Origin of the sequence: Streptomyces sp. GS7, from assembly GCF_009834125.1 — a bacterium.
Taxonomy (GTDB): domain Bacteria; phylum Actinomycetota; class Actinomycetes; order Streptomycetales; family Streptomycetaceae; genus Streptomyces.
The window spans coordinates 4,574,831-4,631,346 of sequence record NZ_CP047146.1 but is presented as its reverse complement, the minus strand read 5'-3'; the positions used below and the strand labels follow the sequence as shown (position 1 = coordinate 4,631,346).

The window sequence follows — 56,516 nt, the reverse complement described above, 5'->3', positions numbered from 1 at the left end:
CGGTGTCGGCGTGCTCACGCTGGTTGTGGGTGGATGGCTTCGGTGTAGATCGTCGGCCAGCGGGCGACTTCTCGGTTCGTCAGGACCAACAGGGCCCGCACCAGCGCAGTCACCCACCTCGGATCTGGCTGTGACCAGCACTTTCGAAACACGCCTTAGCTTGATCTTTAACCTTTGCGGCGGGGTCGTGGGGTTGTTGATTTCTTCGTTCGTCGTTTCGTTTTGTCTGTTTTGCGGACTGTGTGGACGTCGTGGCGGGGTGTGGGGTGGGTGTTCTTGCGGCCGGGTGGTCGGCCTGGGCCGGGGCGGGAGGGTTTCGGTGCTTCGGCGGGGCAGAGGGTCTTCGGGCGGAGGTGCCTGAAGTCGCGGCGGACTCGGGCAGGGGTGAGTTTGTAGGGCTCTGCTGGTCGTTCCCAGGGCCGCCGCAGGTCGGCCGCCAGTGGCCGGGCAAGGCGGAGTTGGGTGTATGCGGCGAGGATGAGCCAGGTCCACCGGTCGGCGGCTTCGGGGGTGCGGATCTTGGGGCGGGTCCAGCCGAGGGTCTGTTTGAACAGCCGAAAGGTGTGCTCGATGTCGAAGCGTCGCAGGAAGGTCTGCCAGAGCAGGTCGACCTGAGTGGGGGTGGCGTCGGTGCCCGACCACCACAGCCACACCGGTTTCGGGATGGCGCCGCTGGGCAGGCGCTCGACCTGCAGGTGGATCACAGTTCCCTCGATGACCGGGAGGGTTCCCAGTTCGGCGACCCAGGCGGAACGGTGTGTCAGCCGTGGGTGGAGACGGTCCCATGCCTGGGCGGTGGCGGTGCCGTACAGACGGGTCTGCGTGACGGTCTGCGCGTTTGGGATGTCCCAGGTGGACTGGTCGCCGAAGGCGAACTCGCCGCCGTGACGCGGCGGGCGGCCTATCGTATGGGGCTTTCGCGGTGGGGCGGCACGACGCAGGACGCGGTCCGAACGCATCCGGCCCAGCACCTGCACCGGCAGATCCTTGAGCAGGAATGCCAGGCGGGGCACGTCGTATCCGGCATCCACGACGATGAGGATCTCGGGGTCGCCGCCTTTCCACTGCCCTGCCTCCATCAGCCGGCCGACCAACTCGCGCATCTGTCTGGCGGTGACGGTGGCGTCGTCGTCGCCCGGTGCCAGTCGGAGCGCGTCCAGTGGCGCGGTCCACGAGCTGCGGCCCGTCTCCAGCGCGCAGATCACCGAGTACGGCCAACCCGGAACGGGAATGTGCTGGTCTTTGCCGCGGCCGTAGGTGTGGCACAGGATCCGCTGCGGTGAGGTGTGTGCGTTGGGCCGCAGCCAGCAGGTGATGTCGGCGGCCAGCACCAGCCGGCCGTCCGCAGCCCGTGGCAGAGGTACTGCGGCCACTGCCCGCCGCAGCCGGCCGATGTCCATCCGGCCGGCGGCCAAGGCGTCGTAGAGGCCACCGTGCCCGCGGCGATGTTCCCCCACCAGCGACAACTCAACCAGAGAACGGACCGGGCCGTCCGCACTCAGCACGGCATCGGCCAACTCGAACTGTGCGTCCGCACGCCTGGTCAGACAGGAGTAGAACTCGCCTCGGAAGCGTGACAGTTCTGCGAACTGCCCATGTTCAACGGCGTGATGCGACAGACTCATCCTTACGGCCTTCGTGCTGAGTGTGTGCGTTCCTTGGTCGGAGCACATGATCAGCCGAAGGCCGCCTTCACGTCCGCTGAACTGCGAAAACGCTGATCAAGTTCGAAGCACATTCGAGACTGGATCTTAGGACTCCTAGCAAAATGAGCTGTACTGCCTTGGAATGACAGGCCGTCAGCCGGTGTTGTGCCTCTGTCTGGTGTTGTGGTGGGGGCGTTGGGCATGGTGCAGCGGAGGCCGTGGGAAGTCGAGGACGGGTTGTGGGAGCGGATTGCCGGGCTGCTGCCGGTGATTGAGCGCCGCGTGAGGTATCCGGGTCGCAAACGGCTCGATGACCGGCGGGTGCTGAGCGGGATCCTGTTCGTGCTGTACACCGGCATCCCTTGGGAGTTCCTGCCCCAGGAGCTGGGATACGGCTCGGGCAGCACGTGCTGGCGCAGGCTGCGCGACTGGCATCAGGCCGGGGTGTGGCAGGCTCTTCACGAACTGCTGCTGGCCGAGCTACGTGCGGCCGGGCTGCTGGACTTCTCCCGGGCCGCGGTCGACGGCTCCCATCTGCGGGCGATGAAGGGCGGCGCGAAGACCGGGCCCTCACCGGTGGATCGGGGAAAGACAGGCAGCAAGCACCACGTGATCACCGAAGCGCACGGCATCCCGCTGGCGGCCACGCTCACAGGCGGAAACCGCCACGACGTCACCCAGCTCATGCCGCTGGTCCACGCCATACCGGCCGTCAAAGGCAAGCGGGGGCGCCCCCGAAAGCGCCCCGACGCTCTGTTCGCCGACCGCGCCTACGACTCCGACACCTACCGCCGCGAACTGCGCGAGGTGGGCATCCGCCCCCTCATCGCCCGCCGCGGCACCCAGCACGGCTCCGGTCTGGGCATTCACCGATGGGTCGCCGAAGCAGCCTTCGCCCTCCTGCACTGGTTCCGGCGCCTGCGCATCCGCTGGGAGATCAGAGAAGACCTCCACGAAGCTTTCCTCATCCTCGGCTGCAGCATCATCTGCTGGCGACGCCTGAAAACCTCATTTTGCTAGGAATCCTTAAAAAACAAGCTAGCTGAGTGAGCCCTTCGTATGGACGACGGCGTGCTATCCGGTGGGCTTGGCTCAGGTCTCGTCTTCCATCGCGCTGTCGCAGTTACCGCAGACCCGGTCGGCGTACGCCTGCGGGTACCACGGTGAACCCGGGTGTCCCGAGGGCCGCCAGGAGGATGTCTCCATGGCGAAGGTGTCCTTGCCGCAGAAGGTCCGTGGGCCGGGGGAGGAAGGCGCTCCTGGAGCGCCGGGCGCTGCGTGCACTCGTCGGACCAGGGCCCCGGCCTCGCCGGATCTGGTGTCGGTCGTGCTCGCCGGTTGGTCGAGCTCGTACACGACGATGATCTCCATGCTCTGACCGTAGTCCGCCGGTGGCCGCGCAGGCGGTAGCCAACCGCCGTGATCCGGTGGAGAACTACCTCGGACACACCTCACGGACCGGGCAGCCCTCGATGGCTCGTTCAGCATTTACTGACTCGGGCGCTTCGAAGGGACGGAGCTGGCAGTTCGGTTGAGAATCCGCCCGCTGTGACGGCCGGTTGGTACAGAAGCGAACCTCACGTCCGCCGTGACGGGCTCCTGGGCCGGAGAGCGGGCCCAGGGGCGGCGGTCTACCGGGATGCGTCGGGATACGCGGCGGTCGCGCGGATTTCGATGAGGAGTCCGGGGCTGGCGAGTCCGCTGACCCCGATGATCGTCCAGGTCGGGTAGGGCGCATTGACGAGGCGCTGTTTGGCATCGATGAAGCCGGGCAGGTGCTGGCGGATGTCGACGTGGTAGCTGGTGACGTCGACGAGGGCGGACGTGTCGAGGTTCTCCAGTCGAAGGATCTCTTCGATCTTCCGGATGGCGATCTCGGTCTGCTCTTCAATGGTGTCCGGGATGGTTCCGTCGGCGCGGCGACCGATCGTTCCGGCGATGAACAGGAGGCCGTGCGCGCGGACCGCCGCGGAATAGCCGAAGCTTGCGAAGGCGCTGGTGGTTTGCCCGAAGACTGCGTTGTCCTCGGGGACCTCGACAGTGCGGATGGTCATTGCGGTGCTGCCCTTTCTCTGTTGATGGGGTCGTGGAGTCCGTGGAGTCAGTTGCCCCAGCGGGACGAACGGCAGGCGTGCTCCAGCCGGGTCCGGCCGAAGGTCTCGCGTTCACGGAGGAATTCGCCGGGGATCGCGTAGCGGGGTGCGTTCTTCGGGTCTTTCGCGGCCTGCGCGACGATCGCGTCGGTGAGTGAGCGGATCATGTCCAGCCGTGGATAGGCGGCGTGCACGGCGTCGGCCTGCTTGTCGGTGACGGCGTCGACGTGGTCGGCGCCCAGTGGGCCGCCGAAGTCGAGGGCGACGCCTTCGCGGACGAGTACGCACAGCGTGCCCCGGCGTTCCGCGATGCCCGGGGAGGTGTGCAGGGCGATGGCCTGCCAGACCTGGTCGGCGTCGGCTGCGGGTACTCCGTGGTCGATCAGGAATGCGGCGGCCCGGTCGGCGCCTTCGACCTCGAACCGCTGGCTGTGCGGGCCGTCCGAGGCCACGCCGAGGTCGTGCATCGCGCACGCGGCGAACAGCAGGTCGTCGTGGTAGTCGTGGCCGACGGCCAGGCCGAGGCGGCCGGCAACCAGCCGGGCGAACAGGTAGCTGCGGATGCTGTGGTTGAAGACGGACGGCGTTTCCACCGGTCGGATGAGGTTCATGACGGCGTCGGCAAGCGGTGTGCCGGGCAGCGTGATCGGGTCGGCGGTCGCCTCGTGAGTAGGTCCGGTCATGTCTTCAGCCTGGCCGCGACCGTCCTGACCTGGTGAGAGGCAAAATTTCCATACTTCGTTAGAATCTTGCCATGGCAGTGCATCGAGTCGCGGTCCTGGCGCTGGACGGGGTCACCCCACTCGACCTGGCGATCCCGACGCAGATCTTCACCACCCGGCCGGAAACCCCCTACGAGATGACCCTGTGCGCGCTGGAGGCGAAGGTGGCCACCACCGCGGGCTTCGCCCTGGTCGCCGACGGGACCCTGGAACAGGTGCGCACCGCCGACACCCTGATCGTGCCGGGATTCGAACCGATCCTCCCGTTGCCGGACGCCGTGCTCGATGCACTGACCGAAGCTCGCGACCGAGGCAAGCGTGTGGTGTCGATCTGCACGGGCGCCTTCGCGCTGGCCGCGGCAGGCGTACTGGACGGGCTGCACGCCACGACCCACTGGAAGCACATCGACGAGTTCGAGCGGGGCTTCCCGGCCGTCACGGTCGACCGCGACGTGCTCTACGTCGACGAGGGCGACGTGCTCACCTCGGCCGGGGTGTGCTGCGGCATCGACCTGTGCCTGCATATCGTGCGCCGCGACCTGGGGGCGGAGGCGGCCAACCAGATCGCCCGCGGCCTGGTCGCCGCCCCCCACCGAGACGGCGGGCAGGCCCAGTACGTGCCGGCTCCCGTCGCAGTGGCCGGTCAGGCGTCGCTGTCCGGTACCCGTGGATGGGCCCTGCACCGGCTCGGCGAGCCGCTCACGCTGCGCGTGCTTGCCCGACACGCGGGACTCTCGCAGCGCACCTTCATGCGCCGGTTCAGCGAGGAGACGGGCACGACCCCGTTGCAGTGGCTGCTCAACGCCCGGCTCGGCAAGGCGCGGGAACTGCTGGAAACCACGGACCGCTCGGTGGAACAGGTGGCGCGGGACAGCGGGCTGGGCACGGCAGCCAACCTGCGGCTGCACTTCCGGCGCACACTGGACACCACCCCCACTGCCTACCGCCGCACCTTCACCCGCTCGACGTCGCGCAGTCCGGCCTGTTCACCAGCAGTCCCGCGCGCGGACTGAGAATGGCCATCACGGCACTGAAAGGCTCCAGAGGCGGTTCGCTGCCGTCCAAGCTGCCGGGCAGACAAGGGGAAACGTTGAGCCCGAGCCGTCACGAGAACGAGCTTCTACTGGAGTAGCAGTGAGCGTCTCCAGCCTGGTCCGGGCGGCGAGGTCGCAGCGGGCCTCAGCCCGGTCTCCCTCGCCGGCCAGATGCTCGAACCGGCTCCCGGTGAATGGCGCCCCATCGGGCAGCATGCCGGGCGGCGGTGACGCTGCCCACGAACTCCGACTCCCGTGCGATCAGCAACTCCCCTGAACGGTACGACGATGGATTCTCACTGTCAGTAAGGGGAGGCGATGCGCTTGAGGAGATGGCCTGCTCGATGCGTCAGAACGCACTCGTAGCAGTCGGGCCCGCGCAGCCTCACATCCGGGATCTCAGCACGTCGACTTCACAGCCCGGCGCGAACGGGTCGAAGCCGTGCTCGACCAGCCAGCGAACTGCCAGCAGGCTTCGCAACGACCACCACGCGCGGATCACGTCGAGGTCGACGTCGGTGCCATAGCCGGCGACGACGTCGCCGAGGTGCTCCTCGTGTCCGAGCGTCAAGGTGGCGAGGTCGAACAGGGCATCACCCTGGCCCGCCTCGGACCAGTCGATGATGCCGGTGATCTCGTCGCCGTCGACGAACACATGAGCGATCTGTAGGTCGCTGTGCGTGAAGACCGGAGTCCAAGGCCGGAGTGCGGCCTCGGCGACCTGGCGGTTGCGGGTGACCAGGTCGGCGGGCAGGACGCCGTTCGTCACGAGCCACTCGCACTCGCCGTCGAGATCCGCCGCCAACTCGTCGAGGCTCCGGCCGCCCCGGCCGGGCCAGGGTGGCAACGGCGCGTCGTGCAACTTCCGGATGGCGGCACCCGCCATGGCCCACGCCGCCGGGGACGCGGCAGACGGCTCGCCGAGGCGGCCGAGCCCTGTCCCCGGGACCGCGGCGATCGCGAGCACGGGCGGCTTGCGCCACAGGACTTTCGGGGTCGGGACCGGCGCCAGGGCCATCGCCTCGACCTCGACGTCGATGCGCGCCTGATCAGCGTCCACCTTCAGGAACACGTCGCCGACGCGCAGGGTCGCGCGCTCGGAATGGGCGACGACGACTTTGACCTCATCCATGGGCGACCAGTATCCCGGGGATGATCGTCGACGTCGCCGGGTTTATCGCGTGCGATGGCGCGGCTGACCGCGTCCCGCTACCCGGCGGCCTCGTGCACGACACCGACCGCTGACCAGGTCAATCCCACCACTTTTGTTAGGAGTCCTTGAACACTTGCCTGTCATGCCAGGTGACGAATGTGAGATCGACCGGTGGCTTCCCTGGCCGCGGTGCCGCAAGGGGGTGTCCCGCCAAGGCATCTATAGCAAGGCCCGCCTTGTTCCGGGCGACGTACAGTCCGGACACTCGAATGCGTAGGTCGGCAGTCAACCCGAGTACTCCGAGGTCGAACAGCGCGTGGTGCAGGGCACATAGTGCCAGCGCGTTGCTCACGTCGTCAGGGCCGTCCTGGCTGTGCCACCGTACATGGGCGGCTTCCAGCCCGACCGGGTTGCGAGCCAGGGCCCCGTCGTAGCCGCACATGGCGCAGGCAAACGCGTAGGCGCGCAATACCTCTTCCGCAAACCCCGACCGCCGAGGGCGTTTGGGTTTCGGCGGAACGACCGGGTGAGCCGACTCCTCAAGGCCCGCCAGGTCGAGTCCAGCCCCGCTGCAGATCAGCGCCTCCAACGAGGGCGTGAAGTGCTGATCGAGCAGAAGCCGCACTGCACTAATCAGGGTTCCCGGGTCGGACAGCAGCAGCTCCACTTCCGGATGGAGCTGTCCGTGAGCTCCGCGATCTCGTAGCCACTTGCCGCGCTCGGGGGCGTCGGGTCCGATGGGATGTCCTTCGCCGTCCTTGAGATCCCACAGTGTTCGTTCGAGGTGTACGAACGGCATCGCGGCACGCTGACGCTGAGCGGCAGCGCTGACCACCGGTGGCCCGAAGTCGTTGATCAGTCGACTGACTTGCTCTTCGGCTTCTGCGTACGTGACCGCCGAGCTGCCAGTTGTCGAGTACCTGCCGCAGAGCCACAACAGCAGCAGCGGTTTGTGCGGCACACGTCGTCCTCCGACAGCAGCCTTTCTCAGCCGTATCAACGCATCCAGCAGCTCATCGGGCGTCATGTGTGGCAGCTTATTCAGCCGGTACACAAGGTCGGTCACCGATCCCGCTGTGCAAGGCCGGAGGCGGCCAATGGCCTTGTGCCAAGGGTGACCTGCGGATCGATGCTGCTCGCGGGGAGAGGGGTGCAGACAGTCACTCCCCGGCAGCGGCCTCGCGTCATCCAAATCGGCTGGTCTGCCCCCAGGGGAGCCAATTCAGCGGGGGCAGACCAACGTTCGACAGTCTGGCCGAGTGGTGTGGGTTCAGGTGTCTGCCAATCGGTTCGCGAGATGCAATGCGTCGGTTGCGATGGACAGAGCAGCGTGAAGACCAGTGACCTCGAAGTGCGTGGGGCGGACGACGGATGTCCAGTCGCCGCGGAGGGACGGCCAGATGGCGAGCGTTACCTCGGTAGTGGCCAGGCCGAGCAGTGCGGTCACGTCCATGCCGCCGTGGGCGCTGGTTTCCCAGCTCAGCAGGATGGAGCCGGAGCGGAGCCTGCTGGGATTTCCGGTGGGTGACCAGGCGACGTGGATCGGTTCGGTGGAAAGCGGTGGTACGGCGCGGACGAGGGCGCCGCGGGCGTACTCGGGCATGGGGCGCTCGACGAGATCGCGGAGGGACAGATAGTCGTCTGCGGGCCTGATCGGGGGCGCTGGCCGACGTGAGCAGGGCTGGCAGGTCACACCTTCCCCCAGTTCAGCTGGTTGCGCACGGCTGGGGGAGGAACACCTTCCTGACCGTTTTCGGCGATGTAGACGGCGCCGTCCGGTCCGGTGATCTGGACCATCTGGCCGATGCGGTGGGCGTAGGGCCAGTCCGGGTTGATCGCGAAGTACGCGGGCAGGCCGGGATCGAGGGTCTGGAGCTGATGGATCAGCTGGCCGACGGTGATGTCGTGCGGCACGGCAACCTCCATGAGAGAACTGGACGAAGGGAAGGGGAAGCGAGGAGCGCGCGTGTCTTAGCCGGTGTCGGATTGGAGCAGTTCACGCAGCACGACAGGCTCGTCCGACGAGGCTGTGGGCTTCGGCCGGCGCTGCGATTCGCGGTGCCGTCTGCCCATTTCGGTGGCGTAGTTCTCCGTGGACGAGGGGCTGCTGGTCCACTCCTTGCAGCAGCACGACGCGAGGAACAGCGTCCGCCCGGACGGGTTTGCTGCTCGCGGCGTCCCGGTGGTCTGAGGGGCACGTGGTGCCGTCGGGGTGGTACGCGGTCACGGTGGCGGAGTGACGGGACATGGCGCCTCCGAGGGAGCTCGGGTCCGGCGTTGCTGCGTTTGCCGAGCGGGTGGTCAGATGCAAGCGCAGTGGCAGTCGGGCGAGGCGATGAGGGCGGCGAGGAATCCGGCGACGGCCTGCGCGGGAACGTTGCCGAAGGTCTACTGCCAGGCCGTGGTGCCGTCGGGCCGGTTGACGACGATGCGCCACAGTTCACCGCGCGCCGCAGCTGGGCTCTCGGGGACGAACCCGACGTACACGTGCTGGTCCGGCCTGGAGTAGTGGACGTTTCCTTCCAGGTCGGCGACGACGTCCCGTCCCTGATGATTGAGGAGGCTGGTGACGGGGCCGGGGGCAGTGGCAGTCGAGCGGCCAATCGCGCTCCCCGAGGGCGGCGCATGGAAGGTCGGCGGGCGACTGGAGCGGGGTGTTGACGGTGAGCGTCATGAACAACGAACCCTTCGTTGACCTGGGGTTTTTCCCGACGCCGTTAAGTTGACATGGTCGGGGAGGAGGTCTCCAGTCCGTTGCGGCAGTGTGCGTCTGCTGTGGGCGAACCGGCCACGGCATCACCTGCTGATGTCCGTGCATGGGGGAATGAATCGGTCGCCCAGCAGCTGTTGTGCGGGGGCGACCGATCGCTATGGGAGGGGCTGGCTTGGTGGGAGACGAGGTCCGTGCGTACATCGAGAGCGTGGACGACGCAGTGGCGGCGTCCCTGGGGCGAGCTCGGATGGCTGACGGCAGACGGATCGAGCTGAGCGTTCAGGAGCTGGCGCAGATGATGGGCGCCGAAACCGCTGGGAGGCTTGACGCGGGCTGACCCTGGGGCGACGGCGACTGCCAGTAGTTTGCTGACACGGAGGGTTTCACGGCCACTCGCATTTCCGTGGCCGACGGCGCCAGGTCCGCTGGAAGTCTATGCCGCGCGTCTTCTCGGCGACGGTCGAACTCGGCCAACGCCGACACTTACGGCCCTGGCGGGAGCTGAGCCCATCGTCGGCGCTCAGCACCGAGCCGTGCAGTGGCTGTAGTTCTTCTTGTCCGAGTCGAGTTGGGACCACGAACGTCGGAGCTTCAGCGTGTGCGGGCGACGCAGGGCTGCACAACGCGCACACCCCCTTGCGAAATCAGGACATCCCGCTGATGCCCTTTCGAGCGGAGAGACTGCACCAACAGGGATCCTGCGGAGGCTGGACTCCTTGTCAACTCATGCTGCAGCGAAAGCCTTTGGTAGCACGGGCAGCCGATGGCGCACGCGATGGCACGCGCCGCGCTGGGCTGTGCAACATCAGACCGGAAATGATCACTTTGCCCGCATAGTTGGTTGAGGCGGCTTTACCCCACCCATATCGTCACTTCCGACCGCGGCGTTGAACGACCACAGCAGGGGATGCACATGACTGACAAGCGAACGGGCGGACTGGCCCTGGGGATTGCCGCCTTCAACGCGGCTCTGACCATCGCGGCGGCGGTGGTCACCTGGAACGGCGGCCCCAGTCCGTGGGCGGCTGCTGCCGCAACCTCTGTTCTCCTCTTTCTCGTGCTCCTCCGCAAGCGCTGACGGTTCTGGCCAGTCTGAATCGCACCTACACATCCTTGATCAAGAAGGAAATCCGCTTCCGTGAAGCTCTCTTACCGTATTGCCTCTGCAGCCCTGGTGGACGTGTCGCTCATTGGGATCACCGCCGCTCAGAGCCCAGTATTGGCCGCTTCGGTCACCGCCTCGGTGTCCTCTACGAGCGATGTCTCGTCCGAGACCTAGGCACTGGTCAACAACATCAAGACGCTGCAGAGCCAGTCCTCCGTCCTTGAGGGCGAGCAGGCTCAGACATGGGTCAAGCGGGTCACCGCTGACGTCAGCGACAAGAAGGTCGCCACGCATCTCAAGGCCGGCTCGTCTCTGGTGACGGAACGTGCCACGGTCTACAAGTTCCACAAGGGCAACACTCAGGTCTCGGTTCCCTTCAGCGACCAGGAGCGCGGCGCGAGCCTGAATGTCGTCTACGACTCCTCCGGCAAGGTAGTCGAAACGCTGGAGATGCAGCTCACCCACGACGACAAGTCCGGTCATGCGCAGGTGTGGCGCAACGGCGCCCTGACCGCCGACAAGATCATCAAGGCCGCGGACCTTCCCAAGGGCCTGCCCGCCAAGCAGCCGCAGATTTCTGCCTACGGCTTCAGCTGGGGCAAGCTCAACGACTGCCTCTCCGGCGCTGGCATCTCGTCCTGGGCCCTCGCCCTCATCGGCACCGCATGCGCAGCAGCATGCGTGGGAACCGCTGGTGCTGCCTGCGTTCCGTGCATCGCCGCGGCAGGCGGAGTCGGCGCGGGCACCGTCTGGTTCTGCATAGGCAAGGCCACCAGCTGACCCTCGCTAGCCTCGGGCTTTCACGAGGAGTGTTGTCTGGCTCGTGATCGAGAAGGCAGAAAGTGCCTCTGAGGTGCAGCGACAGGACTTGCTGAGGGCCCTGTACGGGGTGTGTCAATTTAACGGCTGATCTTGGTTGTTGAGTGGTCAGTTGTTCCTCGGGGTCAGGCGGCCCTCGAAGGCGATCTGGAACGCGTTGAGGGGTGCCTTCCAGCGCATGGTCCACCGCTTGCGGCCCTTCCCCGTCGGGTCCAGGCTCATCAGCGCCATGTAGATGCACTTGAGGGCGGCGGCCTCGTTGGGGAAATGTCCGCGGGCGCGGACGGCCTTGCGGATGCGGGCGTTGACGCTCTCGATCGCGTTCGTGCTGCAGATGATCTTGCGTATCTCGACGTCGAAGGAGAGGAAGGGCACGAACTCGGCCCAGGCGTCCGACCACAGCTTCACGATCGCCGGGTACTTCTGACCCCAGGACTCCTGGAACTCCAGGAACCGCTCCGTCGCCGCGTCCTCGCTGGGCGCGGTGTAGACGGGCTTGAGGGCCTTGGCGACCTTGTCCCAGTCCTGACGGGCGGCGTAACGGAACGAGTTCCGCAGCAGGTGAACCACACACGTTTGGACAATCGTGCGAGGCCAGACGGCCTCCACTGCATCGGGAAGGCTCTTGAGCCCGTCGCAGACCAGCATCAGCACGTCGTCCAGGCCGCGGTTCTTCAGCTCGGTGAACACGTGCAGCCAGTACTTGGCCCCCTCACCGCCGTCAGCGGCCCAGATACCGAGGATGTCCCGAGTGCCGTCCACGGTCACCGCCATCACGACATAGACCGGACGGTTTGCGACCTGCCCGTTCCTGATCTTGACGTTGATGGCATCCACGAACAGGACCGGATAGACACGGTCGAGGGGACGGCTCTGCCATTCGGCCATGCCTTCCATCACCTTGTCGGTGATGGTGGAGATGGTCTGCTTGGACACCTCAGCGCCGTACACCTCGGCCAGATGAGCCGAAATCTCGCCGTGCGTGAGCCCCTTCGCCGACAACGACAACACCATCTCGTCGACGCCGGTCAGACGCCGCTGCCGTTTCTTGACGATCTGCGGCTCGAAGGTGTCGGCGGTGTCCCTGGGCACTTTCACCTCGACCGGCCCAACATCGGTCAGCACGGTCTTCGCACGTGTGCCGTTGCGGCTGTTGCCGTTGTTCTTCCCGGCCGGATCGTGCTTCTCGTAGCCCACATGGTCGGTGATCTCGCCCTCTAGGGCGGACTCCAGCACCCGCTTGGTCAGCTGCTGCAACAGCCCGCCCTCGCCGGTCAGTTGCAAGCCCTCGTTACGGGCCCTGTCGACAAGCATCGCGATCAACTGCTCGTCGGTCGCCGAATTCGACGGTGCCCCGGCAGCAGGCTGTACGGACTCGGGCTCCCCGGCAGTCCTAGTCATCTGGCGTCTCCTTGATCATCAGATCCGCCGTTGATTAGACACTCCCGGCGCATGGTGGGCCCGCAGGAGAGCGCCGAGCAGGTGCGGCCCGAGCAGGCCACTTGATGGTGGTTTCGGCGGGGGAGCTGCCTGACGCGGTCGTGGCGACTCGCGAGGAATTCGGCACAGCGGTGCGGTCCGGGCCCAGCGAGGCCCGGACCGCGAGAGGTGGCGTGCGCGTCAGCCGCGGTGGCTTGCCCGGGCGAGGGCCGGGACGAAGCGGGCGGCGTCCACGGTGCCGACGCCGGTGGCCATGTCGTAGCCGTTGACTGCGGTGTAGCCGGTGACGCCCTCGTAGCTGTTGTTCGTACCGTCGTTGACGTCGACGATGCCGGTGCGCTTGTCGTGGGCGGAGCGCTTGTAGAGCGAGTACAGCGCGTCGTTGATGTCGCCGAGGCGGCGGCCGGCGGCCTGGTCGGCGAGGGCGACGATGCCGGAGAAGAGCGGAGCCGACTCGCTGGTGCCGCCGGTGATGCCCCAGCCGGTGTCGGTCGGGTCGTAGCTGGAGTAGATCCAGGCGCCGCCGTCGACGGCGGCGGTCATCGAGATGTCCGGGGTGCCGCGACGGTCGCCGACGGTGCTCTTCACCACGTTCTGGAAGGCCGGGCGGGTGAAGACGTGCGACTGGCCGCCGCCGCCTGCGCCGTGGTCGTTGTAGACGCTGTCCGGCTTGACGCGCTGACCCTTGTCGTCGAGGTGCAGCTGGGTGCCACCGACTGAGGTGACCAACGGGTCTGAGGACGGCCAGGAGTTGACGCGCTCCTTGTAGAAGCCCTTCCCGTCGGCGGTGTTGTCAGTGGCACCGCCGTCGCCGGAGGAGGCGAGGACGGTGACGTGCTTCTTGGCGGCCTCCTTGAAGGCGTACCGCAGGTTCTTGATGCTCGAGAAGTCGCCCTTGTCGAAGCCGGGGAACGTGTTCTCGGTGGCGCCGAAGCTCTGGCTGATCACATCGCCGACGCCACGGTCGACCATGGCTTTCTCGGCGTCCATCATCTCCGGTAGACCGGTGGTGCCCTCGGTCTCGGCGACCGCTGTCTCCACCAGGACGATCTTCGCGTCGGGCGCCACGGCGTGGGCCATCTCGACGTCGAGGGTGGTCTCGCCGGCCCAGCCGGTCATGTCGGGGTTCTTGGGGTCGAACGCGGGGACGTTGCCCCACTTGACCACGTTCACCGTGGTGCTGGGGATGCCGAACTGCTTGCTGTAGACGTCCAGGTCGTGCTGGACGGTCGGCGAGCCGAAGGAGTCCACGATGACGATCGTGCGGCCCTTGCCCGTGATTCCCTTGCTGTACAGCGCGTTGAGGTTGTACGCCGTGCGGTACTGGAGGGGGTTGTAGCAGGCGAGCTTGAACTTGGCCCGGCACTCCGCGATGGAGAGCGGGCTGCCCACGCCGTGCACCAACGGGTGCCCGGCGATGGCCGGGACTGCCTTGGTGTGCGGCACCGCGGCGGTACCGGTACCGGCGAGCGGGGTGGTCGCCAGAGCGACGACGGTGAGGGCGGCGGTTGCGGCCGTCGTGGCCGCGGCACGTCTACTGGTACGGGCTATGCGCATGAATTCTCCCTGAGTGGGCCTGAGCCGCACAAAGCGGCTGTCGAGATCCCATCGGTTAAGTCATGCTCAGGACAAGATGTTTGCATGCCCATATCGAACGCTTTACCGAAATGCGATGACTGGGCGGTGTGGAAAGCCGCACGGGCGGGCGCCCGCCGTGGCGGGGAGCGTCAGCAGGAACCGCACCGGACCGGACAGGTCCGGACCTGCCGCAACGGATACGTGCCGGTGTGGCCGGCCAGGCCAGTCGGCGGGATTCGCTCGAGCATCCCGTGGCGCCCGGTGCAATCACGGCGTCGCAGCCGTCCTGGAGGGCCCGTTCACCGGTTCACCGGGCTGAGCCCGCGCTGCGCCGTCGGTCCAGCAGGTCTCGGTGGTGTGGGCGAACGAATCCCTCCCATCGGGTGGTCCCTCGCCGGTCGACCGTCGCAAGCAGGGCCTGAAGCGCTCGGTTGCCACCGACGGTGAGGGGGTGCGGTCGCCCTAGCGGTCGCCGGCGCGAAGGCACGACTTCAAGCTGCTCGATCCCGCCCTGGAATCGGTGCACGAGCAAGGCTGGGCCTGCCCTGCCCGAACATCCCACCGTTCACCTGGACTCCGCGTATAACGGCAAGCCATGCGCGCAGGTGCTGGAGAAGCGCGGACTCGTCGGCGAGATCGCCGTCGAGGGCATGAAGGCTCCGATCCAGGTCGGGTGCCGTTGGGGGGCGAACGCCCTGGATGAACGGGACCGGCGAGCTCCGCCGCTGCTTCCAGCGAACGACGCAGGCCGTCGAGTTCCACCTCCACCTCTACCTCGCCGGCACGTTCGTCACCGTGCGTTGCCTGATCCAGCAGGGCCGAAACCGCTACCGATGGGACACCCGGCAAGCAGTCCGATGCCTGAAATGACACCTGACCTCTCACAACGCGCTTTGGTCCAGGGCCTTGTGGACAGCGGCCAGGACGGCTTCGGCGTCGGCGCCAAGAGCGCGGGCGGAAGAGATGAAATCGCGAGCTGGTGTGGCGAGTTGGGATTGATCTGGGTGCTTGGGTTCGGGTAGGGGTGCCGCGACCCGGGTGCCTGCGCCACGGCGGGTGCGGATCAGCTCGGATGCCTCCAGTTCGCGGTAGGCGCGGGCCACGGTGCCTGGTGCCAAGCCCAGGTCGGCGGCGAGCTGACGCACGGTCGGCAGGCGCTCGCCCTCGGCCAGTCGGCTGGTGAGGATCAGGGCGGCGAGCTGGGCGCGAATCTGTTCGTACGGTGGTACCGGGCTGGTGGTGTCGACGCGGACTGCGGGGCCGGTCATCGTTGAGCCGCCCGGGGTACCACCAGGGTGAAGAGCGACCATGCCAGGGTGGCCAGGGCCAGCAGGCCCATGGGGTAGACCACCAGGGCCGTGACGGTGCCCAGGGCGCCGGCGTCGCAGTTCCTGCGCGGCAGCCAGGTGGCAATCGACAAAAGGACGGCCAGTAGCTGGGTCGAGACCAGTACCCCCCCCAGGCTGCCGTGACCGCCCATGAGCGGTTGCGGCGTAGCTGGTCGTCGCCCGGGCGGAGGGCGATGCGGCGCAGGGCCCAGGCGCAGGCGGCGGTTCCGATGGCGAGGAGGGCAAGGATCTGGTTGCCGTAGAAGATGCCGGGCCAGAGGCTGACGGGGGGGGTCGGTCACACCGTCGCAGGCGACGGTCACAGCGTGGGCCGCCCGGTGTATGGCGTCGGTGGAGGACATCGCGGCCCCGATCCCCACCACTACGGTGACGAGGAGCGCCTGGAGGAGAAGCAGGAGGGTGATACGGGGCGGGACGTGGTCTTTGACCCGGCGCGGGGTGAGACCGGCGGTGCGTACCGCTTCCCGGGGGCGGGGGGTGAGCGCGTCGCCGAGCAGGACGCCGCCCACCGCGCACAGACCGAAAGCCATGACGGCGCTTACCAAGGGCATGTTCATACCGAGGTCGTTGCCGAATGCGCTGATGTCCGTGGCGGCCCACAGTGGTCCGGCCACCGCGCCGACGGCGAGACCGGCCCGGCGGGCGTAGCGGGCGGCGCGGCGGCGGGACGTGGGCGGAGCGGTATCGAGCATGTGGGGCCTCGGTGAGTGGTGTGGGCTGCGCAGCTGGTGTGCCCAGTGGTAGCGGGCGGTGCTTGCCGCAAGCGACGCTTGCACGAAGTGGTGGGTACCAGATGCCGGGGACGGGATCTTGTGTCAATGGGTTGATACAAGTCGTCTGCAAGGCCGGCCCCCGGTCCGGGGTCCGCCGCCGGTGACGTCCGAGCGGCTGGTCCGGATGAGGCACACGGGGAGCAGGAGGGAGAACTGCTCCCGGACAGGTTCCAGCGCTGCACGCCGTGCCGGCACTCACGCTGTCGGTTGTGCGACGTGGACGGCCCGAACTGGTGCGAAGTACCCGGATCTTGTCCATCACGTTCTCGAACTGGGCGCAGTCCGCCCGTTGGCCCGGCGTGATGACCAGTGACAACGGGCGGCACTTCCCCTCTGGGGCGAGGTGGAGCCTGGTGGTCAGCCCTCCGCGGGAGCGGCCGAGTCCTTCGCCCGCCGCACCGCATCCGCCCAGCAGGTCACGCCTTGCGCGCGCACGTGAACCGATCTTTCTGCCGCCCCTTTTGAGGCTGCAGGCGGTGCCTTCTTCGGTGCCCCGGCGGTGTGTTGATGCGCACGCACCGAGGTGGAGTCGATGTTGACGTCCCAGTCGACGTCCCCGGCGGCGTCCGCCTCGGCCTGGACATGCTGGAGCAGCCGTTCCCAGGTGCCGTCGGCCGGCCACGGTTGGTGGCCCTCGTGGACGGTCTGCCACGGGCCGAAGCTTTCGGGCAGCTTGCACCACTGGCAGCCGGTGCTGAGCCGGTGGATGATCCCGTTGATCACCTGCCGGTGGTCGCGCCAGCGGCCGCACCGATTGTTGCTCTTGGGCAGCAGCGACTTCGGTACCGCCCACTCGTCCTCGGTCAGATTCCCCCTGCTGAGCAGGACCAGAACAGCGAGCGACTGATCGAAGAAACACCGCCTGAGCCCGGACGACCCATGTCAAGCTGAATAGCTTGTCACCGCGTCGGCAAATCCGCGCTTGACTAGTGGGCCGCGAGCCTCTCCACCAGCCCAGTCGCCCGCGCCAGCAACTCCCGCTCCGTGCCCGTCAATTCCGCCTCAATCGCCCGCGCAAGCCAATCCGCCCTGCGTCCCCGCTCCTCCTCCAGCAGCGCCTGCCCCGCAGAGGAGAGCTCGACCAGGCTCTTGCGGCCGTCGGTCGGATGCGCCCGGCGCGTGATCAGCCCCTGCTCCATGAGCAGCCCAACGGCTCGGGCCATGGACTGCGGGCGCACCCGCTGATCGGCCGCCAGTTCGCTGGTCGTCATCGCACCACTGCGGTCCAGCGCGCCGAGGACGGCCACCTGACCGAACGGCATCTGGTCCTCCAGCTTCACGCGCCGCGTGAGCTTTCCCAACGCGGTGCGCAGTTCGGCCGCGACGGCGGCGGATTCCGGAAGGGGCATACCGAAATTTTAACGCAGCACAGCTGAACAGCAGAACTGCACAGCAGGACTGAACAGCAAAACTGCACAGCACTGCTGTAGAGTTTCCCGAGCCGGGTCCAGCGCCACCGTCGCCGCAGCCGAAACCCGGCACGCATGCGACAACGGGAAGGACTCCCATGACCGCCATCACCTCCGTCACCGGCCGCCGCGTCCTCGACAGCAGGGGCAACCCCACCGTCGAAGTGGACGTGGAACTGGCGGACGGATCCATCGGCCGGGCAGCAGTCCCCTCCGGCGCTTCGACCGGCGCCCGCGAGGCCGTCGAACTCCGCGACGGCGACCCGGCCCGCTGGCACGGCAAGGGCGTCGACCACGCGGTACGCCACGTCAACACAGAGCTCGCGGCCGCCGTCACCGGTCGCGAGGCCGAGGACCAGGCCGGCCTCGACGCCGTCCTCGTCGCCACGGACGGCACCCCCACCAAGTCCAGGCTCGGCGCCAACGCGATCCTCGGGGTCTCCCTGGCCGCCGCCAAGGCCGCAGCCGCCGCCCACCGCCTGCCGCTCTACCGCTACCTCGGCGGCTCCGACGCCCGGCTGCTGCCCGTACCGATGATGAACATCGTCAACGGGGGCGCGCACGCCGACAATCCCCTGGACTTCCAGGAGTTCATGATCGCCCCGATCGGCGCGGAGACCTTCGCGGAGGCCGTGCGGATGGGGTCCGAGATCTTCCACACCCTGCGCCGCGACCTCCTCGCCGCCGGGCACTCCACGGGCGTGGGCGACGAGGGCGGCTTCGCACCCGCCCTGCGCACCGCCGAGGAGGCCCTCGACTTCGTGGTGACCGCCGTCGAGCGCACGGGTTACCGGCCGGGCACGGACATCGGCCTGGTCATGGACCCGGCGTCGTCGGAGTTCTTCCGCGAAGGCGTCTACGACTACACCGGGGAAGGAGTACGGCGCACACCCGCCGAACACGCCGATTACCTGGTCAAGTTGATCGACGCCTATCCCATCGTGTCGATCGAGGACCCGATGGCCGAGGATGACCTGACAGGGTGGCGGGACCTGACCGCACGGGTCGGTGCGCGCTGCCAGCTCACCGGTGACGACGTGTTCTGCACGAACGAGACCCTCCTGCGCGAGGGCATCGGCTCCGGCGTCGCCAACTCGGTCCTGGTGAAGGTCAACCAGATCGGCACCCTGACGGAGTCCCTGGCCACCGTCAACGCCGCCCACCGGGCGGGCTACACCGTCGTCATCTCGCACCGCTCGGGAGAGACGGAGGACACGACGATCGCGGACCTGGCCGTTGCCACGGGCTGCGGCCAGATCAAGACCGGATCACTGTCTCGCTCCGACCGCACCGCCAAGTACAACCAACTCATCCGCATCGAGGAGCAGTTGGGCGACAGTGCCCAGTACGCAGGCGTGGGAACGCTGCACCGCTAGGGTGTGTCCGAACGCCAACGGCGAAAGCCCGGTTCGGAAAGCGTTCCCACACCTCCTCGATCCGGTCCAGCTTCGCATCGCGGTCGGGCGACTCCTTCCATGTCCTGGTGCACTGGAAGGTGATGGTGCTGGTGCGGCTCAGGAGCAGACACCGTAATGCCTCACGGCTGATGCCCATGACGCGTCCGTGCACGCGGCACCGGGAGGTGGCGAGTTCGCGGATCGGCCAGCGGGTGAAGGGCCGGCCGAGCTTGGTGGGGTGGGTGGGTCCGTGCATGACAGCCGCCCCCCCACCAGCGACGACGCGGGCCTGCCGCCGCTGACGAGGCGGCGTCCGTGGGCCGTCCGGGGGTCCGACTCCTCCGGGCGACTTGACCCACGACGTTGTGCCTGTCGGGTCGGATGCAGACGTACGGCGCAGTCCTCCCCGGCCGCAGTCATTCTTCTCCTTGGCGCCGCGGTCCGCGGGCTGGCCGCGGAGCGGCCCGTCGGGCACTTCGGTGCCCTCAACCGGTCGCCGTCATTCCTCTATCCCGGCATGCGATTTTCCGGCACAGTCCTGTCCGTACCGCCGGTACAGACAAGGGGAGGACGCACGATGAACATCAAGGTCAGATCGGCACTGGCGACCGGGGCGCTCGTGGCGGCCGCATTAGTGGGCACGACGGGCACCGCCAACGCCAACACCTACCAGTACAACGTGATGCTTCAGGACTACGCCACCGGCCGCTGCCTCGACAGCAACGGCGGCGACGTGTACACCAACCCCTGCCAGCCTGGTAACCCCTTCCAGCGGTGGAACGTGGTGTCCTACGAAGGCAACGTCGGCGGCTACTACGACCGGGTGCAGGTAGTCCACCGCAAGTCAGGCAACTGCCTTCGCGCTCAGCGCTACCACTCCAGCGTGCCGTGGGGCGCACAGGATTGGGTGGCCACCCGCGGGGCCGGATGTTCCTGGACCGACTACCACCAGCAGCGGAATCTGACCTGGGTCGGCAACACACCCGGAAACCCGAGGTCCAGCTGGCAGTTCGCCAATCACCAGAACGGCCCGGACGGCGACGGACACGTCTACTGCCTCGACGGTGGCCAGGACGGGCACGTGAACCAACTCCTCTGGGACCAAGGGAATCCGCAGGGTGCTCCCGTTGCCCAGACCACCTGCTACAACCACACCAACCGGTACCAGATGTGGAACATGGTCCACTGAATGATGTGAACCGCCCCCGGTTCCGTCATCGGCGAGCCGGACTTCTCCCCTCACCGCGGCCTCGGCGCCCCGCGCCGCGTCTTCGCCGCCTCGGCACTCATGTGGGGATTCGCCCCGGGAGCGCTCGACAGTCAACCCACTCCTCACCCCACGCCTACACGCTCGCCCAGTCACCACTTCGCCGAGGCGCTCGCCCGCCTTCGCAAGCCACGTCCCCACGCCGTTCTGCCCACCCCAGACGGCCCCACGTGCGCCGTCGACACATACCGCGAACGCATCGGCGGCATCGAACAGACACGGTCCGGAGAACGCAGAACCCTGGGCCCCTGTTTCGGATCAACCGCGCCGCTCCCTGACGGCCCGACGGCATCGATGCGTGGGCCCGCGCCGTGCGCCGGCAAGCTGCTACCCCATCTCGGCCCGTGCGGGAAGCCTTTCGGATGGAGCAGCGGCGGCGTTGCCCCCCGACGACCCGGCGGAGGTGTCAGGTTGGCGAGGTCGACGCCTCGGGTGCGGCGGTTGTGCTCGCGGGCTTTCGTCGGACTGGGAGCGACCGTGATCCATGAGCGTGATCAGGAAGTCGATTGGCGTGTCCTGGCTGGCCCCGAAGGGAACACGTTCTGCGTGTGCACTCCTCAGCACGCCGCCCGCTGAGGTCGAACACCTTCCGCGAAGTTCAGTTGACCCGCCTGCCGGTTCTGCCGGTGGGGTTCTCGGGCCGCCTGTTCGGCCGGTGGCACGACCCGTGCGTGATGGCTTGGTTGGCTGGTACCGATCAGCCGGTCCGGGAGCGCCTCGGGGACGGCGGGGTTGGGGGAGGGGACGCCGGTCACTGGGTGCCGGGTTGCTGGTGATGATCAGGGACCGGCTCTGTTGCTCGCTGATCAACTCGTAGAGGGCTTCGCCTTTGGGCTCGGGCCGCGGTGAGCCGGCGCAACGCGAAGTCGTCGAGGAGGAGGACGTCAGGGCGGACGAGTTCGCGCTCTGCTTGTACCCGGTGTCGTCCACCTTGCTGATGGAGGCCTTCTCAACGGACCCTGCATCACGGTCACAGTCGGGTAACGTGCTCTCCGTACCGCAGTATGTGATATTGCACATGTCACATGCTGCTCCCATGAGAAGAGCCAGAGCCCTGATATGGGCCGTCGCCGCCATCGGCGGACTCCTCGCGGGTATCACCCCTGCCTCCGCTTCCGTGTCCGCATCGGAGGACACCGGTCAGGGGAAACTCGTCTGGAGTTCCTGCCACGACGCGACCACTCCCGCGCTCCAGTGCGCCATGCTCGATGTGCCGTTGGACTACGCGCATCCGAACGGCACCAAGATCAAGATCAAGGTGAACCGGCTCCCGGCCACCGCGCCCAAGAACAAGCAGCAGGGTCCGATCCTGTTGAACCCCGGCGGCCCCGGCGACTCCGGCCTGTGGATGCCCGCCTACATCGCCGGCAAGATCCCCCAGGACGTCGCCTCGACCTACGACTGGATCGGCTTCGACCCGCGCGGCACCAACGCCAGCACCCCGCATGTCACCTGCGACGCGCACTACTTCGACGCCGAGCGGCCCGACTACCAGGTCGGCAAGGGCACTTCGCAGGCGTGGCTTGAGAAGTCGGCCAAGTACGCCGCCGACTGTGCCGCGAACTGGAGTTGGTTCCTGCCGCACATGACCACCGTCGACAACGCTCGCGACATGGACAGCATCCGGCGGGCGCTCGGCGCTCAGAAGATCAACTTCTACGGCGGCTCGTGGGGCACCTCACTGGGCTCCACCTACGGCCAGCTCTTCCCCTCCCATGTCCGCCGGATGGTGCTGGACAGCATCGTCGGCCCCACCATCACCTGGTACGACCACAACATCCTGCAGGACAAGGAGCACCAGCGCCGATTCGACGCCTTCGCGGCGTGGACCGCCAAGGCCGACCCGGTCTATCACCTGGGCGCCGACGCCGCCACCGTGGAGCGGAAGTACTACCAGGTCGAGGCCGCACTGCGGACCAACCCGGTGGATGCCGCCCCGGCCCCCGGCAAGATCGGCCCCGCCGAGTTCGAGGACACTTTCTACGGCGGCGGCTACAACTTCCTGCGCTGGCCGCAGATGGCGACAGCGCTGTCGGCCTACCTCACCAGGAACGACACCCGCCCGCTGCAGACTGCTTACCACCGCTATGCGGCCCCGGGCGCCGACGACGGCACGTTCCCGGCATACAACGCGGTCCAGTGCACCGAGAACAACTGGCCGCGCGACTGGCAGTTCTGGAAGAAGGACCAGGCCAAGATCAACGCCGTCGCACCCTTCTACACCTACAACAACATGTGGTACAACGCCGCTTGCATGTTCTGGCCCTACCAGGGCAACCAGACCGGCCGACTGAAGATCACCGGCAAGGGCCTGCCGCCCGTCCTGCTTTTCCAGGCCACCGAGGACGCCGCCACCCCCTATCCGGGCGCTGTCGCGATGCACAAGGCGCTGCCCGGATCCAAACTGGTCGTCCAGAAGGGCGGCAGCTTCCACGAGATCCTCTTCCACGGCAACTCCTGCCTGGACGACACCTTCACCGCCTATCTGCGCGACGGCCGCCTCCCGACCGGTAAGGGCTTCATCGCCAAGACCTGCGCCCCCGAAGCGGACCCCGCCCCGGTCTATGTGACCCCATCACCCGCCGCCATGAAGGCCGGGCCCGCCCTCCCTGCCACCGACCCCCAAGCCATCCACGGCATCAGGTAACGGGACGCAGTACTTCCTCAGCCGTGAGATCTTCGTCGGGTCCTCAGGTCTGATATGACGTCAATCGTCTGCCCACGGTAGTAGCCCTGCGGCCAGTCGCCCCTGCTCTCCAGCCACGCCGACATCGGCAACGACCGCCGCACCCCTGCCACTTCGCCTCAGTCATGCCCGAGCTGTGTCAAGGGGTGCGGCCTACTGGAGAGAGGGCCGGAACCTGGCCGGCGGTCGTCCTGGGCGGGCACGCGGCTCGTGCGGATATCACCGGTCAGGAGGTCTTCGATGGATCCGCTGCCGCCGGTCTGGCGACGCCCGCCAGTCATGACCTGCCGGACGACCGAGCAGGCCGGCAGGAGGTATGCGCCCGGGCAGTTCTCGCGCTCTGGGAGCCACTCCCCGCCGCCAGATGCTCCAGAGGACCAGGAGGCAGCCCGGACTTCCCCAGCGGACGGTGATCCGGCCCAAACCGGATCCCGGAAAGCCGTTGTACCGACGGCCTGCCGTCCTCGGTGCGTTGATACCGGTGCTCTGGTTCCTGTTCGTGACGTATCGGCGCATGTCTGGGGCCCAGGGCCGGTCCGGAGCCGCCCCCGGGGATCCTCGGGGGCGGCCCCTCCCGGTCGAGCACCAGCCACACCGGACCGCCGGTTGGTCGAGGAGGAGCTGCCTTTACGCTGGGGCGCAGGTGCGAACGACGAGCAGCGACGAACGGTAGGGGAACGGGGTATGCGGTGACGGCGCGGGAAGCGGGCGGCGATGAGCTGATAGGCAAGGCTCTCGGGGGCCGGTACCGAGTGACCGCGACGATCGGGCGCGGCGGCATGGGCGTGGTCGCTCGGGCAATGGACGAGCTGCTGAACCGCGAGGTCGCCGTCAAGGTCCTGCGGGCCTTCACCGACGCCTCCACATCCGAACTGCGCGACCTGCGGACTCGGATGCAGCGGGAGGCGCAGGCCGCGGCCCGTATCCGGCACACCGGCGTGGTCACCGTGCACGACGTCACCGAGGAGCAGGGCCTGCCGGTCATCGTCATGGAACTCGTCGACGGGCCATCGCTCGACGAGGTACTGACGGAGCGCGGCCCGCTGGAGCCGCACGAGGCGGCGGCGATCGGCGCCAAGTTGATGGACGCGCTTGACGCCGCGCACCGGGTGGGCGTTCTGCACCGGGACGTCAAGCCGGGGAACGTGCTGCTGGAGCATGGCGGACGGGTCGTGCTCACCGATTTCGGCATCGCCACCATGGAAACCTCCGACGACGAGGCCGCGGCCAAGCTGACCCAGAGCGGTCAGCTCGTCGGCTCCCTCGACTATCTGCCGCCGGAGCGCGCGCAGGGCTCGGCGCCCGGCCCCGCGTCGGACATCTGGTCGCTCGGCATGACGCTGTACGCGGCAGTGGAAGGCACGGCACCGTTCCGCCGCACGTCCGTGTGGTCCACCCTGTCGGCGATCATCACCGAGCCCCTGCCGGAGCCCCGGCGCTCGGGGCCGCTGTCGCCGGTGCTACAGGCCCTGATGGCGAAGGCGCCGGAGAACCGGCCCACAGCCGAGCAGGCACGCGAGATGCTGGAGCGAGCGGCCGCAGGCAGGACGATGAACCTCACGCCGCCAACCCCCGTGCCTCCCGGGGCACCCACCCCCGCCCTTACATCGACGGAGTCCGCGGCAGCTTCCCCACCCCGCACCGCCGCCCCCACACCATTCCCGGCTACAGCACCGACACCGCCACCCGGCTTCAGCGCCGCACCGAGGTTCGAGCCCCCCTCCTCCTCCCCTCAGGCTCCGCACACCGGCTACCCACCCTCCGGCCTGCCGCCCACGCTTCCACACCCCGGCGTACCGGCCGCCAGTCACGCTCCCGGCTCCGACCCCGCCACGGCCGACAGCGGTCGGCGCCGAAACCGTACCCTCACCGCGGCGGCGGCCGCCTTCGTCGTGGTCGCGGGAGGCGGCGTCACCTACGCCTTGACCAGCGGGGCGAGCGGTAACGAGCCGCAGGCCGCCTCAGCAAGCAACTTCCCGGCCAGCAAGGGTCAACCGAGCGGCGAGGGAACGGTCGCCGGCGGGAACTCCCTGCCCTCCGCCTCTCCGTCGGCCAAGCCGAGCGCTCCGCGGCGCGCATCCCCTTCTTCATCGGCCAAGCCCACTTCGGTGCCAACAACCTGCAGTGGCTGGAACCACCTCGACCCGAAGCCGGGAACGTACGGCTACCTGTCCGGCGACCACAAAATCCTCACGGGGCCCTACAAGGACTGCTCCTCCGCGGCCTCGGCCAAGTCCGGCACGAAGCTGTGGTTCCACTGCTCGGTCGAGAACTCCTACGGCCACAAGTGGATCTACGCCCGCATCGCCGGGACGAAGGACGCGGGCTGGATGTCCGCCGACAACATCATCCGCCAGAGCGGCAAGCCGGTCCACTGCTAGTCCGGACACTCCCGGTTCCGGCAGATCGCTGATCGCCTACGGCAAGGCATGGACGGACCGCTGCCGCGATCGGCGATCGCCCGCACCGGCGCATCGATCGACTGGTGCCCACCCGCCGACGCATCCCAGGATCCGTCGGTCGGCTTCGCGCTACTTCGCGAGGTGGGAGACGAGCATAAGCAGCCACATCGCCCCGAGGGTCGGGAAGATCTTGCGGGCGCGCACCCAGGTGTGCGTCAACAACATGGCTTTGTACGGTGGTCTGGGTGGGGCGGCGACCGGGACCTGCGCACCGAGCTGCGAGGCCGAATCGGTCTTGGCCGTCTCCGGCGCACCAGCGGCCCCCGGCTCGATTCCGCAGCCGGGGGCCGCTGTTGTGCGGCCTGTGGTCTCGTTGCGACGGCCGAAGGCTCGGGTGCTGGGCAGCCTCGGCGAGCGACAAGCGGAGGCAGGGCCGCGCGGCGACGCCGATCCGGTCGAGTTCTCGGGGTCGGCGACGATCTCGACGCCGGCCGATGAGATGGCACCGAGGTATGAGCAGGTCGGTCAGCTGCGCTGCTCGGGGGAGGGCGGGAGGTGGAGTTGGGCGACGGCGCCGCCGTCGGGGGAGTTGGAGAAGTGGAGGTCGGCGCCGAGGACGTGGGCCTGGCCGGCGGCGATGGTCAGGCCCAGGCCGTGGCCGGTCCGCTTGCCGCCCTCAGACCCGCCCGACTGGCTACGAAAGCGCTGGGGTCCCTGGTCGAGAAGGTAGGCGGGGTAGCCGTCGCCGTGGTCGCGCACGGTGATGACTGAGGCGTCGACGGTGACGATGACGGGCGGGCGGCCGTGTTTGTGGGCGTTGGCGACGAGGTTTCCCAGGACGCGTTCGAGCCTGCGCCGGTCGGTCTCGACAAGGTCGTCCGCTACGACGCGGACCTCGGTTGTCGTTCCGGTGGCCCGTACCGCGCGTTCGGCCAGTGGGCCCAGTTGCTGGACGTCCAGGTCGGCGCTCTCGACCCGGGCGTCGAGCCGGGAGATCTCCAGCAGGTCCTCGGTCAGCCCGCGCAGGGCCTGGACCCGGTCGCGCACCAGGTCGGTCGGGCGGCCGGGCGGCAGCAGTTCAGCCGCGGAGTGGAGCCCGGCGAGCGGTGTGCGCAGCTCGTGGGAGACGTCGGCGGTGAAACGCTGTTCGCTGTGCAGCCGGGTCTGGAGGCTGGCGGCCATCGCGTCGAGGGCGGTCGCCACGGCGGCGGCCTCGTCCTGGGCTCGGTCGGGGCGCCGGGCGCGGGGGTCGTTCACACGGGCGTCGAGATCGCCGGCGGCGATACGTCGGGCGACGCGGGCCGTGTGGTGCAGTCGGCGGGTGATACGGGAGACGGAGAGCAGTCCGGCGGCCAGGGTGAGGGCGATCGCGGCGGCGGAGGAGCCGGTGATGGCCCGGTCCAGGCCGCGGAGGGAGGCTGCCTGTTCGCTGTAGTCCAGCCGTAGCGCGAGCACCTTTCCGCCGGTGACGGGGGTGGCGGCCCACATCACGGGGCGGCCCTGGTGCGTGGCGAGTTGGGTACCGCGCTCGTGCCGCCGCACGGTCATCTCACGGAGCGGCGCGGGGAGGTCCGGCGGGTTCACCGAGACGTTGCGGTCGAGAGGGTCGCCGGCGACGTAGGCGGACTTGCTGCGGCCCAGTTCCGCCAGCGCCGCGTGGCGCGCGCGATCCTGGGTCTGCCGGTCGACGAGGACGTGCACCAGGGTGCCGAGCACCGTGGCGAGCAGGCAGCACATGACGGTGATGAAGACGGCGGCCCTCCAGCGGAGCATCGCCGTCCAGGCAGGCAGCCACCGCGGCGGACGCGGCCGGAGAGGGCGCACGGCTCACCTGCCCGAAGGGGTTGCAGAGGCCGGGGCCCGCCGGCCGTAGCCCACGTCCTGGATGGTCATGACCTGGTGCCGCGCGTCCCAGGCGTAGACCGTGCGGCTCTCGTAGCCGGGAGCGTCCCCGGGCTCGTGGATGACCAGCTTGTGGTCGGCGACCTCCACCGACTGCGGGGAACTGGTGGAATCCAGGATCGAGGTCACCACCCCGTTCTTGACCGTGTAGGCATAGATGATCAGGAGGTTGCTTCCGCTCCGAACGCCGACGATCAGCTCGTCCTTACCGTCGCCGGTCAGATCGTGGTATTCGGGGGCCCGTACAGGGCAGGAGTCCGATCCCGGCTTGTCGGCACAGGAGCGGATCGTGCGCTCCTCATCCTTGTCGAAGACCGGCTGGCCGTGGCGCTTGTCGACGTCGATCTGCGCCAGGAGGACGGAGCCCGCGGACACCTTCCGGATGTCCCCGGACGGCACTCGCGGCAGCGCGGTCAGCGGCTGCGGCTTCTCCTGGCTTCCCGTGGCCGGTGGCTCCGCCGGCACGGGCTTACTGCCGGGCCACAACTCCGCCGGGCCGGTAACGGGAGCGGCATGCCCCGCGCTCGTTGGCGCACCGGCCTCCGCACACCCGCCCAGCAGCGCCGCCGAGCCCACCGCCACGATCGCCGACGCCACCGCCCATACGACGGCACGGGGCGAGGGCAGGCCGCGGACATGGGGCACGGCGCTGTTCCCAGAGGGCCCGGAATCCGCAGGGGCTGAGACGTGAGCTGAGTCGTGAGGAGGCAAACGTTCTCTCCGCGTGGCTCTGCGACGATCCGGCAAGTCCGGAAACGGTAACCCATCGGTCGCGCAACCCGTTGTGTGGGCCGTCACAGGACGGGGTGCTGCTTCAGGCCGGGAAGCGGCCCCGCCCACCTGAGTACGCCCGGCAGGGGGCACGTTACGGCGGGTGGGACCACCCGCTCGTCGGAGGTTCGCGGCGGATGTCCACGACCGGAGCCGGCCGGTGATCCAGGCTTCTTCAGTGGCAAGTAGACAGCGTTGGGCTGCGCCGAGGGACAACCCCGAAGCTCACACCCACCTCGACCTCGGAGTGGACGTTCCAGGGGCCTCCCTGCGCGGCAGAGGCGTTCCGGGCGCCTCTGCCGTGACGGGCCGCCGACGCACCGAGACGACACCGAGCACGCTCAGCACCTCAGCCCATGTGACATCGGTCACGGCGTCGGCGATCCGTCGTAAGGCATCGCTCACGTCACTGGGCGTTTTCGCTGGTCGCGGGCTTCTTCACGCTCAGCGGCAGGAGCCTCTTGCCGCTGCCGCTCAGTTGTGACCATGGAGCGAACTACGGGCAGGCACCCCCGGCGAAACCGGTCTGTCAAACCGCTCGACCGAGCCCCCGGCAGGCGACCTCGACGCGCTGCTCGTCCTTCGACTCGCGCGCTGCTGTGGGGGTTCCGGGCCCTGATGCCGATGTGACAGAGCCGAGGAAGTCCCTCCCGACGCGCTGCACGCGGTGAGATCCACCTTGCCCGAACCCCGTGAGACGGAGGTCCCGGCGCCCTGCCCCACCGGCGACGCAGTGCGCTATGCCTGCCCCACCCGTACAAGAAGGCGCCCTGGGGCGTGTCCGATGGGTCAGCGAGCCCGCCGTGCCTGGCCAGTTGACTGCACTGACCTGTTGACTGGCTCGACTCGGCGAAGGGTTATCAGGCGCAGCCGTCGTCGGACGATCATCGGAAGCCCGTCATCGAGTCCACCGACCGGCAGGGTCGACCCGTCAGGTTTCGACCCGCGGCGACGGGGACGGGGCTGGACCTCGGAACCCATGTGCAGGTCGTCTCTCCGCTCGAACAGCCGGAGACCGCAAGGCTGTTCACCCGGAAGTACCGCCGATCTCTGATCGTGGGCCTCTGTGCTCGGGAACAGTGTGCTGGATCTGCCGTCGCCGCAGGGAGAAGCCGTTCCGACGGGAGCTGTACGCCTTATCGTCGTGCAGACGGTCAGGGCGGGTCCGCGGGTCCGCGGGTGCCCGCCCGCTGGGCGTGGGACACGGATACGGTCCAGGACCGGGAGCAACTGCGGCGCATCACCCCACTGCCCGGGGGACAGTATGGACAGCGGCCAGTGGGCGGCATCCGCCTCACTGGTCAGGTGGATCTCGGTGGTGAACCCGCCACGTGCGCGGCTCACCGCCTCGGCGGGCCGGTGCTGGGCTGGACAGCCTGCAGGATCCTCTTCCGTGTACCGCCCGCAGCCGCAGCGAAGGGGCACGGCGTGATCAGCCGAACAGCTGGGAACCGAGCGGGTGTTGCCGGTCGAAGCCGGGGAGGATCAGGAAGGTCGCGCTGGCGGTTGTGGTGGTGAATTGCAGCAGTGCGTCGGAGGTGTCCATGTGGGTGAGGGTGGCGGTGAAGGTCCGCAGGTCGTTCTGGAAGCTGATGAAGAGCAGGCCGGGGGCGGGCTCGTCGGTGCTGTAGGAGCGGCGGAGCATGAGGCCGGCGCCGACCACGGCGGCGTTCGCCCTGCGCACGTGGGCGTCCACGGGGACGAGATAGCGCCCGTCCGGTGTCTTGGCGCCGAGTTCCGGGCCCGAGGCGACGGCGCCGCCGGAGAGGGGGACGCCGTTGGCCCGGCGCCGCCCGAAGACCGCCTCCTGCTCGGCTACGGACAGGGCGGCGAACCGCGGCAGGTCGAGTTCCATGCGCCGCAGTACCGCAAGGGTGCCGCCGGCGACCGCAGGGGGTCCGGCCAGCCACAGGTCGCGTCGTTGTTCGGCGGTCGTGTGTGGGCCCACGATGCCGTCGATGAAACCGAGCGGATTTCGTGGCGCGGTAAGGCCGTTGCCGACGGGCACGTTCGTACCGCGGCGTGCGGACTGCCGCCAGCGTTCGCGAATGCGGTCACCGGCCTGGTCCAGGAGCGCGGCGGCGACGACCGGTAAGAGCAGCGGGTCGCCGGCGCAGATCTGTATCAGCAGGTCACCGCCGCGTGCCCGCGGGGCGATCCGCTCGCGGGAGAATCGCGGGAGGTCGGCCGCGCCGGGCAGCGAGGCACCGGCCGTGCGCACCAGCCGGGGTCCCACGCCGACGGTCACGGTGAGGTCGCCCGGTGGCAGGCCCAGCAACCGCGGGTCGGTCCCCACGATGAGTGTGCGGATGGCCTGGCCGAGTTCGGCCAGTAGCGGCCCGGCGGCCCTGGGAGTACCGAGGTCGGCCACCACGGCCAGCAGGTTGCGCTGGGCCGGCTGGGGGAGCGTGATGCCTGCCTGGTGCCGGCCCGTTGCCGGAACCGGCATGGGTGTGGCCGCCGCGGAAGGGGCGTGCCGGCCTTGTTGGGCGGAGTCCGATGTGCACCCGGCGGTCAGACCGGCGGCCACCATGGTGCCGGCGACATCGAGGAACCTGCGTCGCGACGGGTGGTGGTCGGCTCGGTGCATGGTGTGCAGAGTGCCACACCCGAATCGTGCGTGCCGGTCAATCTCCCTATTCTGGCGCGGAATTGGGCGTCATGCCAGACTGGGATCATGCCTCGATCAGCTCTTCGCGTGTTGGCCGCGCTAGTGGGCACGCTGACACTTGTGGTCGGCTGCAGCGACGGCGATGGCGGGTCGGGCATAGGCCGGCGACCGACCGGTACGCAGGTGACGATCCGAGTGCCTGCCGACGCCCCGACGATCTCGGCTGCGGTGTCGTTGGCTCGGCCCGGCGACCTGGTGCTGGTGGCTCCGGGCGTGTACCACGAGTCGGTGAAGATCGGCACGGCTCGCATCACTCTTCGCGGCGCGTCCCGGGACAAGGTCGTCATCGACGGGCGGCTGCAGCAGCCGAACGGTGTCGTCGTCGCGGCGCCCGGGGTGGCCGTGGAGAACCTGACCGTGGAGAACAACACGCAGAACGGGGTACTGGTCACCGGTTCGGCCGCGGCGGCCGCCGGGCTGCCGGGGCGAAGCGGCGGCTACGACACCGGCGATGAGCCCGTCACCTTCCTGAAGTCGTTCCTGGTCTCGTATGTGACCGCGACCCGCAACGGTCTGTACGGCATCTACGCGTTCTCCGCGCAGAACGGTGTCATCGAGCATGCCTACACGTCAGGCGGGGCCGACTCGGGGATCTATGTCGGGCAGTGCAAGCCGTGTCACATCGTGGTGCGGGACAACGTCGCCGAGCTCAACGCGGTCGGTTACGAAGGCACCAACGCCAGTGGCGACATGTACGTGGTCGGCAACCGTCTTGTCGGTAACCGGGTCGGCCTGACCACCGACTCCGACCACCAGGAGAAGTTGCTCCCGCAGCGGGGCGCCGTGATCGCGGGCAATCTGATTGCTGCCAACCAGCAGACGGCCACCCCGGAGCAGGCCGACGGCGGGTGGGGCACCGGCATCGGTATCGACGGCGGCAGCGACAACCAGTTCGTCCGCAACCGCATCGCCGGCAACAGCAACGCCGGGTTGGTGATCACCGCAACCGCCGACATACCTCCGGTCGGCAACCAGATCGTGGACAACGCGTTCACCGGCAACGGCGTCGACGTCGGCTGGACGTTCCCCACCGCGACGCAGGGACGGGACAACTGCCTGCGCGGCAACGATCTGCGCACCACAGTGCCCGCCCGGCTCGCGACAACCGCGGCCTGCCCGCTTCCGGCCAGGTCGCCCTCGCCGGCCGGCAGGTGGGCGATGCCGACGGCACCCGGTGGCATCCCGTTCACCGGGGTCGCGGTGCCTGGTCCACAGCCGCAGTTCCCCCACGCCCTCACCACGGGCGCCACCGCTGTCCCGGCCGTTCCGGCCCTACCGGACACGGCACGCATCCCGCTGCCGTCGGCGTCCCTGCTCGCCACGGACGCGCGCGTGCAGACCTCCTGAACAGCGGCTACCGCTTCGGGGTGCCTGTGGGTATCGCCTTGACCGGAAGGTACTGCTGGGTGTCGAAATCGATGACCACCGGCTGCGACTCGGAACCCACGCCGGCGCGGACCCGGTACATGGTGCCGTCCGAGCCGACCCAGTAGCGCACGCTGCCCGCGGTACCGGAGCGGTCACGGGCGGACGGCCCGGTCATGACGTCCACCCGATGCCCGTCCACCTGGTCTCGTCCCCACCAGGCGGCGCCGTTCTGCGGCAGCAGTTCGGCGTTGTCCGGCCGGTCGCTGCCAAGCCTGAGCGCGATGGCCAGCGAGCTGTCCAACGAGCTGCCGGACGACTGCGGTTGACGGCCGTACCAGCCCGAGCGGGGCGGCGACGCGGGTGCGTGCGCCGGGGCGTTCGCCATCGGGTGAACGAACACCGAGGCGGCGGTCCACTCGATCAGCCCGTCGCTGGCTGTGTCGCGCCCGGTGCCGTGCACCACGCCGTAACCCCGTTTGCCTCGGTAGTCGACCGACCCGGTGACGATCAGCCCGCCGGCGGTGCCTGGCACAGTGATCGTCACTGCGCGGCCGTGCGCCTCGTAGTTGCGGAACCGCGTGATCGCCAGCCGGTTCGCCTCATCCGAAGTCAGTGCGCGCGGACCGCTGGGGCCCGAGCCGCCGCAAGTGACCAGGAACGCGGCCACCGCGACGGCCGCTGTGCCGATGACGGCTGCCGCACGGCGTGGCCTCAGCCATCGGCGCCGGTCAGCCGTACGGCGCGGTAGAGCTTGCTGGATTCTCACGCTCCGCACGCGGCTCGACGTTGACACTCTTGTGATTCCCCCTCTCCATCACCACACTGCTCGGCCGCCGTGCGGTCGCGGCGACACTCGGCAGTCCCGTGACGGACGACGCCAAGGCCGGCCCTCGTGGACCGGCCGAGACGTGATCTGCCTGACCGCGCCATCCGACCGCCGGCAGGCAGATCACTGTTGTTCGGTTCGTTCAGTGTTTCCGGGCGCGACGCTTCCGGCTTACGAACGCGATGACCAGACCCGCACCCACCAGGAGACCGGCGAGGGTGATCATCTCTGGCAGCCCGGACATACCGGTGTGCGCCAGGGAGCCCTTGCTCCCGCCGGACGGGGCCGGGTTGGCGGGGGGTGCGGGTGAAGGCGGTGTAGAGGCCGGTGGTGAGGTCGGAGTCGGAGTCGGGGTCGGCGTTGCCTTCGGGATGTACACCCCGGCGTCGATGGTGTGATCGACCCCTCCCGGCCTGTCCGGCGCCGTGACAGGCGCATAGCCGTTGCACAGCTGCCCGGTGGTCGGCGGGGTCACATTGGAGTCATGCGCACGGTTGGCACCGGCTCGCGGGAGCGTGAACCGCAGCTCGCTTGCCGGGGGATGGCCGGGCACCTTGCTGGTGTCAGCGGTACACACGTCGAACTGCACCGTGTATTTCGCACCCGGCGTGAGCTGGTACGCGGCGCCGACACCACCGAAGTAGTACTCGCCGGCGGCATCGGTCCTGGTCGTGGCGACCTGCTTGCCGCCCGCGTCCAGCAGGTTGATGGTGGCTCCCGGCAGCAGCGGTTCCGCGGGGTCCTGGATCCCGTTGTGGTCGCCGTCGAACCACACGAGGTTGCCGATCTGGATCGGCGCGTTCGCCGCCGCGTACGCGATGTCACCGAGCCCTCCGGCCTTCCCGAACCCGTTCTGTTCCTGACCGACGAACTGGTACGCGTTGGCGGCCGGACTGTTGCCCGGGCCCTGGCCCGTCGTGATGTCGTAGTAACCCGTTCCGGCGGTTTCGATGTTGACGGTCGGGTCGAATTCCGTGCTGACGACCCACTGCTGCTGCGGAATATAGGCCACCGACCCCAGCGCGGTCTCCTGGTGCCCGCCGGCAAAGAAGTCGCCCGGGAAGTACTCGACGACACCGTTGTCCTCGCCGCCATCGGTGGCGGGGGTGGCGTGGTTGGGGCAGTTTCCGGTGCCTTCCCATGCGTATCCGCCAGCGGGCGTGGCGCAGGCCATGGTGATGTCGCCACCGGACATGCCGAGTTCCGGTGTGTTGTTCAGCGGGCGAGGGTCCAGCCCCTTCGCACTGAGAACGTCCATGAACCGGTCGCGGATACCCAGGATCATCGAACCGTTGCGGTCGAAGGCGAGGGAGGCGAGCTCCGGCTGCGGATCGATGAAGGCGCCGCCCGCCTTCCGTTCGTCCCACGTGGCCAGAGTGGTGTTCCACGGGTTCCAGTGGGTGGCTTGGGCGGCGTCGCCGGCACCGACGAAGACGGTGCCGCGCTTGTCGGTGAGCGGGTGGGTCAGCACCGTGGTGAACCGCTTGCCGTCGTAGGCGTAGACGACGGCTTTCAGGTCCGCGCGCTGCTGCGTGCCCTCTGCGTTGCACACGCCGCCGACGTACAGCGTGTTGTTGTGGGTGGCGAGACCGAACGGCCGCCAGTCACCGGGGCTCGCGCACCCCGGGTCCGGGATCCGCACCGTCGCCCCGGGCACCGAGGCGGTGGATCCTGTCGCGTCGAAGCTCACCAGGCTGCGGGTCAGCAGGTTCACCGCGTACAGCGTGGAGCCGTCCTCCGACAGGGCCAGGCCACCGATGCTCTCCTTGCCCGGTGCGTTGGTGAACCCGGGATCCTTGATCATGTCGGCGGTGTCGTGCGGCGTCACCGTGGCGTTCGGCAGCTGCGCGAACAGCTCCGGCGCGCCCCCGCCGCTGACCGGCACCGTGTAGATCGCGCCACCGCCCTTCGGCCCGTACGCGGCGTATCGGCGGGCGAACGCGCTCTGGAACAGCCGGCTCCGGTACTTGTCGTACGCCAACCCGAACGTCGTGCCCACCTGGGCCTGCGTGTCCAGCGTGGCCGGGCACGACACATCAGTAGGACACGTGCCTCGGGTCTTCGTCCCGAACGCCACCAATGCCCGGGTGTCGGTTCCGTTGGCGCCGTTCTGGACCGGTACGAAATACCGTGAGTCCGGCTGTGCGTAGTCGGCCGGATCCCACACCCCCGTCACCACCGAGGCGTTCTTTCCGCCCGACACATCCACGAACGACGTGAAGCTGTCGAAGTGGTTCCCCGCCGTCGACGCAGGCGCCGCCCGCAGATAGTGGCTGTACGGTGCCGGGACGTCGACGTCGACGCGGTATCGGCCGCCGCTCAGCACCGTCGACCGCGACACCACGACCTTTCCGGTGGCATCCGTGACGCTGGTGACATCGTGCCCGGCGGGGTCGGAGATCTCCACCTTCATGCCCCGCTGCGGCACGTCCATCGTCGCGTTGATCACGCCGGTGCCGAAGAAGTCGCGCAGCACCTCAACCGTCAGCGTGCCGTCGGTGGTTGAAGCGGCGGCCGGCCCAGCCGTCGCTCCCACGGCGCCGCCCGCCAGCAAAAGAACAGATAACCCTGCGCGCGCCAGCGGCTCCACGAGCCTGCTGGCCGACCGGCGTGAGTTTCTGCCGACTCGGTTCATGGCATCACACTCCCCACACTTCTCTCGTCATGAAAACTGAAGCCCCCGCTTCTCGCTGCACGCCCACTTCATGGACCCGAACATGGACGCCGGTCGCGAACGCCACGGAAAAGAAAAAGGGTCCACTGCTGTTGCGTGGACCGCTTTGCGGTGATCGTTTGAGGATATTGCGGGTGAGTTGTAAGCGCCGCAGGCCAGAAAAGGCGAACACGCGTTCAGGGTCTTGGGTGTGGCCGCCCTGGGTTGCGTGTTTTTGCAGATCAATCACGGTACCCCCGCCCCCGCCGCTGATCTCACCGACCGCTATCGCGAGCAGCGCGCGATATATTATCCGCTGAAGTCGCGCCGGCACTAGCAGAATCCTGGAATCCATCTGGAGCTGCGATAGTCCCCGAGCGCCAGAGAATAGTGACCGGAAGAATGTGCGACAGGGGCGTGATGGCTGGCTCCGGTCCCGGTGGGTGCGCGACGTCCGGATGACGCGTCCGGGAGCGCTCGCCCCGTTCGGTTGCCTGGACTACCCCGGCGCCCGGCAGACGGTCCAAGTGGTGTGGTATCGGGGCGACTTGTGCGCCGACGGGCTGACCTCGAGCGTGCCCAGCTGATCGCCGGCCTGAGCGTCCACCGGCGCGGACCTCGTCACCGAACGCGCCGCCGGCCACCCGGTGCCCCGCTCGCCTTGGAGCAGCGGGCAGCTGCCCCAGGGCTTCTCCTTCGACAGCTGCCTGGCAACGGGGCGGCGTGGCTGGGGGTGGGGCAGCGGCCTGAGGGGGTGCCGTTCGGTGCACGGGAATACCGTCGGCAGCACGGCGGTTGGGCTGTATCGCGCTGTGATCACGGAACGCCAGTCGCATTCACGGCAACCGCGATCACCGCAACCACTCTCACCCCAACCCGTCTGTGAGCGAGGAAGCACATGAGCCAGGCCGCTGTCGGTGTCACCGTCCCGTATCTGGCCGCCGAGGGCGGCGCCGAGGATCTCCGGGGCCGTACGGTCGTCCTGATCGGCGGCGGCTCCGGTATCGGACTGCGGGTCGCACACCGGGTGGTGGCCGCCGGGGCCCGAGTGGTGCTCGGCGGGCGCACCGCGGCGCGCCTGGAGGCCGCCGCCGGCCCCTTGGGCGAGGCGGCCACCTGGCGCGTCGTGGACACGGGCGACACCACATCGCTCGCCGCCTTCTTCGACGGGATCGAGCGCGTCGACCACCTCTTCACCTCGGCCGCCTCCTACCAGGTCGGCCCGATGCGCGAACTGAGCGACGAGGACGCCGCATCGCCCTTCGACTCCAAGTTCTGGGGCCAGTACCACGCGGTGCGCCGGGCCGCCCCCAAACTGGCCGAGGACGGCTCCGTGGTACTGATGTCGGGCGCAGCCTCGGCCCGGCCGGCCGGACCCGCCCCCGCCTACGTCGCGTGCAACGCCGCGATCGAGGGCCTGGGCCGGGGCCTTGCCGTGGAACTGGCCCCGGTCCGGGTCAATGTGGTGGCGCCCGGCACGGTCGACGGCCACCTGTGGTCGAACCGTCCGGACGCCGCCCGCGAGGCCGCCTTCGCGCAGTACCGCAGCGATGCGCTCCTGGGCCGCCCGGCCACCGAGGACGAGATCGCGCAGGCCGTGGTCTTCCTCTTCACCAACGGCTTCACCACGGGCTCCACGCTGTACACCGACGGCGGTTACACCCTCCGCTAGGCAGCGTGCGGCGCGCTTGGCCGCGCAGCCTGCGGGTGCGGGCCCGGGTGGCTGCCTTGCGGGACCAGCGGGATGTCGGCTCGCTGCCTTGTGGGCATCCAGAGGAAGCCACCTTCCACCTCCGTACCCAGGGACCCCTGCGGGTGCCCTTCGGCCCCGGCCAGCAGCTGCTGGCCGGGGCCGAACCGCCGGCAGAGCTCGTCCAGCTGCTGCTGGCCCGCCGACGAGGCATCAGTTCCGCTCTCAGATCTCACAGATCCACGGCTCGGATCAGGCCGCTGGTCACCGATACGCCGAGACCGTGCTCTCGGTACTCGTCGACATCTCCCAGCGTCTCGATCGAGAACCGATGCCAGAACTCGAACTCACCGACGCCCGCTCTCAGCCGGCTTTCACCTACGCAGTCACCCTCACGCGCACCCTCACCACCGAGCCGGTGTCCGTGGTGCTGCCCTGAATGGTGATGTAGAGGCCGTCGCCGTCCCCCGCCACACCGAAGGGCTCGTTGAGGCCGGTGGCGATGGTGACGGGGTCTGACTTCCCGTCCTTTTTCACCCTCACCACCGAGCCGTCCTTCTTGTAGTTGGTGATGTAGAGGTACCCGCGGTCCAGCACCATACCGGCGGGTCCGTTGAGGCCGGTTTTGATGATGACAGGGTGGTCCGTGGGTGACTTCCCATCCTTTTTCACCCTCATCACCGAGTTGTCCTCCCAGCTGGTGAAGTAGAGGTACTCGCCGTCCACCGCCAAACCGACAGGTCGGTTGAGGCCGGATTCGGCGACGATGGTGTGGTCTGTGGGGGACTTGCCGTCCTTTTTCACCCTGATCACCGTGTCGCGGCCGGGGGCCGGAACTTTACCCGTCAAGTTGGTGAGGTAGAGGTACTCCCCATCCACCGCCACAGCGGTGGGGATGTTGAGGCCGGAGGCGATGGTCTCGTGGTCCTTGGGCGACTTCCCGTCCTTTCTCGCCCTCACCACCAATTGGCCACTGGTGGTATAGAGGTACTCCCCATCCACAGTCACACCTTCGGGCCTGTCGAGGCCGGTGGCGATGACGGTGTGGTCCGTAGGTGACTTCCCGTCCTTTTTCACCCTCACCACCGAGCCGGTGCTGGTGTCGCTGCCCCAGATGGCGATGTAGAGGTACTCGCCGTCCATCGCTACCCCTTCGGGCCTGCTGAGGCCGGTGGAGATGGGGGTGATGTCGTTCATGTTCCCTGCTTTCCGGTGTGTTGTGGAGTGTGGCGGGCCGGTCGCCCCTGGTGGTGCAGCGGACGGCTTGACCGGTTAGTGGCGATGACGGTGGGGCCACGCTGTCGGCGGTCGGCTCGGACGGCACGTCCTGGGGCAGGAGGCCACGCCAGGGGCGTCCTCTGGCTGCTCCGTGCTCCCCTGCCCGATCCCGTCGGCTCTCCTGGACGGTCATCGGACGTTACGGCCTGGGCAGCAGCAGCCCTCGGGCCGCATTCAGCCTGACAACACCCAGCTGGTAGACCGTGCCCAGAACGCGGTCGCCGCACGTAAGCCGACGCCACCCGCGCTCGTCCAGGGGATGGACGACCACACGCTGTTTCATGGCCTAGCCTCTGGCAAATGCCCGGGGCGCGCACGCCGGGTTAGTCCACCGCGCCGGGTGCCCGCGACTCAGGTGTCACTTCCTGGAGCGGCGGCGGGCTCAGACGAAGAGTGCAGACGGGGCTGTTGCCCTGAAGTCGCCGAGCGGAAGATGAGACGCTTGTGCACCAGGTTGACCGACAGGCGGGCCGGTCTCTTGTTGACCCGACGAAGGTGATCAGCGCCCGAGGCATCGGCCACTGTCGGCGCGAAGGTTCGCCGATCCGCACAAAGCTCCTGAAGACCGGTGAAGTCTGCTGGTCAGCCCGTTAGGGTGTGCACACCGTCGGCCCCGGCCGCTGCCCTGCGAGGGAAAGGGCAGCGGCCGGGGCCGACGGTGTGCTCCGGGCACCGGGCGGGAGCGTGACGGCTCCATCCGGCGCCTGGCCTGATCCTGGCGACACGGTCCGCCCACGCACCTGCGACGTGTCCGGGGCGTCGTCTCGGGACCAAACGCTGAGACCGCGGCATGTGTGATGAGAACCCGCCCGTTCTATCCGACGCGTCGGATGTCCCGGGCGTAGTGCTCCCAATCCCCGGCCAGGCTGATGACCTCGACCGATTTTCCAGGTCGGGGGCGTCGATCATGCGGTGGCTGCCGGCGTGGAAGCCGACGTGTCCCCAGCCGCCTTTGTCGAAGACGATGAGGTCGCCCGGCTGCCTCTGGTCGCGCGGAACGGACATTCTGATGTGTCGCTGTTCCTGCGAGGTCCGTGGCAGGACCACTTGGTGTCCGGTTGCTTGGTAGACGGCGTATGAGGTGAGTCCTGAGCAGTCGAAGCCGCCTGCGGCGGGGCCGTTGATGGTGTCGCCGCCCGATACGTAGGGGATGCCGATCTGGCTGAGGGCGACCCCGGTACAGCCCCTCGCCGGTTCCGGTCTTGGCGCCGCCTGCGCACAGCATCCGGGCTGCCGCCCGGACGGCATCGGCCGGGTCCCAGGGGGCGGGAGGGTTCGCGCCGTTGGGCGGGACGGGTTGGGCGTACTGCTCGAATATCGATGGCAGGAACTGCATGGGCCGTACCGCCCCGGCGTACGAGCGCATGGTGGGGTGGCGGCCGTGATCCGTCTCGACGCTTCTTCAGGCCCCGCGTAGCCGCCTCGAAACCCCCACGTTCTTCGACGCACTCCACGTGCGGCCTTGTCCCGCACGCCTACGAACTCACCGCGTACGCGACCTGGTTGAACCCCGGCGGGAAGGAACTCCGTGAAGAGGAAGTCCGCCCCGGGCCGGGGCGGCGGTGTATCTCGCTCCCGTGCCGACCGGGGGCCCCGTGCGCGGTCGGCACGTAAGGCTCCTGGCCAGTAGGGCGGTTAGGGTGCCTTTCTCCCTCTCTGGCCGGTGTCCGTGAGGCGGGGGCGGCGCGAGGGACACACCGCGTGCGCGGGCGATGGCGGCCCGTCCCCGCCTCGGCGGGAACGGGCCACCGGTCGCCCCCCGGCGCCTAGTGGTAGTCGTAGGCCTTGACATACATGCTGTGCTTGTGCGCGCCGGTCTGGGACAGGTGGACGTAGTACGACGTGCCCGCCCGGACGTTGCCCGCATCGACCTCCCACTGATGGCCACCCTGGCAGTAGTGTGTGGGGCTCGACGCCATGACGTGGCCGTCGCGGGTGCGGACGATGTCGGCCTTGATCTTCTGCCCGTCTTCGCCCCAGCAGCCGAAGTTCACCCCGAGGTTGTTGACGTCCGGTACGAAGTCCTTGGTCCGCCAGCCGAGGGCCGGGGTGTGGGTGTCGCTGAACAGCAGGTGCCAGCCGTGGGCCCGGACCGGGCCGGCCGACTGGGCGGCCTGGGCCGATGGGGCCGTGGCCGCGAGCCCCGCACCGAGTGCGAGGGTCGCCGCCGCGAGGGCGATGCTCTTGGGCGCGTTCATGGTTCCGGTCTCCCCTTTCCCCGGACACGGGCCGGGCCCCCTCGGGTCCCCCGAAGGCCCGTGGCCTCGCGGCTCCGTTTGTCGGGCGGTGCCGCTGGTGCAAGAACGTACGGGCGACCCGGAGCCTTGGGCGTCCCACGCCGGGTTGAACTCGGCGCGCACCCTGGGCGGTAGCCGCGTGGTTCCTACAACTTCCGTGGTACCGCAGGAGTTTGACGCCGGGCCCGCCGCCCCGGAGTTACGCTGCGGCGATGCGGATCCGCCCGTCTCGTGTGCTGGTCGTCGACACCCTGATCGCGCTCGCCGAGACCGGCGTGGCCCTGCTGCTCGGGCGGGAGGCCGCGGCTCAGGGCTGGCCCGCACTCGACCTGCCCGCCCATGTGCTGGCGGCCCTGGCGAACCTGCCGGTCGCCCTGCGGAGCAAGGCGCCGCTCGCCGTCTTCGCCTCCGTGCACCTGGCGTTCGCCGGTTACGTCACCCTGGGCTACTGGCCCGTCGTGAGCAGCTTCGGCCCGCTGCTCGCCGTCTACACGGTGGCCGCGCTTCGCCCCGCCCGCGTCTCCGTGCCCTGCGCGGCGCTGACGGGCGCACTGTGGATCTACGCCGGTGCGGTCACCGTCCACGCGTCGATGCCGTCCGTCGTCAGCCAAGCGCTGGCGTTTCCCGCCGTCCTGTGGCGGTTCGGCGCCGTCGCCCGCCGGTCGGCCGAGCTGGCCCGCCGGCTCCGCCGCGAGCAGGAGGAGCGGGCCCGGCGCGAAGTCGCCGAGGAACGTGGCCGGATCGCGCGAGAACTGCACGACGTGGTCGCCCACCACCTGTCCGTCATATCGGTGCAGACGGGTCTCGCCCGCTTCGTCTTCGACAGCGACCGGGTCACCGCGCGTACGGCGCTCGACACCATCGACGCCACCAGCAAGGAGGCGCTGGAGGAGCTGCGGCGCATGCTGAAGGTGCTGCGCGCCGCGGACGACGGCGGCGCAGCGGCCGCGCCGATGCCGGGCCTGGCACGTCTGGACGAGATGGTCGAGCGGATCCGCGCCGGGGGAGTCCCCGTCGCACTGCGCGTCGATGGCACCCCGCGCCCCCTGGCGCCCGGCCTCGAACTGTGCGCGTACCGCGTCGTGCAGGAGGCGCTGACCAACGTACTGAAGCACGCGCCGGGCGCGAGCGCGGAGGTGGTGCTGGCATACGGGCCGCACCACGTGGGCGTGTCGGTCACGGACGACGGAGAGGGGGTGAATCCGGACAGAGTGCGAACCGGGGGCGGACATGGCTTGATTGGCATGCGGGAGCGGGCCAAGCTCTACGGCGGGACGGTCAGCATCGGCCCGCGGAGTGACGGGGGGTTCGCCGTGCGGCTGACCCTGCCGACCTCGGTACAGGCCGCAGGGCAGGGGGACGACACCACGGGATGACCAGAGTGCTCGTCGTCGACGACCAGTTCCTCATCCGCGCCGGCCTGGTGGGGCTGCTGCGCGCCGCGCCCGGGGTCGAGGTGGTCGGCGAGGCGGCCGACGGCGAGGAGGCCGTCGCACTGGCCACGCGGACCCGGCCCGACGTGATCCTGATGGACATCCGGATGCCCGGCCTGAACGGCATCCAGGCCACCGAGCGCATCCTCGCCCGGGCCGCCACCGAAGGCGACGGCCCCGCGCCCCGGATCCTGGTGCTGACCACCTTCGACCTCGACGAGTACGTCTACGGGGCGCTGCGGGCCGGTGCCTCCGGGTTTCTGCTCAAGGACTCGGGGCCCGAGCGTCTGCTCGCCGCGGTGGCCGCGGTCGGTGGTGGCGACGCGCTCTTCGCGCCCAGCGTCACCCGGCGCCTGGTCGAGGCGTTCGCCCGGCAGGCCGGGACCGGAGCCGGGGGCGGGGCCGAACCGCCCCCGAGCCTGGCAGCGTTGACCACGCGTGAGGTGGAGGTTTTGAAACTGATCGCGCGGGGGCTGTCCAACCTGGAGATCGCCGACCGCCTCTACATCAGCGAGGCGACCGTCAAGACACACCTGAACCGCACCATGACGAAGCTCGACCTGGACAGCAGGGCGCAAGCCGTCGTCGTCGCGTACGAGACGGGGCTGGTGGCGCCGGGCGGCTGAGGCGACGGTGCCGGCAACAGCGAGGGACCACCGGTCTTCTCGTCGGAGAGGACGGCCCCCTGGACGAAGTAGTTCAGCCCTGGATTGGACTCCAGTCTGGGGACGGCGGCCAGCACCCGGGGTGGCGGGTCGTGGGCCACTTCGTAGGCCGCGCAGGCAAGCCGCTCGTCCTTCCCCGCCGGGCTCGAAGCACCACCGCCTGGCGCCGCGTTGTGAGGTGGGACGAGTGCTTGCCACGGGCCAGGCATTCAGCCGCCCGACCCTTCGGCGCTGGCACACCCACGCCGACCCCGTCCCGCGATCCTCTTGATCACGACTTACGGCTGCCGTGTCAGTCCAGGCGGTAAATCTGGTACTCGATGGTGCGAGGGCCGGCCAGTCGGCCCTCGCCGATGAACAGGCTCTGGGTGAGCCACCGGTAATTGGGGGCGCCGGTGTCGAACTGGGCGACCATCCGCATGTACTGGTCATCGAACCGGGTTTCCCGTCCCTCGCTCAGCGCGGCGAGGAATGCCGGGCTTTCCCGGATCAGTGCGTTGTCGTAGCTCAGCATGATGACCTCGCCATCGTCAGTGGCCAGCGTGACCCGCAGATCCTGTCGGCGCACCTGGTCTGTGCCGAGCCGGATCCAGTCCATCCCGGGTGTGACCAGTGTGGCGTCGATCCGCTCGCCGACGAGGCGCGCGGTGTTCACCCGCCAGCACAGCCGTTCTCCCAGAGGACTGCCGGTGGTCGGACCCCAAGGGCCGTCGATGGTTTCGCTGTAGATCATCTCCCGGGCCAGTTTCATGTCTGTTCCTTCGCTTTGCATGGTGAACCGCTGCGACCTCGGGTGTCGGCAGTGTGGTCTGGGTAGGAATCGCGGGGCCTGAGTCGTCTAGGCACCGGACGTGATCCGCTCGGCTTGATCGCAGATGGATGCCACGATCCGCTCTGCGGTGAGGGTGTCGCGGACCAGGCCGGCCGACTGGCCGGCATAGAGCGCCAGAGCCTCGACATCGCCGGTCATCCCGGGGATCGGAACCATGTCCGCGTACCGTTGGTGGGTGCGTCCCTGGCTGTCCGTGGCCACGATCACGCCTTCGCCGGGCCGGTTGGGGGCGGCGGGGCTGCCCGCTGCTTCCCAGGCCGTAAGAGTGGAGTTGCGGAGCGACCGGTGGGGTGCGTGGGGCCAGCCGCCGTCGAAGCAGCGGGTGTGGACCGCGTCCTGCGGTGCCGCGCGCAGCACGGCGGCGCGGTACACCTCGTGGGTCGCGGCCTCCAGCGCGGTCAGGAAGCGGGTGCCGAGCCAGCCTGCCTGCGCGCCGAGGGCGAGGACGGCGGCGAGGCCGCGTCCGTCCGCGATGCCGCCGGCGGCGATGACCGGCACCGGCGCGACCGCGTCGACCACTGCCGGCACCAGGGCGAGGGTGGAGACCTGGCCCCGCACGTGGCCGCCTGCCTCCCAGCCTTGCGCCACGATGGCGTCCACGCCGGAATCGGCCGCGCGCTCGGCCGCCTCGACGGAGCCGACGGTGTGCAGGTGCAGCACGCCCGCGGCGTGGAGACGTCCGGAGACGTCGCCCGGGTCGCCCCAGAAGGTCGAGACGATGGGCACCTCCTCGTTCAGACAGACGGTCATCACGTCGTCGATGGGGAAGTCCAGCACCAGGTTCACGGCGAAGGGGCGGCCGTCTGCCAGTTCGCGGGCCCGGCGGATCTGCGCCACGGCCTGCTGGGGCCCGGTCCAGGTGAGCGCCAGTGTGCCCAGTCCGCCCGCGCGGGAGGTCGCGGCGGCCAGTTCGGGCGTGGCCGCCGAACCGATGGGTGCCTGGATGACGGGCACGCGGATGCCCAGCAGGCGGCACAGCGGTGTGGTCAACGTGCTTGAGTTCATTGCGCGTTCACTCTTTCCTGTTCGGGTGCTCCCGACGGCATGAGCGCCTTCGGGCCACTCACCGGGACACTGACCAGGGAGGGAAGAGATCGGGTTCTGGATTCCGCTTCCTGGCCGGTTCGCGGATGGGCTCTACGGGGTCGGTGCGGCCTGCCGCCCGCCAGCCGTACGGGGGCTGCGGAAGGCGGAGGACATGCGTGACCTCGGCAGCGCCGCCCAGATGGACGGTGGTGCCGGACGGGGTGTGCTGTGCGGTGGCGGTGATCGTGGAGGGGTGGCCGAGGCGGTCGCCCATGTCGACGGCGATGCCGGTGATGCCCTGCCCGGCGAGGTGTGCGGCCAGGCAGGCGGTGCTGTTGGCGTTGGCGATGTCCTCCGCGACGCCGATCGATGGCGCGAACATGCGGGCTGCGACGCGGCCTGCGGAGGTCGGCGCGGTGTGGACGTAGCAGCCGAGCATGCCGAGGCGGTCACAGGCGGCGCGGAGCCGTTCGACGTCGGGGGCGAGGGTGGCGAGAGCGGCCCGGGAGCCGATGGGAACCAGTATCCGCGGCCGCCCCAGGTCCACGGAGGCGACGCGGGTACCCGCAGCGAGCGTGGTCGAGGTGTCGCCGAGTGCGGGCAGGATGAGGTGGCACTCGGCCCCGGTGGGGGCGCGCAGGTCGATGGGGCCGGGGGCGAAGGCGGCCTTGACGTGCGTCTTCTCGCGTACGGCCCAGCCGGGGAGGACACGCTCCGAGGTATGGAGGGTGGCCCGGTACTCCCGGCACTCGGCTCGGTCGGCCAGGAAGGCCAGAGCGGCGATCGTCCCGTGGCCGCACGCGGGCAGTTCTCCCTCGGCGGTGAAGAAGCGAAGGGAAACCGCGGGACCGCTGGGTCGGCCGTCGTTCACGGAGACGAAGACGGCGTGCGAGGTTCCCGTCAGGACCGGCACACGGCGGCGCTCGTCGTCACTCAACGGCGCCTCATCCATCACCGCAGTGGGGCTGCCGCCTCTGCCGTCGCGCAGGCACGCGCGGACGATGGCGACGGGCAGGCCGCGCTCACTCATCAGCGACCAACCTGCGAGTCGGTTGTGTGGAAGGCATCGAACCGCGGTGCGCCCGGCTCCGGTGGGAGCCTGGTGGCGCGGGCGGTGAAGCTGATGGCGTGATACCAGCCGCACAGCATCAGCACGTCGAGGATCTGTTCGGAGCTGAACTGGGCGCTGAGCCGGGCCCACAGGGCGTCGTCGATGTCGTGGCCGTCGTGCAGGGCGTCGGCGGTATCGAGGAGCAGTCGGTCGCGCTCGCCGGTCCAGCAGAGGTCGGCGCTGGATCCATGGGTGAGGGAGGTGATCTGCTGGGAGGTCAGTTCGGCGCGATCGGCGAAGCGGGTGATGTGGACGCCCCATTCGTACTCGCAGCCGCACCGGGCGCAGGTGCGGTCGATGACGAGCTCCCGGTCTCGCAGGCCGAGGCTGAGGCGGCGGCTGAGCTGGTAGGAGCCCCAGCCGTGCAGCGCCTCGGCGAGTGGGAGGTTGCGGGCGCAGGTGCGGAAGAGTGCGATCGGCTCCTCCCCGTTCGGCATCATGCGCCGCAGTATTGCCGCGGTCTGTCCGGGATAGGGAGCCGACAGTGGTGGGATCCGGGTGGCCATGGCGGCGGGTTCCTCCCCTGGCGGCGCTTCGTATTTCGAAGCGTCACGAGGGAGAGTAATGTTTCTGATTCCGAAGCGCTACCTCCAACGGCACCCAGCAGGACGGCATCCCGGATGACCCCAACACCTCGCCCCCGACGCCCCGTTCGTGGTTCCACCACCGGCCGTCCGCTCATGGCCGCACTCGACTTGTTCGGTCGGCGGTGGATCCTGCGCATCCTGTGGGAACTACGCGACGGGCCGCTCGGTTTCCGGCCACTGCAGCAGCGGTGCGACGGCATGTCGTCCAGCGTGCTGCAGCAGCGCCTCGGCGAGCTGCAGGAGACCTTGCTCGTCGAACGCGACGCGTCCGGCGCCTACCGGCTGACCGGGTTGGGCCGGGATGTCTATGACGAACTCCGGGGACTGGTGCGCTGGTCCGACCGCTGGGCGGCCGAGCTCGACCGTCTGCCGTGTGATCGGCCGGCCGTGGAGCCGAAGTCGTCGGCCTGATCCGTCAGACGGCAGTCGTGAGGGGGAAGCGGTCAGTCGACAGGGCGCCATGGCGCAGGGGATCGGGTGCCCCGGGAGTTGGCGGCGAGCCGGAGGCATAGGCGGGCCGGTCGGCCCGCGTCCACCGCGCCCAGGTACGCGTGGCCGACCGGGTGGCACGATGCCGACAGGTCGAGTGGGGCGGCTGGACCGGTGGCGGTGACGTGCACGACGGTGCCCGGCGCGGCGCCTTCGATTCGTTGTGCGGAGCCGCAGCAGGAGCGTGACGCGGAGCAGCCCGGTGCCGTCGCAGGTGATGTCCGGGTCCGGCATCGGCGTGATGGCCATCGGCGTGGAGGCCCTGGAAAGATCCTTTCAGCGAGGAGGAGACACATGCGTGCCATGCGGTTCGAACGGTTCGGCGGGCCCGAGGTGTTGGCGGAGGACCAGGTGCCCGACCCGGTGGCGGGGCCGGGGGAGACGGTGGTCGAGGTGGAGGCCGCGGGCGTCAACTTCGGCGATATCAAGCAGATCGCCGGCGAGCAGCCCGACGGCCCCTATGCGCCCAAGGGTCCGCTGCCGCGGATCCCGGGCATGGAGGTCGTGGGCCGGACGGCGGACGGGCGCCGGATGCTCGGCCACCTCCTGCAGGGCGGTTACGCCGAGCGGGCCGTGGTGGCCGAGCGCGACCTGGTCGCGGTCCCGGAGGGCGTGAGCGCGGGCGAGGCGCTGGCGGTCCTCGTCCAGGGGCTGACGGCCTGGCACCTGCTGCGCTCGGTCGCCCGCATCAGGCCCGGCGAGAGCGTAGTGGTGCATGCCGCCGCGGGCGGCACCGGAAGCCTCGCCGTCCAGCTGGCCCGGGAGTTCGGGGCCGGACGGGTCATTGCCACCGCGTCCTCCGAGGAAAAGCGCGCCTTCGCCCTGGAGTTGGGAGCGGACGTGGCGATCGACGGCGAGGTGCGGGACTATCGGGAGCGGGTCCTTGCCGCCAACGGCGGGCGGCCGGTCGACATCGTGCTGGATGCCGTTGGCGGCCCGGTTGTCGACGCCGCCCTGGACACCTTGGGATACCTGGGTCGTCTTGTCACCTATGGGGCCTCTGCCCGGCAGCCGGCCTCCGCCGTCGCGCCGAGCCGCTTGGCAGTGGACAGCCTTACCGTCGCGGGCTTCTGGCTCATCCCGCTGCTCGTCCGGGACGGGGCCGGGGGCGCACCGCTGGAGGAACTGCTCGACCTCACGGCCAGGCGGCGCCTGCGACCCCTGGTCGGGGCGGCGTACCCGCTCGGGCGGGCCCGCCAGGCGCACGAGGACCTGCTCGCCCGCCGCACGAAAGGAAAGCTCGTCCTGCTCCCTTGAACCTGGACGTGCACGCCGTCCCGCGCCTTCACGACGGTACGGCCGCCGGCGGCTGGGGCGATGCGCTACCACCCGTAGGCGCCCGCTTCGGCCCGGCGTCCGGCTGCTGGTGGGTCGGGTCGCCGGGGTGCCGGTGCCGTGCACCGGCACCCCGGCCCTGTTTCCTACAGGGTGAGCAGGGCGCGGCTGGCCATGGTGGTGTCCTGGAGCGGTTTGAGCGCCAGGCGCACCAGGGCGAGGGCGTTGTCGTCACCTGCGATGCGGTTCGCGCTGAGCTCACCGCAGGTCAGGCACTGGTGGACGATCATCCACTCGCCGTCCGGCCGGGTGAACAGGGCAAGTGCCGCCATCCGCCCACGGCAGTCCGAGGCGCGATCGCCCGGGATACGGCCGTCGACGTGCAGGCTGGCCAGACAGTTCGGGCAGTGGTTGCGGTGAGCCGTGCCCGGGGCGGTCAAGGACACGTCCAGGCGGCAGTTGACGCACCGGAAGTCGTTGGCGCGGTGGCCGCCGCTACCGTGGAGGACGTCCTTGTACCGCTGCGGACGCCGTTCCGACCGGTCCCGGCCGCGTGGTTGTTTGCGCCGTGGCATGACGGTGTTCCTCCTTCCGTCCGGGGTCACAGGCTGCCGAGGGCTTCGAGCGGGAACGGCGGCTGTGCGAGCGGGCGGACGGCCATGCGCATCAGCATGAGCTGGTTGTCGTCCGCGCACACCGGGTTGGAGGTGAGCTCGTCGCAGCGCACGCAACGGTGGATGAGCATCCAGTCAGCGGTGCGCAGCACGGCGATGGCGATCGGGGTCATGCGGCCGTGGCACTGACTCGGGCCGCCCTCGACGTGGTCGATGAGGTGCCGGGAGTGCAGGCACGACGGACAGTGGTTACGCCGCGCGCCGTCGGCGGCGAAGGTGGAGACGGTCAGACCGCACCATGCGCAGGTGAACGTGTCGACCTTGAGCGTGCTGTTGTTCCTGTGAGTGTTGTTGCTGATGTGGGACACCCGTGGCGCTCCTTGCTGAAAAGTCTGCGATGACAGCAAGAGCCGGCCGAGCGGTCCTCGACGAAGAGGCCACGCACACACCGCCCAGGGGCGGGCAGGGTGCTGCTTGGCGGTACAGGGCACCGGAACTCACGTCCGGTCGCCGTGCAGGAACGGCGGCAGGAGAGACGGACGGTCACACGGTGCTGCGAGGCGCGCTCGGCGCGGTCCGGGGCATCAACACTCTCTTCCCAGGGCACACAGGCCCGGTACGGGGTCCGCGATCTGCGGTCCCCAGCACCGTAACAAGATCACCGGAAAGCGTGCCAGCGCATTTCCCCCCGCAGGCTCACGGCGACCGCCGCGGCCCATCCGGTCATGGGCACAGCGCAACCCATCGGCAGGGCACGCCACTGGCCGCCCGCCCGGTCCCTCAGTGGCAATCCGACTTTCGAGGCCGACCAAGCCCTGCACTACCTGCAGGCATCCGATGAGCGGTTCGACGCGATCTACTCCGTCCTCGGCGCGGTCGACCGGTACCGCAAGAAGATCGTGACTTCCCTGGGCGACACGGGCCGGCTTCCGGCCTGGCCGTCCGCTCGCGCCGGCATCGTCGGTTCTCAGGGCACGGCCTGCTCTGCCTCTGTCAGGTCACCGCCTGCTCGGCCCAGATGACCTTGCCCCGGGCGAAGTAGCGGGTGCCCCAGTGTTCGGCGAGCTGGGCGATGAGGAAGAGGCCGCGGCCGCCCTCGTCCTCGTCGGCGGCGTAGCGCAGGTGGGGTGAGGTGCTGCTGGTGTCGGTCACCTCGCAGATCAGGGTCCGGTCGTACAGGAGGCGCACCTTGATCGGGCCGGGGGCGTAGCGGATGGCGTTGGTGATCAGCTCGCTGAGGATCAGCTCGGTGGTGAACGCCTGCTCCTCCAGCCCCCAGCGTGTCAGCTGTCGGGTGACGTCGGCGCGGGCGCCCGCCACGGCCGAGGGCTCGGACGGCACGTCCCACTCGGCGATGCGGCCGGGATCCGTCAGGTGTGTGCGGGCGACGAGGAGGGCGATGTCGTCGCTCTGGCGGGCGGGCTGCAGCGTGCTGATGACGACGTCGCAGATCTCCTCCGGTGGGCGGGAGGGGCAGGCCAGGGCCGTACAGAGGGTCTCCAGGCCGGTGTTGAGGTCGCGTTCTCGGTCCTCGACGAGGCCGTCGGTGTAGAGCACGAGGCTGCTGCCCTCCGGGAGCCGTAGCTCCGCGGCCTCGAAGGGGAGACCGCCCACGCCGAGCGGCGGGCCTGCGGGGAGCTCGGTGACTTCCACGGTGCCGTCGGGGTGGACGACGGCGGGTGGCGGATGGCCGGCCCGGGCCATGGTGCAGGTGCCGGTGGTGGGGTCGTAGATGGCGTAGAGGCAGGTGGCGCCCGTGATGGTGAGTTCGTCCTTCGCCGGGCCCGTATCCCTGTCCGAGTCCGTATTGGCGGCCGTGCCTGTGGCCGTGTCCCGGTCGGTGCGGTCGACCAAGTCATCGAGGTGGGCCAGGAGTTCGTCCGGTGGCAGATCCAGGGTCGAGAAGTTCTGCACGGCGGTGCGTAGCCGGCCCATGGTGGCGGCTGCGTGCAGGCCGTGGCCGACCACGTCGCCGACGACGAGCGCGACCCGGGCTCCGGGCAGCGGGATGACGTCGAACCAGTCTCCGCCCACTCCGGTCCGGGCCGGGAGATACCGGTAGGCGACGTCGAGCGCGGTCTGTTCGGGCAGCACGCGGGGGAGCAGGCTGCGCTGGAGGGTGACGGCCATGGCGTGTTCGCGGGTGAAGCGGCGCGCGTTGTCGATGCAGACGGCTGCCCGGGCCGCAAGCTCCTCGGCCAGGGTCAGGTCGTCTTCTTCCAGGGGCGGGCTTTCCCGCATCCGCCAGAAGTTGGCGACGCCCATCAGCACACCGCGTGCCTTGAGCGGCACGGTGATGAGCGACTGCAGGCCGTGCTCGATGACGATCCGGGTGCGCTCGGGGTCTCCCGCACGCCATTCAGAGGCGGCGGACAAATCGGGTACGAGCACGGGCCGTTCGCTGACGAAGACGGTGGCCATTGGCGTGGCGGGGGCGTACCGGTACACCTCGCCCACCCGGTACTGGGGATGGGAGAACGTACCGCCGAGCGCCACGCGACGCAGTTCCGGCGCCTGCGCGTATCCGCCGGGCGGTGGCTCGTCACCGTGCAGGACGGGTTCGGCGAGGTCGACGGTGACGTAGTCGGCGAACCAGCGGGCGGCCACCTCGGTCAGCTGCTCGGCGGTGCGGGTGACGTCCAGGGTCGTGCCGACGGTGACGCTTGCCTCGTAGAGCAGCCGCAGCCTGCCCTGAGCGGCCTCTGCCTTCCCGGCGAGGGCACGCAGCTCGGTGGAGTCCCGCAGGGTGGCGACGCTGCCGGGCGGGCCGCCGTGGCGGTCCGTCGACCGGTTGTTCACCGCGAGGAGACTGTCGCCGACGGGGAGCACCGCGTCCGAGGCATCGCGCCGGGAAAGCAGCAGCCCCGTCATCCTGGAGTCGAGGTGGAGGCTGTCGACCTGCCGCCCCTCCACGTCCGGGGGCAGAGCGAGGAGCCGGCGCGCCTCGTCGTTGGCGAGTACGACCCGGTCCTCGTCACCGACGATGACCACGCCCTCGCGCACGGCGTGCAGCACCGCGTCGTGATGCTCGTACATCCGTGTCATCTCGGCCGGTCCGAGACCGTGGGTCTGCCGCCGCAGCCGCCTGCTCACCAGAGCCGTCCCGGCCGTGGCCAGGGCCAGCGCGCCGGCGCCGGCGCCGATGAGGAAGGGGAGCAGCCGGTCGGCGGCACCGCTGATCTTGCTGACCTTGAGCCCGGACGCCACCATGCCCACGACCCTGCCCCCGTCCTTCACCGGCACCACGGCCTGTATCTCCTCGCCGACGGGACCCTGGAGGCTTTCGATGGTGACGTGGCCGGTCGACGCCGGTCCGATGGTGCCGATGAACTTCTTGCCGATCCGTTCCGGCCGCGGGCTCGAATAGCGGATGCCGTCCGGGTTCATGACGACGATGAAGTCGACATTGCCCGTCTTGCGGGCCGCTTCGGCCAGCGGCTGGAGCACGGAAGCCGGGTTCGGGCCGCGCAGCACGGCGGGCAGGCCGGGGGCGTGGGCGAAGCTCTCGGCGGCGGCCAGCGAGCGGGCTCGCGCCGCCTGGAACCTGTCGTTGCGGGCCGTCAGCGCCAGCGAGGCCACAGCCGCCGCGACGAGCAGCACGATGATCAGCGCCTGCAGCATGAACATCTGCCCGGCGACGCTGCTCATGCTCGCCTTGGGCCGGGAACGCCGCTTCGGCGGCTTCGGAGAGCCTGGCGGCCGCTGTCGACGCTCACGCGAGGAGCGGCCCGGGGTTCGGGCCATGCCCCTTGTCTAACCTCGCTCCGGCGCGCACGGCATGCACCACGCCGGGCACTCGCACGGCTTGCCCAGTCCTGCGCGGTCCGCCTCGCGGCCTTCTCCTCTTTGACGAAGTGACCCCACCAAATGAACTGGTAGGGGTGGAGCTGTTCTCGGGGGGTGGAGCTGCTGGGCGTGATGTAGCGGCCCCGATCACTGTAGGGCCCCTTCGGGAATCTCCCGCAGGACGCGGGTGCTGTCGGGCGACGTCTGGGGACCTGTTCGTCCGGCCATGGATGTGATCCTGACGGGGGAGTGCCTTCCCCTTTCGGGGGTGTGAGTAAGGGCCGGGTGGGGTCTGCGGGTTGGCGTGATGTCGATGCCGTCCGGTTGCATGGGGTGATGGGTCATATGGAGTAGCTTGTCAGGGATGTGCTGTGCCGGCCCGTCTGGTGGGGGCGGGGATGGTGCGGTGCGTCCGCGTGAGGATCGATGACGGGGCGGGACCGCCTGTGACCTCGTGGATTCGCCGGGTTGGCGGTCGCTCCGTCAGCCTGGGAGCGAGCCGTGCATGTTCCTTCTGCGTGGCACTGTCGCCCTGAAGAAAAGGGATTGCATCGGGCTCACAGCTCACGTTTGCTGGGCAGCATGGCTGAACTGCGTACCGATCGCCTCACCCTCCGCCGATGGCGTGACTCTGACCTTGAACCGTGGGCGGTGATGAATGCCGATCCTGAGGTTCGGGAGCACCTGGGCGATCTGCTGACCCGGGAGCAAAGCGATGCTTCCGTGGCGCGGTTCCAGGCCGAGTTCGACCAGCGAGGTTACGGGTGGTGGGCGGTTGAGGTGCGGGCCACGGGTGAGTTCATCGGCTTCGCGGGCTTGGATCAGGTGGATGACGACATGCCGTTCACAGGGGTGGAGATCGGCTGGCGGCTCGCCCGCTCGGCCTGGGGGCGGGGCTACGCCACCGAGGCCGCGCTGACGGTCGTGGCCTACGGCTTCGACACTCTTGAACTTCCCGAGATCCTCAGTGTGACAACGGCCACCAACCTCCGCTCCCAGGCGGTGATGCGCCGGATCGGCATGACGCGGGTCCCGGACGGCGACTTCGACGACCCCACCGCGCCCGAAGGGCCACTGCGTCCGAACGTGCTGTACCGCATCGCCCGTAGCGCGAGGAGCTGACGTCGGGGTGCGCGCCGTTGTGGTGTCTGTCGCCGATGCCGCGCTGGTGGCACACGGCATTGGGGAGAAAATGGCGCATTGTTCCGGATTGGTAACTTGCGGCGCGTTCAAGGGGCTTTGGGGTAATTGATCGGGAAGATTCCCTTTGCCGGTGACCAGCCGGCAGATCCGTGTCGTAATCGGCGGGGCTCTCGCCGTATTGCGCGAGGAAAGGAATCTTCCATGTCCTACAGCAAGCGCATCGCCGTCGCCGTGCTCGTGGCCGGCGCGGTCGTCGGCGTCGGCGCACTTCCTGCCTCCGCCGCGGACCGTGGCTACGACCACGGCCGTCACCACGGCTACCACGGCCGTCACCCCGGCTACCACCACGACCGTGACGGATGGCGGCACGGCGGTGAGGGTTTCCGGGGCGAGGGATGGCGGCACGACCGCGACGGCTTCCGCGGATGGCGGCACGGCCGCCACGACTGGCGGTAGGTCGACGTGGCGTCAGGTGCCGCGCGCTGAGCCGGTCCGGGCCAGGCGATGAGGATCCGCGGAGGTGAGTGGGTGTCATCGAAGGCTTGGTTCCGATTCGGCTGAGCGGCCGGCTCCGGGCACCGCGATCCGGGTGTGGGGCAGGCCCGCCGGTTCACTGTTCAGGGCCGGCGGGGCTGTCGGCGTTGCCCGCCGATGCGGTCGCCGTTGTCCCGTGGCCGAGGAGATGGCCGCGGGACAACGGGGCCTGTGGGTCAGGCTGCGCGCCAGCCCCAGATCCGTCCCCCGGGCCAGGAACCGTCCGCTGAACCGGCCGCGCGGGCCGGCGGCACGAAGTTCACCGTGGACAGTAGCTCGCCGGTGCGCGGACGGCGGGCGGTGCCGTCGTGTGCCGACAGGCGACGACCTCGGACTCCTTGCAGTCGACGAAGTAGCGGCCCCCGCCACCTTCCAGGAGCGGTGAGGCCGCAAGGAGGAGGACGGAGGTCGCGGCGCCCTGCTCGACGGTCTTGATCAGCTCGGCAGGGACGCGGCCGCTGCCCCGGCCGCCGGTGTGGCGTTGCAGGTTCGTGTAGATCGCGCCGGGCATGAGTGCATTGGCGGTGATGTTGTCGTCGGCCCAGCGGCGGCTCGCCTCCACCGCTGAAGAGGACGTTGGCGGTCTTGGACTGGCCGTAGGCAAGCCAGGGGTCGTGGGGGCGGAAGGCGAAGTTGACGTCGTCCCACACGATCGGCGACTGCTGGTGCCCGGTGGAACTGACGGCCACCACGTGGGCGTTGCCGTCGGCGACCAGTGCGTTGTGCAACCCGGTGGCCAGGGCGAAGTGGCCCAGGTGATTCGTGGCGAACTGCCACTCCCAGCCCTGCTCGGTGTACTGCTCGGGGCAGGCCATGACGCCGGCGTTGTTCACCAGGATGTGCAGCGGCTCCTGCCAGGCGTCGACGAACGCAGGACCTCGTCCTTGACGCGGGCCCGGGTCGAGCGCGTCTGTGCGACCTCGTGTGCCGCGTCCGTCACCCGCTGTCGGCCACGGCCGGTGAGCTGGACCAGGTCGTCCCGGTTCATGCGGGCGCCGAGCCCTTCGACGAGGGCGCGGCCGGGAACCACCTGCTGCGACGGACGCCGTGGGGCCGCGCGCGTCAGACGGCTGTGCGGCCGCCGTCCACGGGGAGCACGGCGCCCTGGACGAAGCTCGCCGCGTCGCTGCCCAGGTAGGCGACGGCATCGGCGATCTCCTCCGGCTCGGCCGGTCGGCCGGCTGGGGCCTGGGCGGCCAGGGCGTCGAGGTCTTCCCCCATGCCGGCCGTGCCTTCCGTGCGTACCGGCCCGGGGCGCACGGCGTTGACCCGTACCCCGCGCGGGCCGTACTCGGCCGCCCACGCCTTGGTCAGCAGCTCCACGGCTGCCTTGCTCGACCCGTACAGGGCCATGCCCACGGCCCCGTACGCGGCGACCATGGTGCTCACGTTGACGATCGCGCCGCTGCCCCGCTCGGCCATCGCCGGCGCGAGTTCCGCCACCAGGTGGAACGGCGCCTTCACATTGAGCGCGTAGACGGTGTCGACCTCGCTCTCCGTTGCCTCGTCGGTGGGCCCGAACGGGTAGACGCCCGCGTTGTTCACCAGGATGTCGACCCGGCCGTCGCCCAGTTCCACTGCCCGCCGCGCGAGTTGTCGCACCGACTGCGCCTCGCGCAGGTCGGCGGCGATGAAGTCGGCCTTGCCTGCGCGGCCGCGGATGGCGGCGACCACTGACTCGCCGCGGGAGCTGTCGCGGCCGGCGACCAGTACGTGTGCTCCGCGCTGGGCCAGCAGCGTCGCGGTGGCGGCGCCGATGCCGCTGGTCGCCCCGGTCACCAGGGCCACGCGTCCGGTCAGATCAAGCGAACCCATGAGGTCGTCCTCCGTCTCGGGAGATGGGGAATCGCGGCTGTGCGGCGGAGCCGTCTTCGCGGCCTCGCCGGCCCGTCCGCGAGCTGACATGTGAGTGAAGCACTCTTTCCACCGGGGGATTCCGTTCCCGTTATCGGGCGTCGCTGGAGCCGCCTTGAGTCCAGGGCGGTCCCGAACGGACACGGTCCTCGCGGGAGGCTCCCGGACGGTCCGGGGCCGGTCGT

The 56,516-nt window shown here is 69.2% G+C and carries 49 protein-coding genes and 3 pseudogenes; 18 read left to right on the top strand and 34 right to left on the bottom strand.

All coding sequences use genetic code 11. The features are described 5' to 3' along the window. Window positions 1-167: 167 nt before the first annotated feature. Window positions 168-1,625, bottom strand: coding sequence for an NF041680 family putative transposase (locus tag GR130_RS20645; protein WP_159506084.1), 1,458 nt, complete (start codon window positions 1,623-1,625; stop codon window positions 168-170). A gap of 222 nt (window positions 1,626-1,847) precedes the next feature. Here GR130_RS20645 and GR130_RS20640 point away from each other — a divergent pair, with 222 nt between their 5' ends. Continuing rightward, window positions 1,848-2,666, top strand: a complete 819-nt coding sequence (locus GR130_RS20640) for an IS5 family transposase (RefSeq protein ID WP_159503645.1) — start codon at window positions 1,848-1,850, stop codon at window positions 2,664-2,666. Between the two features lie 72 nt (window positions 2,667-2,738). Here the strand turns inward: GR130_RS20640 and GR130_RS20635 are convergent, their stop codons facing one another. From GR130_RS20635 to GR130_RS20625, 3 genes are all read right to left on the bottom strand, one after another. Continuing rightward, on the bottom strand, window positions 2,739-3,017 hold the full coding sequence (locus GR130_RS20635) for a hypothetical protein (RefSeq protein ID WP_159506083.1): 279 nt from the start codon (window positions 3,015-3,017) through the stop codon (window positions 2,739-2,741). A 260-nt stretch (window positions 3,018-3,277) separates the two neighbouring features. Next, complete coding sequence (locus GR130_RS20630; protein ID WP_159506082.1) at window positions 3,278-3,700, bottom strand: Rid family hydrolase; 423 nt, start codon at window positions 3,698-3,700, stop codon at window positions 3,278-3,280. A 47-nt stretch (window positions 3,701-3,747) separates the two neighbouring features. After that, window positions 3,748-4,422, bottom strand: coding sequence for an HD domain-containing protein (locus GR130_RS20625; RefSeq protein ID WP_159506081.1), 675 nt, complete (start codon window positions 4,420-4,422; stop codon window positions 3,748-3,750). A 71-nt stretch (window positions 4,423-4,493) separates the two neighbouring features. On the opposite strand from GR130_RS20625, the gene GR130_RS20620 reads away from it, so the two are divergent. Then, window positions 4,494-5,474, top strand: a complete 981-nt coding sequence (locus tag GR130_RS20620) for a GlxA family transcriptional regulator (RefSeq protein ID WP_159506080.1) — start codon at window positions 4,494-4,496, stop codon at window positions 5,472-5,474. A 406-nt stretch (window positions 5,475-5,880) separates the two neighbouring features. Here GR130_RS20620 and GR130_RS20615 read toward each other — a convergent pair whose 3' ends face one another. From GR130_RS20615 to GR130_RS20600, 4 genes are all read right to left on the bottom strand, one after another. Next, complete coding sequence (locus GR130_RS20615; protein ID WP_159506079.1) at window positions 5,881-6,627, bottom strand: phosphotransferase family protein; 747 nt, start codon at window positions 6,625-6,627, stop codon at window positions 5,881-5,883. A gap of 136 nt (window positions 6,628-6,763) precedes the next feature. Continuing rightward, window positions 6,764-7,675, bottom strand: coding sequence for a phosphorothioated DNA-binding restriction endonuclease (locus GR130_RS20610; protein WP_159506078.1), 912 nt, complete (start codon window positions 7,673-7,675; stop codon window positions 6,764-6,766). Between the two features lie 243 nt (window positions 7,676-7,918). Further along, window positions 7,919-8,251, bottom strand: a complete 333-nt coding sequence (locus GR130_RS20605; protein WP_159506077.1) for an esterase — start codon at window positions 8,249-8,251, stop codon at window positions 7,919-7,921. An 86-nt stretch (window positions 8,252-8,337) separates the two neighbouring features. Beyond that, window positions 8,338-8,562 (bottom strand): hypothetical protein, encoded by a 225-nt coding sequence (locus GR130_RS20600; RefSeq protein ID WP_159506076.1) that lies wholly within the window; start codon window positions 8,560-8,562, stop codon window positions 8,338-8,340. 1,712 nt (window positions 8,563-10,274) lie between these two features. Between GR130_RS20600 and GR130_RS20595 the strand changes: the two genes are divergently transcribed. Both GR130_RS20595 and GR130_RS20590 read left to right on the top strand, forming a co-directional pair. After that, window positions 10,275-10,439, top strand: a complete 165-nt coding sequence (locus tag GR130_RS20595; protein WP_159506075.1) for a hypothetical protein — start codon at window positions 10,275-10,277, stop codon at window positions 10,437-10,439. Between the two features lie 342 nt (window positions 10,440-10,781). Next, entirely contained in the window at window positions 10,782-11,246 is a 465-nt protein-coding gene (locus tag GR130_RS20590; RefSeq protein ID WP_159506074.1) for a hypothetical protein, read from the top strand. A gap of 147 nt (window positions 11,247-11,393) precedes the next feature. Here the strand turns inward: GR130_RS20590 and GR130_RS20585 are convergent, their stop codons facing one another. Together GR130_RS20585 and GR130_RS20580 are read right to left on the bottom strand one after the other, a co-directional pair. Beyond that, window positions 11,394-12,599 (bottom strand): IS256 family transposase, encoded by a 1,206-nt coding sequence (locus GR130_RS20585; RefSeq protein ID WP_236574003.1) that lies wholly within the window; start codon window positions 12,597-12,599, stop codon window positions 11,394-11,396. 306 nt (window positions 12,600-12,905) lie between these two features. Then, window positions 12,906-14,282 (bottom strand): S53 family peptidase, encoded by a 1,377-nt coding sequence (locus GR130_RS20580; protein WP_159506072.1) that lies wholly within the window; start codon window positions 14,280-14,282, stop codon window positions 12,906-12,908. A 406-nt stretch (window positions 14,283-14,688) separates the two neighbouring features. On the opposite strand from GR130_RS20580, the pseudogene GR130_RS41950 reads away from it, so the two are divergent. Beyond that, a pseudogene (locus GR130_RS41950) lies at window positions 14,689-15,173 on the top strand (transposase); the annotation flags it as partial. Between the two features lie 11 nt (window positions 15,174-15,184). Here the strand turns inward: GR130_RS41950 and GR130_RS20570 are convergent. From GR130_RS20570 to GR130_RS20555, 4 genes are all read right to left on the bottom strand, one after another. Next, on the bottom strand, window positions 15,185-15,571 hold the full coding sequence (locus tag GR130_RS20570; RefSeq protein ID WP_159506070.1) for a GntR family transcriptional regulator: 387 nt from the start codon (window positions 15,569-15,571) through the stop codon (window positions 15,185-15,187). After that, window positions 15,568-16,344: a hypothetical protein gene (locus GR130_RS20565; RefSeq protein WP_236573274.1), complete on the bottom strand. Its 777-nt coding sequence runs from the start codon at window positions 16,342-16,344 to the stop codon at window positions 15,568-15,570. The genes GR130_RS20570 and GR130_RS20565 overlap by 4 nt, the downstream gene beginning before the upstream one ends. A 438-nt stretch (window positions 16,345-16,782) precedes the next feature. Further along, complete coding sequence (locus GR130_RS20560; RefSeq protein WP_268977976.1) at window positions 16,783-17,232, bottom strand: IS5 family transposase; 450 nt, start codon at window positions 17,230-17,232, stop codon at window positions 16,783-16,785. 119 nt (window positions 17,233-17,351) lie between these two features. Continuing rightward, window positions 17,352-17,774 carry a MarR family winged helix-turn-helix transcriptional regulator gene (locus tag GR130_RS20555; protein ID WP_159506069.1) on the bottom strand — a complete coding sequence of 141 codons (423 nt, stop codon included), beginning with the start codon at window positions 17,772-17,774 and terminating at the stop codon, window positions 17,352-17,354. Between the two features lie 158 nt (window positions 17,775-17,932). Here GR130_RS20555 and eno point away from each other — a divergent pair, with 158 nt between their 5' ends. The 5 genes from eno to GR130_RS20530 all read left to right on the top strand — a co-directional run bounded on the left by eno (window position 17,933) and on the right by GR130_RS20530 (window position 25,565). Continuing rightward, a complete protein-coding gene (eno, locus tag GR130_RS20550; protein ID WP_159506068.1) occupies window positions 17,933-19,210 on the top strand; it encodes a phosphopyruvate hydratase in 1,278 nt (425 codons plus the stop codon). A gap of 598 nt (window positions 19,211-19,808) precedes the next feature. After that, a complete protein-coding gene (locus GR130_RS20545) occupies window positions 19,809-20,420 on the top strand; it encodes a hypothetical protein (protein ID WP_159506067.1) in 612 nt (203 codons plus the stop codon). A gap of 99 nt (window positions 20,421-20,519) precedes the next feature. Continuing rightward, the gene (locus tag GR130_RS41945) at window positions 20,520-21,074 is read left to right on the top strand and encodes a VOC family protein (RefSeq protein WP_443043633.1); all 555 of its coding nucleotides are present in this window, start codon (window positions 20,520-20,522) and stop codon (window positions 21,072-21,074) included. A 460-nt stretch (window positions 21,075-21,534) separates the two neighbouring features. Next, window positions 21,535-23,145 (top strand): alpha/beta hydrolase, encoded by a 1,611-nt coding sequence (locus GR130_RS20535; RefSeq protein ID WP_236573272.1) that lies wholly within the window; start codon window positions 21,535-21,537, stop codon window positions 23,143-23,145. 818 nt (window positions 23,146-23,963) lie between these two features. After that, window positions 23,964-25,565 carry a serine/threonine-protein kinase gene (locus GR130_RS20530; protein WP_236574001.1) on the top strand — a complete coding sequence of 534 codons (1,602 nt, stop codon included), beginning with the start codon at window positions 23,964-23,966 and terminating at the stop codon, window positions 25,563-25,565. A gap of 546 nt (window positions 25,566-26,111) precedes the next feature. Here the strand turns inward: GR130_RS20530 and GR130_RS20525 are convergent. The 4 genes and pseudogenes from GR130_RS20525 to GR130_RS20515 form a co-directional block, all read right to left on the bottom strand. Then, window positions 26,112-27,359 (bottom strand): sensor histidine kinase, encoded by a 1,248-nt coding sequence (locus GR130_RS20525; RefSeq protein ID WP_159506065.1) that lies wholly within the window; start codon window positions 27,357-27,359, stop codon window positions 26,112-26,114. 54 nt (window positions 27,360-27,413) lie between these two features. Next, window positions 27,414-28,133, bottom strand: a complete 720-nt coding sequence (locus GR130_RS20520) for a hypothetical protein (RefSeq protein ID WP_159506064.1) — start codon at window positions 28,131-28,133, stop codon at window positions 27,414-27,416. A 1,177-nt stretch (window positions 28,134-29,310) separates the two neighbouring features. Then, window positions 29,311-29,630 (bottom strand): annotated as a pseudogene (locus tag GR130_RS41940) (IS5/IS1182 family transposase); the annotation flags it as partial. A 61-nt stretch (window positions 29,631-29,691) separates the two neighbouring features. After that, window positions 29,692-30,849 carry a Dyp-type peroxidase gene (locus GR130_RS20515; protein WP_159506063.1) on the bottom strand — a complete coding sequence of 386 codons (1,158 nt, stop codon included), beginning with the start codon at window positions 30,847-30,849 and terminating at the stop codon, window positions 29,692-29,694. Between the two features lie 216 nt (window positions 30,850-31,065). Between GR130_RS20515 and GR130_RS20510 the strand changes: the two genes are divergently transcribed. Further along, window positions 31,066-32,277 carry a NosD domain-containing protein gene (locus GR130_RS20510; RefSeq protein WP_159506062.1) on the top strand — a complete coding sequence of 404 codons (1,212 nt, stop codon included), beginning with the start codon at window positions 31,066-31,068 and terminating at the stop codon, window positions 32,275-32,277. A gap of 7 nt (window positions 32,278-32,284) precedes the next feature. On the opposite strand, the gene GR130_RS20505 is transcribed toward GR130_RS20510, so the two are convergent. From GR130_RS20505 to GR130_RS20495, 3 genes are all read right to left on the bottom strand, one after another. After that, complete coding sequence (locus GR130_RS20505; protein ID WP_159510106.1) at window positions 32,285-32,965, bottom strand: hypothetical protein; 681 nt, start codon at window positions 32,963-32,965, stop codon at window positions 32,285-32,287. 301 nt (window positions 32,966-33,266) lie between these two features. Next, window positions 33,267-35,759 carry an SdrD B-like domain-containing protein gene (locus GR130_RS20500; protein ID WP_201304953.1) on the bottom strand — a complete coding sequence of 831 codons (2,493 nt, stop codon included), beginning with the start codon at window positions 35,757-35,759 and terminating at the stop codon, window positions 33,267-33,269. Between the two features lie 4 nt (window positions 35,760-35,763). Continuing rightward, complete coding sequence (locus GR130_RS20495; RefSeq protein WP_159506061.1) at window positions 35,764-36,027, bottom strand: hypothetical protein; 264 nt, start codon at window positions 36,025-36,027, stop codon at window positions 35,764-35,766. Window positions 36,028-36,675: 648 nt separating this feature from the next. Here GR130_RS20495 and GR130_RS20490 point away from each other — a divergent pair. Next, window positions 36,676-37,449 carry an SDR family oxidoreductase gene (locus tag GR130_RS20490; RefSeq protein ID WP_201304952.1) on the top strand — a complete coding sequence of 258 codons (774 nt, stop codon included), beginning with the start codon at window positions 36,676-36,678 and terminating at the stop codon, window positions 37,447-37,449. Between the two features lie 396 nt (window positions 37,450-37,845). Here GR130_RS20490 and GR130_RS20485 read toward each other — a convergent pair whose 3' ends face one another. From GR130_RS20485 to GR130_RS20475, 3 genes are all read right to left on the bottom strand, one after another. Continuing rightward, on the bottom strand, window positions 37,846-38,664 hold the full coding sequence (locus GR130_RS20485; RefSeq protein ID WP_159506060.1) for a hypothetical protein: 819 nt from the start codon (window positions 38,662-38,664) through the stop codon (window positions 37,846-37,848). Window positions 38,665-39,327: 663 nt separating this feature from the next. After that, complete coding sequence (locus tag GR130_RS20480; protein WP_236573270.1) at window positions 39,328-39,993, bottom strand: C40 family peptidase; 666 nt, start codon at window positions 39,991-39,993, stop codon at window positions 39,328-39,330. A gap of 518 nt (window positions 39,994-40,511) precedes the next feature. Next, entirely contained in the window at window positions 40,512-40,943 is a 432-nt protein-coding gene (locus GR130_RS20475; RefSeq protein WP_159506059.1) for a hypothetical protein, read from the bottom strand. Between the two features lie 251 nt (window positions 40,944-41,194). On the opposite strand from GR130_RS20475, the gene GR130_RS20470 reads away from it, so the two are divergent. Together GR130_RS20470 and GR130_RS20465 are read left to right on the top strand one after the other, a co-directional pair. After that, window positions 41,195-42,358 (top strand): sensor histidine kinase, encoded by a 1,164-nt coding sequence (locus tag GR130_RS20470; RefSeq protein ID WP_159506058.1) that lies wholly within the window; start codon window positions 41,195-41,197, stop codon window positions 42,356-42,358. Then, window positions 42,355-43,041 carry a response regulator gene (locus GR130_RS20465; RefSeq protein ID WP_159506057.1) on the top strand — a complete coding sequence of 229 codons (687 nt, stop codon included), beginning with the start codon at window positions 42,355-42,357 and terminating at the stop codon, window positions 43,039-43,041. The genes GR130_RS20470 and GR130_RS20465 overlap by 4 nt, the downstream gene beginning before the upstream one ends. Before the next feature lie 331 nt (window positions 43,042-43,372). On the opposite strand, the gene GR130_RS20460 is transcribed toward GR130_RS20465, so the two are convergent. The 4 genes from GR130_RS20460 to GR130_RS20445 form a co-directional block, all read right to left on the bottom strand. Then, entirely contained in the window at window positions 43,373-43,831 is a 459-nt protein-coding gene (locus tag GR130_RS20460; RefSeq protein WP_159506056.1) for a DUF3237 domain-containing protein, read from the bottom strand. An 87-nt stretch (window positions 43,832-43,918) separates the two neighbouring features. Next, entirely contained in the window at window positions 43,919-45,007 is a 1,089-nt protein-coding gene (locus GR130_RS20455) for an NAD(P)H-dependent flavin oxidoreductase (RefSeq protein WP_268977975.1), read from the bottom strand. Further along, window positions 44,976-45,968 (bottom strand): PhzF family phenazine biosynthesis protein, encoded by a 993-nt coding sequence (locus tag GR130_RS20450; RefSeq protein WP_159506054.1) that lies wholly within the window; start codon window positions 45,966-45,968, stop codon window positions 44,976-44,978. Before GR130_RS20450 ends, GR130_RS20455 begins: the two co-directional genes overlap by 32 nt. Continuing rightward, the gene (locus GR130_RS20445) at window positions 45,968-46,489 is read right to left on the bottom strand and encodes a carboxymuconolactone decarboxylase family protein (RefSeq protein WP_236573267.1); all 522 of its coding nucleotides are present in this window, start codon (window positions 46,487-46,489) and stop codon (window positions 45,968-45,970) included. The genes GR130_RS20450 and GR130_RS20445 overlap by 1 nt, the downstream gene beginning before the upstream one ends. A 240-nt stretch (window positions 46,490-46,729) precedes the next feature. Here GR130_RS20445 and GR130_RS20440 point away from each other — a divergent pair, with 240 nt between their 5' ends. Together GR130_RS20440 and GR130_RS20435 are read left to right on the top strand one after the other, a co-directional pair. Beyond that, window positions 46,730-47,047 carry a winged helix-turn-helix transcriptional regulator gene (locus GR130_RS20440; RefSeq protein ID WP_201304951.1) on the top strand — a complete coding sequence of 106 codons (318 nt, stop codon included), beginning with the start codon at window positions 46,730-46,732 and terminating at the stop codon, window positions 47,045-47,047. Between the two features lie 372 nt (window positions 47,048-47,419). Beyond that, window positions 47,420-48,382, top strand: coding sequence for a quinone oxidoreductase family protein (locus tag GR130_RS20435; RefSeq protein ID WP_159506051.1), 963 nt, complete (start codon window positions 47,420-47,422; stop codon window positions 48,380-48,382). A 164-nt stretch (window positions 48,383-48,546) separates the two neighbouring features. Here the strand turns inward: GR130_RS20435 and GR130_RS20430 are convergent, their stop codons facing one another. The 3 genes from GR130_RS20430 to GR130_RS20415 form a co-directional block, all read right to left on the bottom strand. Then, entirely contained in the window at window positions 48,547-48,975 is a 429-nt protein-coding gene (locus GR130_RS20430) for an RNHCP domain-containing protein (protein WP_159506050.1), read from the bottom strand. Between the two features lie 26 nt (window positions 48,976-49,001). Next, complete coding sequence (locus tag GR130_RS20425; protein WP_443043632.1) at window positions 49,002-49,382, bottom strand: RNHCP domain-containing protein; 381 nt, start codon at window positions 49,380-49,382, stop codon at window positions 49,002-49,004. A gap of 625 nt (window positions 49,383-50,007) precedes the next feature. After that, a complete protein-coding gene (locus GR130_RS20415; protein WP_236573265.1) occupies window positions 50,008-52,662 on the bottom strand; it encodes a SpoIIE family protein phosphatase in 2,655 nt (884 codons plus the stop codon). Between the two features lie 720 nt (window positions 52,663-53,382). Here GR130_RS20415 and GR130_RS20410 point away from each other — a divergent pair. Beyond that, window positions 53,383-53,922, top strand: coding sequence for a GNAT family N-acetyltransferase (locus tag GR130_RS20410; RefSeq protein ID WP_159506048.1), 540 nt, complete (start codon window positions 53,383-53,385; stop codon window positions 53,920-53,922). 222 nt (window positions 53,923-54,144) lie between these two features. Beyond that, window positions 54,145-54,399 carry a hypothetical protein gene (locus tag GR130_RS20405; RefSeq protein WP_159506047.1) on the top strand — a complete coding sequence of 85 codons (255 nt, stop codon included), beginning with the start codon at window positions 54,145-54,147 and terminating at the stop codon, window positions 54,397-54,399. A gap of 337 nt (window positions 54,400-54,736) precedes the next feature. On the opposite strand, the pseudogene GR130_RS20400 reads toward GR130_RS20405, so the two are convergent. From GR130_RS20400 to GR130_RS20395, 3 genes and pseudogenes are all read right to left on the bottom strand, one after another. Continuing rightward, window positions 54,737-55,349, bottom strand: a pseudogene (locus tag GR130_RS20400) (SDR family NAD(P)-dependent oxidoreductase); the annotation flags it as partial. Continuing rightward, window positions 55,307-55,465 (bottom strand): hypothetical protein, encoded by a 159-nt coding sequence (locus tag GR130_RS39915; protein WP_201305276.1) that lies wholly within the window; start codon window positions 55,463-55,465, stop codon window positions 55,307-55,309. The pseudogene GR130_RS20400 and the gene GR130_RS39915, both read right to left, overlap by 43 nt. A gap of 74 nt (window positions 55,466-55,539) precedes the next feature. After that, entirely contained in the window at window positions 55,540-56,292 is a 753-nt protein-coding gene (locus GR130_RS20395) for an SDR family NAD(P)-dependent oxidoreductase (RefSeq protein WP_159506046.1), read from the bottom strand. Window positions 56,293-56,516 lie beyond the last annotated feature (224 nt).

Coding starts and splice junctions, on each gene's coding strand:
- GR130_RS20530 (WP_236574001.1), top strand. CDS start 23,964: ATGGGCGTGGTCGCTCGGGCAATGGACGAGCTGCTGAACCGCGAGGTC.
- GR130_RS20525 (WP_159506065.1), bottom strand. CDS start 27,359: ATGCTCCGCTGGAGGGCCGCCGTCTTCATCACCGTCATGTGCTGCCTG.
- GR130_RS20490 (WP_201304952.1), top strand. CDS start 36,676: ATGAGCCAGGCCGCTGTCGGTGTCACCGTCCCGTATCTGGCCGCCGAG.
- GR130_RS20555 (WP_159506069.1), bottom strand. CDS start 17,774: ATGCCCCTTCCGGAATCCGCCGCCGTCGCGGCCGAACTGCGCACCGCG.
- GR130_RS20415 (WP_236573265.1), bottom strand. CDS start 52,662: ATGAGCAGCGTCGCCGGGCAGATGTTCATGCTGCAGGCGCTGATCATC.
- GR130_RS20585 (WP_236574003.1), bottom strand. CDS start 12,599: ATGCTTGTCGACAGGGCCCGTAACGAGGGCTTGCAACTGACCGGCGAG.
- GR130_RS20440 (WP_201304951.1), top strand. CDS start 46,730: ATGGCCGCACTCGACTTGTTCGGTCGGCGGTGGATCCTGCGCATCCTG.
- GR130_RS20515 (WP_159506063.1), bottom strand. CDS start 30,849: ATGCACCGAGCCGACCACCACCCGTCGCGACGCAGGTTCCTCGATGTC.
- GR130_RS20480 (WP_236573270.1), bottom strand. CDS start 39,993: ATGCCGTCCGGGCGGCAGCCCGGATGCTGTGCGCAGGCGGCGCCAAGA.
- GR130_RS20500 (WP_201304953.1), bottom strand. CDS start 35,759: ATGAACCGAGTCGGCAGAAACTCACGCCGGTCGGCCAGCAGGCTCGTG.
- GR130_RS39915 (WP_201305276.1), bottom strand. CDS start 55,465: ATGAACCGGGACGACCTGGTCCAGCTCACCGGCCGTGGCCGACAGCGG.
- GR130_RS20605 (WP_159506077.1), bottom strand. CDS start 8,251: ATGCCCGAGTACGCCCGCGGCGCCCTCGTCCGCGCCGTACCACCGCTT.
- GR130_RS20405 (WP_159506047.1), top strand. CDS start 54,145: ATGTCCTACAGCAAGCGCATCGCCGTCGCCGTGCTCGTGGCCGGCGCG.
- GR130_RS20395 (WP_159506046.1), bottom strand. CDS start 56,292: ATGGGTTCGCTTGATCTGACCGGACGCGTGGCCCTGGTGACCGGGGCG.
- eno (WP_159506068.1), top strand. CDS start 17,933: ATGACCGCCATCACCTCCGTCACCGGCCGCCGCGTCCTCGACAGCAGG.
- GR130_RS20460 (WP_159506056.1), bottom strand. CDS start 43,831: ATGAAACTGGCCCGGGAGATGATCTACAGCGAAACCATCGACGGCCCT.
- GR130_RS20535 (WP_236573272.1), top strand. CDS start 21,535: ATGAGAAGAGCCAGAGCCCTGATATGGGCCGTCGCCGCCATCGGCGGA.
- GR130_RS20570 (WP_159506070.1), bottom strand. CDS start 15,571: ATGACCGGCCCCGCAGTCCGCGTCGACACCACCAGCCCGGTACCACCG.
- GR130_RS20635 (WP_159506083.1), bottom strand. CDS start 3,017: ATGGAGATCATCGTCGTGTACGAGCTCGACCAACCGGCGAGCACGACC.
- GR130_RS20595 (WP_159506075.1), top strand. CDS start 10,275: ATGACTGACAAGCGAACGGGCGGACTGGCCCTGGGGATTGCCGCCTTC.
- GR130_RS20545 (WP_159506067.1), top strand. CDS start 19,809: ATGAACATCAAGGTCAGATCGGCACTGGCGACCGGGGCGCTCGTGGCG.
- GR130_RS20580 (WP_159506072.1), bottom strand. CDS start 14,282: ATGCGCATAGCCCGTACCAGTAGACGTGCCGCGGCCACGACGGCCGCA.
- GR130_RS20565 (WP_236573274.1), bottom strand. CDS start 16,344: ATGCTCGATACCGCTCCGCCCACGTCCCGCCGCCGCGCCGCCCGCTAC.
- GR130_RS20430 (WP_159506050.1), bottom strand. CDS start 48,975: ATGCCACGGCGCAAACAACCACGCGGCCGGGACCGGTCGGAACGGCGT.
- GR130_RS20615 (WP_159506079.1), bottom strand. CDS start 6,627: ATGGATGAGGTCAAAGTCGTCGTCGCCCATTCCGAGCGCGCGACCCTG.
- GR130_RS20625 (WP_159506081.1), bottom strand. CDS start 4,422: ATGACCGGACCTACTCACGAGGCGACCGCCGACCCGATCACGCTGCCC.
- GR130_RS20620 (WP_159506080.1), top strand. CDS start 4,494: ATGGCAGTGCATCGAGTCGCGGTCCTGGCGCTGGACGGGGTCACCCCA.
- GR130_RS20450 (WP_159506054.1), bottom strand. CDS start 45,968: ATGAGTGAGCGCGGCCTGCCCGTCGCCATCGTCCGCGCGTGCCTGCGC.
- GR130_RS20610 (WP_159506078.1), bottom strand. CDS start 7,675: ATGACGCCCGATGAGCTGCTGGATGCGTTGATACGGCTGAGAAAGGCT.
- GR130_RS20465 (WP_159506057.1), top strand. CDS start 42,355: ATGACCAGAGTGCTCGTCGTCGACGACCAGTTCCTCATCCGCGCCGGC.
- GR130_RS20640 (WP_159503645.1), top strand. CDS start 1,848: ATGGTGCAGCGGAGGCCGTGGGAAGTCGAGGACGGGTTGTGGGAGCGG.
- GR130_RS20435 (WP_159506051.1), top strand. CDS start 47,420: ATGCGTGCCATGCGGTTCGAACGGTTCGGCGGGCCCGAGGTGTTGGCG.
- GR130_RS20645 (WP_159506084.1), bottom strand. CDS start 1,625: ATGAGTCTGTCGCATCACGCCGTTGAACATGGGCAGTTCGCAGAACTG.
- GR130_RS20630 (WP_159506082.1), bottom strand. CDS start 3,700: ATGACCATCCGCACTGTCGAGGTCCCCGAGGACAACGCAGTCTTCGGG.
- GR130_RS20470 (WP_159506058.1), top strand. CDS start 41,195: ATGCGGATCCGCCCGTCTCGTGTGCTGGTCGTCGACACCCTGATCGCG.
- GR130_RS20410 (WP_159506048.1), top strand. CDS start 53,383: ATGGCTGAACTGCGTACCGATCGCCTCACCCTCCGCCGATGGCGTGAC.
- GR130_RS20485 (WP_159506060.1), bottom strand. CDS start 38,664: ATGAACGACATCACCCCCATCTCCACCGGCCTCAGCAGGCCCGAAGGG.
- GR130_RS41945 (WP_443043633.1), top strand. CDS start 20,520: ATGTGGGGATTCGCCCCGGGAGCGCTCGACAGTCAACCCACTCCTCAC.
- GR130_RS20475 (WP_159506059.1), bottom strand. CDS start 40,943: ATGAACGCGCCCAAGAGCATCGCCCTCGCGGCGGCGACCCTCGCACTC.
- GR130_RS20445 (WP_236573267.1), bottom strand. CDS start 46,489: ATGATGCCGAACGGGGAGGAGCCGATCGCACTCTTCCGCACCTGCGCC.